The sequence below is a fragment of the Roseivivax sp. CAU 1753 genome (assembly GCF_054482575.1).
This window is the reverse complement of sequence record NZ_JBTLRF010000008.1, coordinates 55,913-110,255: the sequence shown is the minus strand read 5'-3', so window position 1 is coordinate 110,255 and position 54,343 is coordinate 55,913. Positions and strand designations below refer to the sequence as shown.

59 protein-coding genes and 1 pseudogene (2 of these 60 cut by a window edge) are annotated in these 54,343 nt (G+C 58.7%); 29 read left to right on the top strand and 31 right to left on the bottom strand.

Annotation, left to right across the window (positions count from 1 at the left end; translation table 11 throughout):
- The 6 genes and pseudogenes from ACXYMN_RS16000 to ACXYMN_RS15975 all read right to left on the bottom strand — a co-directional run.
- A pseudogene (locus ACXYMN_RS16000) lies at positions 1–227 on the bottom strand (hypothetical protein) (it extends 249 nt beyond the left edge of the window).
- A 331-nt stretch (positions 228–558) separates the two neighbouring features.
- Complete coding sequence (locus tag ACXYMN_RS15995; protein WP_025042397.1) at positions 559–1,653, bottom strand: Fic family protein; 1,095 nt, start codon at positions 1,651–1,653, stop codon at positions 559–561.
- 145 nt (positions 1,654–1,798) lie between these two features.
- Positions 1,799–3,094 carry a plasmid replication protein RepC gene (gene repC, locus ACXYMN_RS15990; protein WP_058314163.1) on the bottom strand — a complete coding sequence of 432 codons (1,296 nt, stop codon included), beginning with the start codon at positions 3,092–3,094 and terminating at the stop codon, positions 1,799–1,801.
- A 273-nt stretch (positions 3,095–3,367) separates the two neighbouring features.
- Positions 3,368–4,339 carry a plasmid partitioning protein RepB gene (gene repB / locus ACXYMN_RS15985; protein ID WP_058314142.1) on the bottom strand — a complete coding sequence of 324 codons (972 nt, stop codon included), beginning with the start codon at positions 4,337–4,339 and terminating at the stop codon, positions 3,368–3,370.
- Positions 4,340–4,341: 2 nt separating this feature from the next.
- Positions 4,342–5,523, bottom strand: coding sequence for a plasmid partitioning protein RepA (gene repA, locus ACXYMN_RS15980; RefSeq protein ID WP_459014679.1), 1,182 nt, complete (start codon positions 5,521–5,523; stop codon positions 4,342–4,344).
- 1,224 nt (positions 5,524–6,747) lie between these two features.
- Positions 6,748–7,641, bottom strand: coding sequence for a recombinase family protein (locus ACXYMN_RS15975; RefSeq protein WP_459014678.1), 894 nt, complete (start codon positions 7,639–7,641; stop codon positions 6,748–6,750).
- A gap of 226 nt (positions 7,642–7,867) precedes the next feature.
- Here ACXYMN_RS15975 and ACXYMN_RS15970 point away from each other — a divergent pair, with 226 nt between their 5' ends.
- Positions 7,868–8,935, top strand: a complete 1,068-nt coding sequence (locus tag ACXYMN_RS15970; RefSeq protein ID WP_459014677.1) for a helix-turn-helix domain-containing protein — start codon at positions 7,868–7,870, stop codon at positions 8,933–8,935.
- A 69-nt stretch (positions 8,936–9,004) separates the two neighbouring features.
- Here the strand turns inward: ACXYMN_RS15970 and petA are convergent, their stop codons facing one another.
- On the bottom strand, positions 9,005–9,565 hold the full coding sequence (gene petA, locus ACXYMN_RS15965) for a ubiquinol-cytochrome c reductase iron-sulfur subunit (RefSeq protein WP_088652793.1): 561 nt from the start codon (positions 9,563–9,565) through the stop codon (positions 9,005–9,007).
- A gap of 103 nt (positions 9,566–9,668) precedes the next feature.
- Positions 9,669–10,193 carry a hypothetical protein gene (locus ACXYMN_RS15960; RefSeq protein ID WP_017468346.1) on the bottom strand — a complete coding sequence of 175 codons (525 nt, stop codon included), beginning with the start codon at positions 10,191–10,193 and terminating at the stop codon, positions 9,669–9,671.
- Between the two features lie 75 nt (positions 10,194–10,268).
- Here ACXYMN_RS15960 and ACXYMN_RS15955 point away from each other — a divergent pair, with 75 nt between their 5' ends.
- The gene (locus ACXYMN_RS15955) at positions 10,269–10,835 is read left to right on the top strand and encodes a Crp/Fnr family transcriptional regulator (protein ID WP_012187046.1); all 567 of its coding nucleotides are present in this window, start codon (positions 10,269–10,271) and stop codon (positions 10,833–10,835) included.
- Positions 10,836–10,840: 5 nt separating this feature from the next.
- Here ACXYMN_RS15955 and ACXYMN_RS15950 read toward each other — a convergent pair whose 3' ends face one another.
- From ACXYMN_RS15950 to ACXYMN_RS15920, 7 genes are all read right to left on the bottom strand, one after another.
- A complete protein-coding gene (locus tag ACXYMN_RS15950; RefSeq protein ID WP_012187045.1) occupies positions 10,841–11,293 on the bottom strand; it encodes a DUF411 domain-containing protein in 453 nt (150 codons plus the stop codon).
- Positions 11,290–12,201 carry a sterol desaturase family protein gene (locus tag ACXYMN_RS15945; RefSeq protein ID WP_152455316.1) on the bottom strand — a complete coding sequence of 304 codons (912 nt, stop codon included), beginning with the start codon at positions 12,199–12,201 and terminating at the stop codon, positions 11,290–11,292. The genes ACXYMN_RS15950 and ACXYMN_RS15945 overlap by 4 nt, the downstream gene beginning before the upstream one ends.
- Positions 12,202–12,207: 6 nt before the next feature.
- Positions 12,208–13,194 (bottom strand): cation diffusion facilitator family transporter, encoded by a 987-nt coding sequence (locus ACXYMN_RS15940; RefSeq protein WP_459014676.1) that lies wholly within the window; start codon positions 13,192–13,194, stop codon positions 12,208–12,210.
- Position 13,195: 1 nt separating this feature from the next.
- Entirely contained in the window at positions 13,196–13,858 is a 663-nt protein-coding gene (locus tag ACXYMN_RS15935; RefSeq protein ID WP_007803355.1) for a TVP38/TMEM64 family protein, read from the bottom strand.
- A gap of 3 nt (positions 13,859–13,861) precedes the next feature.
- On the bottom strand, positions 13,862–14,311 hold the full coding sequence (locus tag ACXYMN_RS15930) for a DUF6010 family protein (RefSeq protein WP_012187041.1): 450 nt from the start codon (positions 14,309–14,311) through the stop codon (positions 13,862–13,864).
- 161 nt (positions 14,312–14,472) lie between these two features.
- On the bottom strand, positions 14,473–14,910 hold the full coding sequence (locus ACXYMN_RS15925) for an ion channel (protein WP_012187040.1): 438 nt from the start codon (positions 14,908–14,910) through the stop codon (positions 14,473–14,475).
- Between the two features lie 88 nt (positions 14,911–14,998).
- A complete protein-coding gene (locus tag ACXYMN_RS15920; RefSeq protein WP_008327269.1) occupies positions 14,999–15,472 on the bottom strand; it encodes a rhodanese-like domain-containing protein in 474 nt (157 codons plus the stop codon).
- A gap of 188 nt (positions 15,473–15,660) precedes the next feature.
- On the opposite strand from ACXYMN_RS15920, the gene ACXYMN_RS15915 reads away from it, so the two are divergent.
- The 7 genes from ACXYMN_RS15915 (at position 15,661) to ccmI (ending at position 22,349) form a co-directional block, all read left to right on the top strand.
- Positions 15,661–16,383, top strand: coding sequence for a response regulator (locus tag ACXYMN_RS15915; protein ID WP_007803380.1), 723 nt, complete (start codon positions 15,661–15,663; stop codon positions 16,381–16,383).
- The gene (locus tag ACXYMN_RS15910) at positions 16,383–17,849 is read left to right on the top strand and encodes an ATP-binding protein (protein ID WP_017468462.1); all 1,467 of its coding nucleotides are present in this window, start codon (positions 16,383–16,385) and stop codon (positions 17,847–17,849) included. The genes ACXYMN_RS15915 and ACXYMN_RS15910 overlap by 1 nt, the downstream gene beginning before the upstream one ends.
- Positions 17,785–18,090: an SHOCT domain-containing protein gene (locus ACXYMN_RS15905; RefSeq protein ID WP_239367986.1), complete on the top strand. Its 306-nt coding sequence runs from the start codon at positions 17,785–17,787 to the stop codon at positions 18,088–18,090. The genes ACXYMN_RS15910 and ACXYMN_RS15905 overlap by 65 nt, the downstream gene beginning before the upstream one ends.
- Before the next feature lie 65 nt (positions 18,091–18,155).
- Positions 18,156–20,156 (top strand): heme lyase CcmF/NrfE family subunit, encoded by a 2,001-nt coding sequence (locus tag ACXYMN_RS15900; protein WP_459014675.1) that lies wholly within the window; start codon positions 18,156–18,158, stop codon positions 20,154–20,156.
- Positions 20,157–20,164: 8 nt separating this feature from the next.
- A complete protein-coding gene (locus ACXYMN_RS15895) occupies positions 20,165–20,731 on the top strand; it encodes a DsbE family thiol:disulfide interchange protein (RefSeq protein WP_038008380.1) in 567 nt (188 codons plus the stop codon).
- A complete protein-coding gene (locus ACXYMN_RS15890; RefSeq protein WP_009807484.1) occupies positions 20,728–21,201 on the top strand; it encodes a cytochrome c-type biogenesis protein in 474 nt (157 codons plus the stop codon). The genes ACXYMN_RS15895 and ACXYMN_RS15890 overlap by 4 nt, the downstream gene beginning before the upstream one ends.
- Positions 21,198–22,349 carry a c-type cytochrome biogenesis protein CcmI gene (gene ccmI, locus ACXYMN_RS15885; RefSeq protein WP_043754564.1) on the top strand — a complete coding sequence of 384 codons (1,152 nt, stop codon included), beginning with the start codon at positions 21,198–21,200 and terminating at the stop codon, positions 22,347–22,349. The genes ACXYMN_RS15890 and ccmI overlap by 4 nt, the downstream gene beginning before the upstream one ends.
- Positions 22,350–22,377: 28 nt before the next feature.
- Here the strand turns inward: ccmI and ACXYMN_RS15880 are convergent, their stop codons facing one another.
- Together ACXYMN_RS15880 and ACXYMN_RS15875 are read right to left on the bottom strand one after the other, a co-directional pair.
- The gene (locus ACXYMN_RS15880; protein WP_459014674.1) at positions 22,378–24,612 is read right to left on the bottom strand and encodes a protein-disulfide reductase DsbD family protein; all 2,235 of its coding nucleotides are present in this window, start codon (positions 24,610–24,612) and stop codon (positions 22,378–22,380) included.
- A 179-nt stretch (positions 24,613–24,791) separates the two neighbouring features.
- Positions 24,792–25,094 carry a DUF2933 domain-containing protein gene (locus ACXYMN_RS15875; protein ID WP_459014673.1) on the bottom strand — a complete coding sequence of 101 codons (303 nt, stop codon included), beginning with the start codon at positions 25,092–25,094 and terminating at the stop codon, positions 24,792–24,794.
- A gap of 156 nt (positions 25,095–25,250) precedes the next feature.
- Here ACXYMN_RS15875 and ACXYMN_RS15870 point away from each other — a divergent pair, with 156 nt between their 5' ends.
- The 7 genes from ACXYMN_RS15870 to ACXYMN_RS15840 all read left to right on the top strand — a co-directional run bounded on the left by ACXYMN_RS15870 (position 25,251) and on the right by ACXYMN_RS15840 (position 30,834).
- Positions 25,251–25,811, top strand: a complete 561-nt coding sequence (locus ACXYMN_RS15870; RefSeq protein ID WP_347510542.1) for a L,D-transpeptidase — start codon at positions 25,251–25,253, stop codon at positions 25,809–25,811.
- A gap of 28 nt (positions 25,812–25,839) precedes the next feature.
- Entirely contained in the window at positions 25,840–26,298 is a 459-nt protein-coding gene (locus tag ACXYMN_RS15865; RefSeq protein WP_096708184.1) for a c-type cytochrome, read from the top strand.
- A gap of 372 nt (positions 26,299–26,670) precedes the next feature.
- Complete coding sequence (locus ACXYMN_RS15860) at positions 26,671–27,264, top strand: c-type cytochrome (protein WP_040182553.1); 594 nt, start codon at positions 26,671–26,673, stop codon at positions 27,262–27,264.
- Between the two features lie 2 nt (positions 27,265–27,266).
- Positions 27,267–28,184: a c-type cytochrome gene (locus ACXYMN_RS15855; protein ID WP_040182554.1), complete on the top strand. Its 918-nt coding sequence runs from the start codon at positions 27,267–27,269 to the stop codon at positions 28,182–28,184.
- Between the two features lie 43 nt (positions 28,185–28,227).
- Entirely contained in the window at positions 28,228–29,622 is a 1,395-nt protein-coding gene (locus ACXYMN_RS15850; protein WP_058239069.1) for a multicopper oxidase family protein, read from the top strand.
- Positions 29,619–30,101 carry a c-type cytochrome gene (locus ACXYMN_RS15845; protein WP_058239068.1) on the top strand — a complete coding sequence of 161 codons (483 nt, stop codon included), beginning with the start codon at positions 29,619–29,621 and terminating at the stop codon, positions 30,099–30,101. The genes ACXYMN_RS15850 and ACXYMN_RS15845 overlap by 4 nt, the downstream gene beginning before the upstream one ends.
- Position 30,102: 1 nt before the next feature.
- Complete coding sequence (locus ACXYMN_RS15840) at positions 30,103–30,834, top strand: DsbA family protein (protein ID WP_040182558.1); 732 nt, start codon at positions 30,103–30,105, stop codon at positions 30,832–30,834.
- Between the two features lie 42 nt (positions 30,835–30,876).
- Here the strand turns inward: ACXYMN_RS15840 and ACXYMN_RS15835 are convergent, their stop codons facing one another.
- Positions 30,877–31,077: a heavy-metal-associated domain-containing protein gene (locus ACXYMN_RS15835; RefSeq protein WP_058239067.1), complete on the bottom strand. Its 201-nt coding sequence runs from the start codon at positions 31,075–31,077 to the stop codon at positions 30,877–30,879.
- A gap of 152 nt (positions 31,078–31,229) precedes the next feature.
- On the opposite strand from ACXYMN_RS15835, the gene ACXYMN_RS15830 reads away from it, so the two are divergent.
- On the top strand, positions 31,230–33,740 hold the full coding sequence (locus ACXYMN_RS15830; protein WP_459014672.1) for a heavy metal translocating P-type ATPase: 2,511 nt from the start codon (positions 31,230–31,232) through the stop codon (positions 33,738–33,740).
- Between the two features lie 12 nt (positions 33,741–33,752).
- On the top strand, positions 33,753–34,157 hold the full coding sequence (gene cueR, locus ACXYMN_RS15825; protein ID WP_459014671.1) for a Cu(I)-responsive transcriptional regulator: 405 nt from the start codon (positions 33,753–33,755) through the stop codon (positions 34,155–34,157).
- Between the two features lie 57 nt (positions 34,158–34,214).
- Here the strand turns inward: cueR and ACXYMN_RS15820 are convergent, their stop codons facing one another.
- The 8 genes from ACXYMN_RS15820 to ACXYMN_RS15785 form a co-directional block, all read right to left on the bottom strand.
- A complete protein-coding gene (locus ACXYMN_RS15820; RefSeq protein WP_459014670.1) occupies positions 34,215–34,502 on the bottom strand; it encodes a copper-binding protein in 288 nt (95 codons plus the stop codon).
- A gap of 36 nt (positions 34,503–34,538) precedes the next feature.
- Positions 34,539–35,027 carry a cupredoxin domain-containing protein gene (locus ACXYMN_RS15815; RefSeq protein WP_459014669.1) on the bottom strand — a complete coding sequence of 163 codons (489 nt, stop codon included), beginning with the start codon at positions 35,025–35,027 and terminating at the stop codon, positions 34,539–34,541.
- Between the two features lie 27 nt (positions 35,028–35,054).
- Positions 35,055–36,422 carry a multicopper oxidase family protein gene (locus ACXYMN_RS15810; protein ID WP_459014668.1) on the bottom strand — a complete coding sequence of 456 codons (1,368 nt, stop codon included), beginning with the start codon at positions 36,420–36,422 and terminating at the stop codon, positions 35,055–35,057.
- Positions 36,419–37,831 carry a TolC family protein gene (locus ACXYMN_RS15805; RefSeq protein WP_459014667.1) on the bottom strand — a complete coding sequence of 471 codons (1,413 nt, stop codon included), beginning with the start codon at positions 37,829–37,831 and terminating at the stop codon, positions 36,419–36,421. The genes ACXYMN_RS15810 and ACXYMN_RS15805 overlap by 4 nt, the downstream gene beginning before the upstream one ends.
- Positions 37,828–38,043: a hypothetical protein gene (locus tag ACXYMN_RS15800; RefSeq protein ID WP_203276049.1), complete on the bottom strand. Its 216-nt coding sequence runs from the start codon at positions 38,041–38,043 to the stop codon at positions 37,828–37,830. Before ACXYMN_RS15800 ends, ACXYMN_RS15805 begins: the two co-directional genes overlap by 4 nt.
- 62 nt (positions 38,044–38,105) lie before the next feature.
- Entirely contained in the window at positions 38,106–38,462 is a 357-nt protein-coding gene (locus tag ACXYMN_RS15795; protein WP_459014666.1) for a hypothetical protein, read from the bottom strand.
- Between the two features lie 131 nt (positions 38,463–38,593).
- Positions 38,594–39,358 carry a MauE/DoxX family redox-associated membrane protein gene (locus tag ACXYMN_RS15790; RefSeq protein WP_459014665.1) on the bottom strand — a complete coding sequence of 255 codons (765 nt, stop codon included), beginning with the start codon at positions 39,356–39,358 and terminating at the stop codon, positions 38,594–38,596.
- Positions 39,359–39,370: 12 nt separating this feature from the next.
- Complete coding sequence (locus tag ACXYMN_RS15785; protein WP_459014664.1) at positions 39,371–40,186, bottom strand: DUF305 domain-containing protein; 816 nt, start codon at positions 40,184–40,186, stop codon at positions 39,371–39,373.
- A 198-nt stretch (positions 40,187–40,384) separates the two neighbouring features.
- Here ACXYMN_RS15785 and ACXYMN_RS15780 point away from each other — a divergent pair, with 198 nt between their 5' ends.
- The 4 genes from ACXYMN_RS15780 to ACXYMN_RS15765 all read left to right on the top strand — a co-directional run bounded on the left by ACXYMN_RS15780 (position 40,385) and on the right by ACXYMN_RS15765 (position 43,688).
- A complete protein-coding gene (locus ACXYMN_RS15780) occupies positions 40,385–40,966 on the top strand; it encodes a L,D-transpeptidase (RefSeq protein ID WP_459014663.1) in 582 nt (193 codons plus the stop codon).
- A gap of 125 nt (positions 40,967–41,091) precedes the next feature.
- Entirely contained in the window at positions 41,092–42,354 is a 1,263-nt protein-coding gene (locus ACXYMN_RS15775; protein ID WP_459014662.1) for a multicopper oxidase family protein, read from the top strand.
- 140 nt (positions 42,355–42,494) lie between these two features.
- Positions 42,495–42,980 (top strand): disulfide bond formation protein B, encoded by a 486-nt coding sequence (locus tag ACXYMN_RS15770; protein ID WP_088652805.1) that lies wholly within the window; start codon positions 42,495–42,497, stop codon positions 42,978–42,980.
- Positions 42,981–43,022: 42 nt separating this feature from the next.
- Positions 43,023–43,688 carry a L,D-transpeptidase gene (locus ACXYMN_RS15765; protein ID WP_088652806.1) on the top strand — a complete coding sequence of 222 codons (666 nt, stop codon included), beginning with the start codon at positions 43,023–43,025 and terminating at the stop codon, positions 43,686–43,688.
- 87 nt (positions 43,689–43,775) lie between these two features.
- Here the strand turns inward: ACXYMN_RS15765 and ACXYMN_RS15760 are convergent, their stop codons facing one another.
- The gene (locus tag ACXYMN_RS15760) at positions 43,776–44,333 is read right to left on the bottom strand and encodes a hypothetical protein (RefSeq protein WP_233152328.1); all 558 of its coding nucleotides are present in this window, start codon (positions 44,331–44,333) and stop codon (positions 43,776–43,778) included.
- Positions 44,334–44,730: 397 nt separating this feature from the next.
- Between ACXYMN_RS15760 and ACXYMN_RS15755 the strand changes: the two genes are divergently transcribed.
- The 5 genes from ACXYMN_RS15755 to ACXYMN_RS15735 all read left to right on the top strand — a co-directional run bounded on the left by ACXYMN_RS15755 (position 44,731) and on the right by ACXYMN_RS15735 (position 50,687).
- Positions 44,731–45,324, top strand: a complete 594-nt coding sequence (locus ACXYMN_RS15755; RefSeq protein ID WP_223229252.1) for an EF-hand domain-containing protein — start codon at positions 44,731–44,733, stop codon at positions 45,322–45,324.
- A 139-nt stretch (positions 45,325–45,463) separates the two neighbouring features.
- Positions 45,464–45,850, top strand: a complete 387-nt coding sequence (locus ACXYMN_RS15750; protein WP_050686143.1) for a DUF302 domain-containing protein — start codon at positions 45,464–45,466, stop codon at positions 45,848–45,850.
- Positions 45,851–45,955: 105 nt separating this feature from the next.
- Positions 45,956–46,876: a prolipoprotein diacylglyceryl transferase gene (lgt, locus tag ACXYMN_RS15745; protein WP_050686145.1), complete on the top strand. Its 921-nt coding sequence runs from the start codon at positions 45,956–45,958 to the stop codon at positions 46,874–46,876.
- A gap of 78 nt (positions 46,877–46,954) precedes the next feature.
- Entirely contained in the window at positions 46,955–49,300 is a 2,346-nt protein-coding gene (locus ACXYMN_RS15740; RefSeq protein ID WP_173014454.1) for a copper-transporting P-type ATPase, read from the top strand.
- Between the two features lie 49 nt (positions 49,301–49,349).
- Entirely contained in the window at positions 49,350–50,687 is a 1,338-nt protein-coding gene (locus tag ACXYMN_RS15735; RefSeq protein ID WP_088652808.1) for an APC family permease, read from the top strand.
- Positions 50,688–50,694: 7 nt separating this feature from the next.
- Here ACXYMN_RS15735 and ACXYMN_RS15730 read toward each other — a convergent pair whose 3' ends face one another.
- The 4 genes from ACXYMN_RS15730 to ACXYMN_RS15715 all read right to left on the bottom strand — a co-directional run bounded on the left by ACXYMN_RS15730 (position 50,695) and on the right by ACXYMN_RS15715 (position 53,415).
- Positions 50,695–51,339, bottom strand: coding sequence for a hypothetical protein (locus tag ACXYMN_RS15730; protein ID WP_111772749.1), 645 nt, complete (start codon positions 51,337–51,339; stop codon positions 50,695–50,697).
- Positions 51,340–51,443: 104 nt separating this feature from the next.
- Positions 51,444–51,713, bottom strand: coding sequence for a hypothetical protein (locus ACXYMN_RS15725; protein WP_088652810.1), 270 nt, complete (start codon positions 51,711–51,713; stop codon positions 51,444–51,446).
- Between the two features lie 113 nt (positions 51,714–51,826).
- Positions 51,827–53,146: an MFS transporter gene (locus ACXYMN_RS15720; protein WP_111772748.1), complete on the bottom strand. Its 1,320-nt coding sequence runs from the start codon at positions 53,144–53,146 to the stop codon at positions 51,827–51,829.
- Between the two features lie 8 nt (positions 53,147–53,154).
- Positions 53,155–53,415 (bottom strand): metal-sensing transcriptional repressor, encoded by a 261-nt coding sequence (locus tag ACXYMN_RS15715; protein WP_088652757.1) that lies wholly within the window; start codon positions 53,413–53,415, stop codon positions 53,155–53,157.
- On the opposite strand from ACXYMN_RS15715, the gene ACXYMN_RS15710 reads away from it, so the two are divergent.
- A complete protein-coding gene (locus ACXYMN_RS15710; RefSeq protein ID WP_369002461.1) occupies positions 53,395–53,856 on the top strand; it encodes a hypothetical protein in 462 nt (153 codons plus the stop codon). The genes ACXYMN_RS15715 and ACXYMN_RS15710 overlap by 21 nt on opposite strands.
- 61 nt (positions 53,857–53,917) lie before the next feature.
- Positions 53,918–54,343 carry the 5' portion of a HupE/UreJ family protein gene (locus ACXYMN_RS15705; RefSeq protein WP_088652759.1) on the top strand. The gene runs 303 nt beyond the window's last position, so 426 of the gene's 729 nt are visible here — the first part of the coding sequence; the start codon lies at positions 53,918–53,920; its stop codon lies off the right edge, out of view.

The following is a 54,343-nucleotide window of genomic DNA, read 5'->3' as shown; positions in this document are numbered from 1 at the left end:
GTCCAACCCAAATGGATGAATGTCCCGCCATCGCCGCAGATCACATGGGCGTTCGGAAATGTCGCCGCCCGCCTGAGATGGACGAGAACGCGCAACACGGTCTCGCGTTCGAGCCGCCGTGCCAGTTTCAGCTGGCCAGTTCGGCGCAGTTCCTTGTGCCGCCACCAGGAGGCGGCGGTCGCGCGCAGCACGCGCAAGACACCTGTTTGCATGGGAATGCCCTTCATCAGGAAAGACAGACCGGAACCCGGCCCGGACCCGTCTGAGGGACCCCAAAGGCCCTCATCCGTCAGTCGCAAAACCCGAAGGGTACTTTCACTTTTCCAGGCCCCACCAGCCCGGGAAAAGAACTTCAGGGGTCGGCACAGCCCCAGTTTTCTTCATTGCACGCAGAAATTCCGGATCGGCAACGAATATCGGTAAGACCACACCTAAAAGTTCTATTTTTACAATTCATATCAATGAATTATAGCAAGCCTCAGATCGGCAATCTTCTCTGGTGACTGTCTGACATATCCTAGCGGTGCTTGTCCTGAGCACCGGATGCGACAAGCCTCGTCACTTCGCTGACAGCGAATAGCTGGTACTACGTCCACCAGCGTCATCTTTCTCAAGTGCTCCCAAGTCGATCAGGTCGAGGACGTCGCGATATGCGGTGTCCTGCGAACACTTCTCTATCTTCGCATATTTCGACGTCGTGAGTTTTCCTTCGAACCCATCGAGGAGGCGGTTAAGCATGTCCCGCTGGCGGTCGTTGATGTTGGCCGTTGCGTATTTCTCCCAGAACCGCGCCTTTTGAAACACAGCCTCCAAAATGATCTCTGCGCCATCAAATGCGCGGTCGAGGCAATTCAGGAACCAAATGAGCCAAGTCGTGACATCAAGCCCGCCCTTCTGCGTCGTCTCGAGCATATCATAATAGGCGCTCCGCTCCTGCCGGATTTGGGTCGACATGCTGTAAAACCGCTGTGAACTGCGTTCGGATCGAGCCAACGCCATATCCGCGATCGCACGCGCAATGCGCCCGTTGCCATCGTCGAAGGGGTGGATCGTGACGAACCACAGATGTGCAATTGCGGCATGAACAACTGGATCCGTGTCAGGGACCTGATTGAACCAGGTCAGAAACCGCCCCATCTCTGTATCAAGCCGTGCTGCTCCCGGCGCCTCAAAATGCACGCGTTCACGACCCATAGGTCCTGAAACAACCTCCATAGGGCCGATCCGCCACTGCCCCACGGTGATCCGGGTCATTCCGCTTCGCCCGGTTGGGAAAAGGGCGGCATGCCAGCCGAACAATCGCTCTGCGTCCAGGGGTTGGTCATACGCTTGCGTCGCGTCCAGCATCATCTCGACGACCCCATCGACATGGCGATCAGACGGGATCAGCCCGCCGATTTCGAGCCCCAGCCGTTTTGCGATAGACGACCGAACCTGATCTTTGTCGAGCGTCTCGCCTTCGATCTCGCTGCTCTTGACGACATCACTGGTGAGAGTTCGCAACATCGCCTCATTGCGAAGATCAAAGCCAAGGCCTTCCATGCGTCCCAAGAGCTTGCCTTGTCGGTGGCGGACAGCGGCAAGTTGTGAAGACAGCTTGGCCTTGTCCCAAGAAAACTGCGGCCAGTCAGTGATTTCGTGAATGTAGGTCATATTTTGCGCATTCCTTGCGGAGATTATACCACATAATCTCGTCAAGACAACAATAACTGCCGCAAAATCTGCGGAGAATACAGGCGGCAATCTCCGCATGCCCCACCTGGAACTCTCAACGTGCAAAAACTGCGTCCCCATCCCATTATGCAGCCTGCCCGCTCAATCGACCATAGAAGCTGCGCTCGAGATGCAGCTCCCCTGCCCCGGCTTTCTCGACCATCCCACGCAGATATCCGCCCGGTGACGCCACTTCGCCGGCGCAATGCTTGTCGAACGTGAGAACCAGCGCCGCAGTCGCGATTTGTGGCCCAAGTCGGTCCTGCGCGAGGTTCCAGGCGTGTTCAGAAACGCCGATCATCGGCCTCAACTGCCCCACAACACGGTGCAGATCGCCCCAATCCTTCAGATATCCGCCCATATTGCGCGCCCACGACGCAAATTCAGGACAGGCTTGCATGACTGTCGGCAGATCAAGAGCTGCCCCGCGCTTCTTGCGCGTTTCGGCCACCCAATCTTCCAACTCCCTATCAACTCGCTCTTCCGGTGGCGCATTTGGCACCACGCTCGCCGCTTCCTCTTTTTCTGAGGAATTACAGGTTACAGGATTAAGTTGATTTGTAATTAGTATATGAGGATCAGAAATGACCTCCCTGGGGTCCATTTCTTGAGTCTTTTGAAGCCCTTGTTCAGTGGTTGCCGGCGTGTTTTCCACAACTTCATCCGCTCGAGCTGCCTTGAGATAGGTCGCATCGACACGCTCCTGGAGCTCCCTGAACCATTCCAGAAGCCGCGCAAGCGTCTCAGAGGCCGTGTTCCGGCGTGGGAGGCGGTCCAAAAGATCCTCAAAGAGGCTTGAGAGCTGTGTCCAGGGGCCTCTCAGAGCGCCGCTGAGGGCCGCTTCGATCCTGGCGCGGATCATTCGGCGCGCAACCGTGATCTGGCGCTTCAGGCGCTGGCAGAGTTCGCGCTCGGCCTGCAGTTCTGCGTGTAGCTGCTCAAACTCTTCGGCTCGAGCCGAGAGCGGCGACAAGTCGAAGCCATAGGCCTCGATGATACGGCCTTCTGCGTCCCTGTTGCCCCAACGCTTGCCATTGGGGCTGTCCTTGAAGGCTATCACGCCGATCTCAGCCAGGCGCCGTGCATGGCGCTTGAGCGCCGAGAGCGAGAAGCCTGTTTGCTCCATCAGGTAAGAGTTGGACGCCCAGACGATCGGACGCTGCCCCTCTTCCCAGTCCTGGGCCCGAGTGAAGGCCCCAAGCGTGTCGAGAAGCAGTACGTCGCCAGCCTTGAGGCCAATATGCGCACCAACGCGTTTCACGGCAACAAAGGCCCGTGTCTTGGGCACGGCTGCTCTTTCACCAGCTTGTGCGTGCTGTTCAGCGACCGCGAGTCCGGCCGTCGCTTTGCGCCACCCCGAGGGTTGGTTGATATTGGACATACCTCCACCGTTCTGAGGCATGACTGTCCCAGTCGCTCCATGCGGAGCATCATTGAATTTTTTCATTTTTTAGCTAGGCACAGAAAACCTGTTCGCCCGAAGACGTTTTTCGTTGTTTAGCGATTCGCGGGCTGCTAGGATTGTGGTGTGAAAACAAATCGCGCCTTGTGCGCAGCAGCCCTCGGGACTTCGGTTTCGAGGGTTTTCTTTTTGGTGCCGTTCTCCTTTTTGCTCGTTGCCTCTGTTTTGGCGGTTAACAGCTGTTAACCGCCGCTATCCTTCGTGGCTCTCTGATTGGAACCGATCGAAGGAATCCTGAATGAGCTGGTCCAGATTCTGATCCAGCCAATTCGCGAATCTCGTGTTTTCCCCTGCCCGCTTGACGGTGACTGAGAGCCCCGATTTACCACTTTTGATCTGCACACCGGGAACGGGCGAGCGCTCCTCGACAGATCGTTCTTGCTTACCTCGCTTGCCAATTTCCTTGAGAACGAGGTCCAGCCGTCCGTCGGAATCGAGATCACCAGATTGACCAAGAACACCCAGAACACCCTCCTCCGAGAGTTGTACTTTCTCAAACGCCGTTGCGAGTGTGGTCCATTTCGGGCGCCCTGCCCCTGGAGCTGCGCCGATGGCTTCACCGACAGCCAAGGGCACTAGCCGATTGATACGCTCAAGCTGCGAAAGAGTGTTCTTGCTGATAGCCAAAGCCTGACACGCCTCCGCACGCGAGTAGCCCTGCTCCAGGATCGCGTGCGCGAACCGGACACGTTCATAGTAGCTCAGCTCCGCGCGGCCGGCATTTTCGAGGCCTTTCGCCATCAATGCATCGGTATCATCGAGCGTCCGTATCAGAGCCCGCACTGGTATCCCCAGATAGCGGCACGCAAGTATTCGTCTCTGGCCGTAGATGATCTCAAAATGCCCGTCACGATCCTTCGAAGGACGTAGAAGCACCGGGACTTGCTGCCCGGCATCAGCGATGCTGGTTGCGAGATCCTTGATCGATTCATTCGGTGCGGCGCTGTTAACAGCTGTTAACTCAATATCCAGTCGGTCTTTCGGACCCCAAGCAAGGATCAAGTTGGCGTCGATTTCCTGAATGCCGCCGAGACCCGCACGAACAGAGCCGATAGTTCCTTTCGGCAATGTTCGATGAGCTCTATCAGAAGCCCCGTCTTTCGACCCCTCAGTCGCCGCAGTTATCGCAGCCATGATGCCGGTTTTGTTTTTACCCATTGCCATGATTACCGCCCCCAAGCCTTTTGAAGCATTCCCGCAATCTCCGAACCAACCGCATCCATGCTGTTCTTTGCGCGATCATAGGTCGACCTTGTCATCTCGGAGCGCGCAACCTCGTAGATCGACATCTTGAGCATCGATGCGTCGCCGATAGCCGTACTACGTAGTCCGGTCGCCCCAACGACACGATCCTGGAACAGAGCGCGCATTAGGCTCACGATCTGCTGACTTGGGATATCGCTCGGATCGTCCCGCGTGATGAGGAAGGAGAAAAAATCATGATCGAGTTTGACGCCCGTGTCCTCGATCACACCAAGATAAGCAGAAGTCATTTCGACAAACTGCTGGGTGGAAGCAAGGTCGAGCATGCTCGGCGTCATCGGCACGATGACCGAGGTCGCAGCGTAGAGGCCGGTCAAAGTCAAGAATCCGAGAGCTGGCGGGCTGTCGATCACCACTACATCGTAGTCGCTCTCAACGGACTGGATCGCCAGACTGAGCTTCTCAAAGAACGCAACACCGCGCCCTGCATTGACCGCTGTTTCAGTCTCAAATTCGCTCAGCACAAGGCGGGCAGGTGCCAAGTGCAATCCAGGGAAATAGGTTTCCACAACAGCTTCCGACATCGGTACTGGATCGTCATAACGAAGTGCGTCGTAAATCGAAGCGCCTTCAAACTCCAGTTCAGTTTGAATCCCGCAAAAGCCAGTGAGGCTCCCTTGTGGGTCCAAGTCAATCGCCAGCACCCGGTAACCACTCAAAGCAAGGTAGTGACACAGATGGATCGCAGAGGTGGACTTTGCAGATCCACCTTTGAAGTTCATCAGCTGAATAACCTGAAGCTTGTCACCCTCGCGACGCCCAGGAAGATACTTACCCGGCTTTCGAGAGCTTGCCTCCAGGAAATGGCGCGCTTGCAGGATCTCTTCCCCGGAATAAAAGCGCCGTCCGTTCTTGATGACTTTCGGCTCAGGCAACGACCCATCGCTATGGCACTTGCGCAAGAATTGACCGGTCACGCCGAGTAGGTCAGAAGTCTCTGTTGCGCTGAATAGTCTCAGATTTTTACGCTGATCGGGCGCATAGGCCTGTTGAAGATGCGTCGTGAGCGCGGTGTGTAGACGCGCGGCCATCTGGCTTGTAAGCTCGGATTGGGACGCCGCTTCGATGGGTGCCGTCTGAAACATAGTTGCAATTTCTCTGCTCGAACGCGCTTATTTGCGCAACTTGACTCTAATGGCCGTGATTCACCCTGTTAAGTCAAGGATTTTATCCACAAATTGTGCTGTTGAACCAAAGCGCTACTAGGGAAGCCACGCACCTTCCCGAGTTAACAGCTGTTAACAGCACTCACAAAATTGTGGTTCACGAGTGCATCTGGCGCAGACTGGGTGTCGCTAGCGCACGGTTTCTCAATGGTGTCTTGACCGAAAATCCGATTAGCGAGAGATACAGCGAACTCAGGCCGGATCGGACAACGCACCGACAGACTTACGGCAAACCCAAGGCCCAATTGGATCGACATTCAAAGCTACATTGATACTTGGGTGCCGGGCCCAAACGATCAGATCAAACGCACTTCATGCGCATGGATGCACAAGGCCCTGTTGTCTGAGGCGTCAATGATCCCCAGCAGGGTAGGGGGCATCGCGGCTTCTCGCGTCGCGGGAACAGTATCCGGCACAAAGCACAGCGTAGACAGGACCAATTCAACCACGCCTCACCTAACCGCGAGACCTATACGATGAGACCAAATCATAGAAGGAGGAGGTGCGATCCGTGACATTCTGGGTTCAAGAGATTGTTCAGGGATCATAAGTTCAGCACTCAAAGAAGCCGATGCGCTCACTCGACGGCTTCGAAGACCACTGGAAAGCAACCGCGGACCACGTTTTTGCTTCAGCACAACCTATGGCTCCCGTCACCGATTCTCTGAGGGCAGATTGCGCCCAGTTTTGTTGTTCAGATGATCCGCGTAGAATGATCGATGGCTGATACTTTCCGAAGATCCAGGTTCAGGAACCGTCGTCGAGAAATACTAGGGCAGGGACCTCGATCATTGTCCCGGTCTTGGCTAAATCGATTGTCAGCTACTGGAGACAAGTCGAAACCGTTGGGAGCGCACCGTACCTTTACTCGACGCCACCACAGGTTCGTGCCCGGTCGAGGGTTTGCAGGTCAAAACGCATTAGGTAGGTTGCGCCCCGGCAGAGACATATCATCTATCTGTCTATAGTACGGCGTTTGTGTCTGGCCCACTGATCGCCGGGTGCCAGCATTTTGGAGCGGGGAAATGCACGACGGATTGCGCGTGGAACATCTGTTGCGCTTCGTGAACCCATTCACCTGCCCGCAAAGTGCGCTGCAACAATGCAATCGTTCCATGGCGTGGAAGATTTACAAGGTTGCGATTAGTGCGCGGACCTCAGCAACCCCAGCTTTTCAGCACGCTCCAGCAGCATCTTCACAGAGGAAGGCTGCCAGCTGGTGCGGCCTCGAGGGGTGCGCTCACGCATCGACTCAAGCCGGTCGCAGATTGCCTGAAGAGTGATGTCGGGGTCCGCGCCCTTAATGCCGGCCACGATGGCAGGCAGGCGATCGTCGGTATCGCGGCGTCCGGCGCGGGCTAGGACCTCAGCAGGCAGAAAACCGTCGCGGACATAGGCTTTCACAGCACGGAGTAGGCGGCTTTGGGTCCAGTGCCGGTCGTGGGGCAGGGGGGCATTGATAATCCGCAGCACGTCTTCCCAGGCCATATCCGGCCGCAAGCGGCGCACGTGGGGCACCCAATCCTGCGCGGTCTCGTTCAAGCGCTCCATGTAGCCGTCCTGTCGCGCCAGCCGCACCTTGCGCAGCGCGGCGGAGTCCTTGGCGCGAAGCCCAGGGTTGCCGCCTACGCGCCCTTTGGCGCGTGCCGAGGCCAGCCCGGCCTTGGTGCGTTCGCGGATCAGCGCACGTTCGAATTCGGCCGCGGCACCCAGAACCTGCAACGTGAACTTGCCTTGCGGCGATGCAGTGTCGATCGGGTCCTGTAGGGACCGGAAGAAGGCACCTTTGGCCTCCAGCCGCTCGATCACCTCCAGCAAGTGCGACAGAGACCGCGCAAGCCGGTCGATCCGCACGACAACCAGTGTGTCGCCGCTCTGGACACGTTCGAGTACGCGCGCAAGCACAGGACGCGCGCGATTGCCGCCTGAGGCGTGCTCTTCGAATATCTCGACGCATCCCGCAGTTTGCAGGGCCTCAGACTGGGGCAGGGGGGTCTGATCCTCAGTGGAAACGCGGGCGTAGCCGATCAGGGACATGAAAACGGACCGTTTGCAATTTTAGGTGTCACTACTAAACGACCGTTTACAAACGAATGCAAGCAAGTGTTTTCTCATTGTGCCGATGCACAATCCCCTGGTTTCCTTGCATTGATCGCGATCTGAAAGGTTCCGTCGGCAGTCGCGCGCACGTAATGTGTAAAGAGCATTGTCGACGGTCACAAAACAGCTTGGGTAATGTGCAAATAATCTGTATTTTGCACATATGATGCCACAATCGACTATTATTCCTGAAGATTTCGACGAACCCCTCGACATCGGAGAGGGGAATGAGGATGCTTCGGAAGAAGTTCTCTGGTACCTGCCGGGCCCGATCGAAGAGGAACCGGATTACCGGCCTCCCGGACCTCGGGCGGGACAGCCGGAAAAGGGCCTCATTGATGACTGGGCAAGGGCCGAAGCGGATCAGGCTGCGCTTCTGGCAAGGGTGGCCGGGCGCTTGGGTGCGCTCGATGACCGATTGGCTCGCGCGCCCAAAGGCTGGCTGCATAGGTTGGCACTGATCGAGGCGGCAGACCTGAGCTGGTTTGCAGGAGATCGCGTAGGCCCGGATCGTCTGGCGCTATGGATTTCTATGCGCCTGTCAGGCGCACAAGATGACCCAAATGCCTTGGCGCGAATTGGATGGGCCGTTCGGCGACTGACAGGCGGTCCTGACCCGATAGTCGATATCGCAGCCTTCCTCGACCGCCGCGATCCTGAAAACATCGATGAAAATGCCGAGCGCTTCGACGATCGCGCGAGCGGTTGGCTGGATTTGATGAAACAGGCCGCCGATCTTCATCCGATCACCCGCGCCTGCATGGGGTTTCATCTCTGGAGTCTTGCGGGCCTTGGGCAGCAGGGCGATCGGGTGGAAGCAGCGGTCACGGCCGCGCGCATCGCGGCTAGCGAGGGAAACGGGGCAATTTTCGCACCGTTGGCAATGGGCGGGGCAGGGGGCCTGCGCGCGAGTGGGCCATCGGCAGAGCGCCTTAAACAATGGCTCGAGGGGATGCAGACAGCTATCCTCATGGCGATGCGGCGCCTCGACGATATCCAATCATGGTCAGCGAAGGCCAAAGCAGAGATGTCAACGCTCTCAGGCAAGACACCGCCGGTCCTGAGCGCCCTGCTGACCGAATGGCCCCTCGTTTCCGCCCCGATGGCCGAAATGTGGATCGGTGCTAGCCGCGCCACCGCTCAACGCAATCTCGCCTGGATGGAAGCGAAGGGTCTAATCCGTGAAGTGACGGGGCAGGGACGGTTTCGGATGTGGAGTATTGCGATTTAGGCCGACCAGCGGCCAGTCGAAATCTGTTCCAGTTTCGAGCGCTCTGATTACAGATTATCCTTTATTGCATCACCCCAAAGTCAGCACCATCTCCTCCGAGAGCGACAAGTCCGGAATATGCAGGTTCTCAGGTGCCGGGCCTTTGCGAATGCGCCCAGCCGCGTCATAATGGGAACCGTGACAGGGGCAGAACCAACCCCCGAAATCCCCCGCCCCATCCCCCAGAGGGACACAGCCCAGATGGGTACAGACACCGATCATGACCAGATATGCCTCGTGACCCGCAATGGCCCGGTTCTCATCGCTTGCCAGCGCATCGTCGGGCAGATTTGGGTTGCGCGCCGAGCTGTCAGGCAGGTCAGAGACCGCCTGTGCCCGAGCCTGAGCCATTTCTGCCTCCGTTCGATGACGGATAAAGACAGGTTTTCCGCGCCAGTTGACGGTCAATTGCGTTCCGGGCGCGAGATCGGAAATATCAACAGTGATCTGTGCCAAGGCGCGGACATCGGCGGAGGGGTTCATCTGGTTCACCAGTGGCCAGAGCGCAGCCCCTGTTGCCACGACCCCTGCCCCGGCCGTTGCGTAATACAGGAAATCCCTGCGGGCGGTATTCTCTGACGCTTCCATCATCGGGCATGTGTCCGTGCCTCCCGCGCTGGAAGGTCAACACGCGAGATGTAACGTTTTGTCAGCGCACCTCTCTACGGATCATCAAACAGGCCTTGTCGGCGCATTAATGGTGCGGGCCCGCGCCTTTTGCCATCATGAGGTGGTGCTCCTGGTGATGCGCCCCGATGGTCATCAGACCAAAGAAACCAAGTCCCTGAATCTGCGCGGCATCGCCATCGACACTGAGCGCCACGCCATCTTCTAAGTCCTCTGTCACAACGTCCCAGCCGGTCTCGGCCGCGAGAAAGGGCGCATGGGCGGGCACCATGGCGCGGATGGCCTCGAGAACACGGGGGGTGCCCCGAATCTCGAACCGGGCCCCTTCCGGCCGCAGGGTGCGGGCGACCACGGCCTCTTGGGTCAGAAGGTCCATATCGACCAGATGGCGGCGCAATCCGTCAATATCGACCCGCTCCCAATCCGTCTCGGGATCGGCCTGCAGGATCGTTACGATTTCCGCCAAGGCGGCAAAGGCCGATTGCCCGGTTTCCTGCGGTCCGCCCATGTCGTGACCAGCCGCGGAATTGGCGTGCTGCGCGGCCACGGGTGCGGCCATCACTATGGCAAGGACGAAGGGAATGAGACGCATGGACAGGTCCTTCAATGGGGTGGTGTCATGTTTACGCTAGCAGGGGCGGATGCATCGTAATATGATTTCAATCATATGTTGCCAAACCCCTATGATCATATCCCGAGCTCAGCCCTGCGCCCAATCTCCGGCGCGGTTGGAGATACCGTATTTCACCAAGGCGACCCCACCCACGGTCTCTATGTCGTGCAAACCGGGCGCGTGCATCTCGAGCGGGTCGGTCCAGATGGCGAGCGGTTCATCATCCACCGTGCCCAAGCCGGAACAAGCTTTGCCGAAGCTTCGGTGTTTTCGGAGGTCTATCATTGCGACGCAGTCATTGTTGAGGCCGGGGCGCTGATCCGGATCGACAAGGCTTCCGTATTGGCCGCTTTTGCCGACCCGGCATTTGCCCGCGCCTATGGCCGTCAGGCGGCTCAACAGATACAGGCGCAGCGACAGATGCTGGAGATCGTCGGCATTCGGCGCGCAGAGGACCGGGTGATGGCAGGGTTGATCGCAGGCTTGCTCGAAGGCTCCATCGTCGAGTTTGCCGCTCGGTTACAATTGAGCCATGAGGCGACCTACAGGGCGCTGCGAAAGCTTGTGCAAGACGGACGGGTCATGAACCCGTCCCGCGGGATCTATCACCTGCACCCATGACCTGATCAGCTGTGGCTCGCGAAGACCGAGGTCGCGCCGTCGGAGCCAACAAGCAAGGTGTCAAAAGCGTCACCGGCCCCGGGACCGCCCATGCCGGGCGAACTCATCGGCATGCGGGGGACAGTCAAACCGCGCGCCATCGGTTGCTCTGCTAGCAGCCGCGTGATGTCCGCGGCAGGCACGTGGCCCTCGATAAAATAGTCGCCCACGACCGCCGTGTGACATCCAGCAAGTTCCGGTGCAATTTGCAGCCGATCTTTGAACGCATAAAGCGCATCCTGATCGACGTCCTGCGCCTCGACCGCGAAGCCCGCTTGCCGGACATGATCGACCCAAGCGGTGCAGCATCCGCAGGTGGGGGTTTTCAGGACTTTAATGACCGGTTCCGTGTTGGCCAGTGCTCGCAGGGGGAGTGTGGCAGCCGCTCCGGCCAGCAAGAACGTACGTCGTTTCATCATGTGTTCCTTTTTGAGTTACCCGAGACCCTAGAACTGTGTTTTCGAGAGTCCAGAGGCTGTTCCTGCTCTGTCGGCGTGAGGGTGGATGTATCCAGGGCGTGTCCGCTTGCTGGCCCGCGAAGGGGCTGGATCAACATCCTGTCGACCCAGAGGTCGCGCGTCGTGCGAAACTGCTCGATACTGATCGTCATTCCCTCGTGGCCCTTCGCGGGCTGGGCTACGTAAGTACCCATGAGGCGGTCCCACCACGGCAGGTTGAAGCCGTAGTTTGAGTTGGTTTCGCGCGGATCGACAGAATGATGCACGCGGTGCATGTCGGGTGTGACGACGATCCATCTGAGCCACCGGTCGACCGGTCTCGGCAGGTTGATGTTGGCATGGTTGAAGAGGGCAGTGGCGTTGAGGATGATCTCGAACAACAAAACCGCGACGGCGGGCGGACCAAGCGCTGCCACCAGGGCGAGCTTGATCGCCATCGAGATGAGGATCTCAATCGGATGGAAGCGTAATCCAGTGGTTGCGTCGAAGTCGAGATCCGCATGGTGCATCCGGTGCAGGCGCCACAGGGCCGGGACGGCGTGGAACATGACATGTTGCAGATAGATCGCCAGATCGAGCAGCAGCATGGACAGGATCACAGCCAACCCGAAAGGAGCCTCGATAATGTTGAACAGGCCCCAGCCCCGCTCCTCGGCCAGGACCGCCAGACCGACGGCCAGGATTGGGAAAGACAACCGGAGGATCGCCGTATCGATCACGACAAGTGCCAGGTTGTTCGACCAACGGATGACACGCGGAATGTCACGCCGCCGACGCGGGGCGGCGAGTTCCCAAAGCGCCATGGCGGCCAGCACACTCAAAAACGCCGTCAGACGAATCTCCGGCTCTGCGGCTAGTATTATGTCCATCACAGTCTACGGCCCTTCTGTGTTAGGGCTTGGGTGCGGATGCGCATCTCGCACATCAGTCTTTTCTTGCGCAGCCTTTGCAGCCGCTATCTGGACTATATCAAGATCCCGCGCGTGGCGCTCGTCGAGACACTCTGTTTCGAGCTGCAGCGTGACCATGTGAAACCCATGCTGTTCCGTCAGCCGCCGATAGGCCCTGTTCAGCAAATCCGCGGCCTCGGCGGGTGACTGATGGCGGATATGGGCGGAAAACGCGTGTTTGCCGCTGGTCAGCGTCCAGGCATGCACATGGTGAACATCCAGAACCCCGTCCTGCCCGTTCAGGTCCGCTGTTACAGCGTCGAGATCCGTTCCCTCGGGCGTGCCTTCCATGAGAATGTGGACCGCTTCCTTGATTACGCCCACAGAGGCCCAGAGGAGAACCACCCCGAACGCCATGCCGAGAATCGGGTCAATCGCCAGAAAGCCGGTGAACTCGATCACAAGGGCGGTGACGATGATCAGGAGGCTGCCGACAAAGGTCTGGATGATGTGCCAGAGCGCGCCACGGGCATTCAGATCGTCCTTGCTCGATTGCCACATCAGCGCCAGAGAGACCACTTCCGTGACCAGGCCCCCGAAGGCGACCCAAAGCATGGGGCCTTTGGCCAGGTGGATCGGGTCTCCGAGCCGCATCGCGCCCATCCAGATCACCAGAAGCGCCATGCCGAGAAGAAAGCCGCCATTCACCAGCGCCCCGATGATTTCGGCGCGGTACCATCCGAAACTGCGCGTCGAATCCGCTGGACGGCGCGCAATCCGCTGCGCGGTGATGGCCACGAGAACGCCGCCAACCGCCGACAGGGTGTGAAACGCATCCGACAGGACGGCAATCGAGCCAGTCCAGAGCCCGACGGCCAGTTCAATCACGAAGTAGACGCCGGTGAGCCAGGCCGAAATCACAAGGGCCTTGCCGGAACTCGGCATGTGCCCGGCGTGAGAATGACTGGCCATATCAGCTCTCCTCCCGTTGTGTACCGGTCTTTCGCGTCGCGGCGAAGAGAACCGACAGGCCGGTAAAGCCACCGAGCGCAAGCGCGGTCCATGTGGCAGTGCGGGCATCTCCGTTCATCGCCTGGCTGCCCATGTGAGCGAGCAAAAAACTCGCTGGAATAATCCCGGCCATCGTGGCCAGCGCGAACCTCCAAAGATGCAGCTTGCTCAGACCTGCGGCGTAACTGATCATATCGAAGGACAGAAACGGCAGCAGGCGACTGCCGAAGACCAAGAAGGTCAGAGTGTTCTGCGATCCGAACAGGCCTGTGTTAATCTTCTGACCGAGATGACGCTCAACGAAGGGACGACCGAGACCGCGGGCCAGACCAAAAGCGGCAAGCGCACCGAGTTCCGCGCCAAGAACGACAAAGAGTGTCCCGAACGTGTGCCCATAAGCCGCTCCGGCGGCGAGTGCGATCGGCGCCGAGGGCAGGGGGCTTGCGACGATAGCGATTGTCATAAGCGCCACGATAACAATTGGTCCGGCAAGACCTGCCGCCTCGATCCAGCGGTCAATTTCCGCGCGATCAGGCAGGCGAATGTCAACGCCAAGGACGTCCGGGAAGGCCAATGCGACGACTCCCATCAGGAACACCGCAATAAGAAGGATGCGCATCATCATGGATCAAAACACGGCATAGAGCAGAACGAAGAACGTCGCTGCCAAAAGGTCAAAGGCCACGCAGAATGGAATATACCAGTTCGGAATCCGGGCGAGACGATAAGAATTGTGGTGTGACATGTCCCAAAGGGCGTGCAGGGCCAAGCCCAAGGGAAGGAAAGCCCAATGCCATATCAGCCCCAAAAAGGCTGCCGAGCCGAACAAAAGGGCGACGGCGAGCTCTGCCCAGAACACGCGCGCTCTGCCGTCCGCGGCGCCAAAGCCGATATAGGCACCGCCAATCAAAGCAAGCGTGATCGAAGCAAGAGCTATCGAGCTCTTTTCATCCAAAAACAGGTGAGCCGGCATTGTGAGCAAGACAAACAACACACCAACCCATACGGGAGATTTCAAGATATCCCCGTGTCGATGGTGCGATACGTGATCGCCTGTCTTTTCGAAAATCTGTGCCATGGCTTTGTACCTAGGGATTCCAGCAACTGGAAGGTCAAGGGCTATTCATCCACGCGCGCAACGCAGCGCTCACTCAACCGTTCCACGGTGAGGTCAAAGGACCGATATCAGGACGTATTTGACGCTGACGCCAAGCTCATGTCCGACGCGCGTGGCGATTTTCAGTCATCTTTCGCCTTCTGCCAGACTTGCTGGCAGGCTGAGTAAAGAAACGTCGCTGACCAGGTCAGCAACATGAAGCCCAAAAGCGATTGCAGCATCAGCAACAGTCGAAAGGGCCCGACCACCTCTATGGACGAATAGCCAAGGGTCGAGAACGAGATGCCCGTAACATAGAGAACATCCTGAAACATCGGCGGGCTGTTGCTGAACGATTGCGGCAGAACGCTTGCCACCACCATCGTGTTGAACACGGCGAGCGTCACAAGTTCCAATACGTGCAGCAACAGCAACGCGGAAAACGTCAGGATGATCCGAAAGCCGGAGCCATCCGACCGCTGCGGGGAAAACTTCAGAATGCCCGACAACGCATAATGATGGACAATTCCCATCACGATCGCCGCGCATATTCCGACAAACATAGCCATCAACTCGGTCATACACCCAAACCCGTCTTCCTGTTCAAACAGGTCAATTTGACCATACATCAGGCTTTTAGCACAACGGGACCAATTGATTCTTCACTGGTCAGGCCAACGCGGGGGGCAACCCGTTCAGGGCGACATCCACCGGAACGGTCGGCAAGTTCGATGCGATCCAGCCAGGCCCTTCGCCTGATCCCAACATCCCTTCCGAGATATCGGCGTAGCCCGAATAACCAGCTTGTCTCAACGCTCGAAGCAGCGATGCGGAGCGTCCGCCAGTGGCGCAGATCAGTCCAACAGTGCGATCACCGCTCAGTTCCTTGGCCCTGAACAATCGGTCCGGAAAACCGGACGCGTGCATGCTTATCGGCCATACACCAGCACCTACGCCGGTTTCTTGCCACTCTTTGTGCGTTCTGACATCGATGATCCGCGCCGTATCCGATAGAAGCGCGTCAAAGGCATTCTCTGCCGACCAGACAGATCGGCTCTGCGCCAACAGCGGTGACGCCGCGACGGTCAGCACCGTCATATGAGCACCCAGAACGAAACGGCGCCGGTTCAAATCAAGAGCCATATTCGAAAACCTCATCCTTTGATCGGTTGCGATCCCAAAGGTCACATAACATACGCGCGACGCTACCCGGGAGCACGACACGGTGCAGGCACAGATTTGTATCCATCTGTAGCAAGGGACTGACCTGATACAAACGGCTACAATTCTGCCCATGAAACAGAATGCAACGATGATCTAGGAAGGACGCCATGGGACCGCCACCTCATATCCTTATCGTGGACGACCACGCTCAGATACGCGAAAGCGTCGCGCGCTTCCTGGAGAAGAACGGAATGCGCACGACCGTCGCCAGGGATGCCGTGGAGATGGATGCCAAGCTGGCCACCGGTCACTTCGACCTCCTCGTGCTCGATGTCATGATGCCGGGCGAGGACGGTTTGTCGGTTTGCCGCAGACTTGCGCCAGAGGGTGATCTTCCGATCATCATGCTGACGGCGCTTGGTGAGGAAACGGATCGGATCGTGGGTCTGGAAATCGGTGCGGACGATTATCTCGCCAAGCCGTTCAATCCACGAGAACTGCTCGCCCGCATCAAGTCGGTTCTTCGGAGAAGCAACCGCGACGAACCTGTGGCCGGAAGCCTCGCTGGGAGGAAAGTCTCTTTTGCGCACTGGATACTGGATACCGACCGGCAGGTGCTGATTGACGAGTCCACCACCGAGACCCCATTGACGACCTCCGAGTTCAAATTGCTGGCGGTCCTGCTGGAACGCGCGAGGATGGTGCTCAGCCGTGACCAGTTGCTTGACCTGACCGCTGGGCGGACGGCAGGCCCGATGGATCGAACCATCGACAATCAGATCAGCCGTCTCCGCCGCAAAATCGAGCCGGATGTACTTAGGCCCAGTGTCATCAAAACGGTGCGGAACGGCGGATACTGTCTGGCTGCCGATGTCGAGGATGCGCCGTGATGCGCCGTGCGATGAGGTCTCTGAGCGGCCAGTTGATCCTGCTTGTGGTCGCGGCACTTGTCGTGGCCCAGGCGATCAGCCTGTTCCTGTTCGCTGACGAGCGCACCCTTGCGATTCGTGCCGCATTGGGGTTCGAGGCCGCCGGTCGCGCAGCAAATGTCGCGCGGTTGATCGAGGAGGCCCCGCCGGAGTTGCAGGACTCGATCCTCCGCGCGGCGAATTCGCCATTGATCCGGTTTGATCTGTCGGACGTTCCGAGCGTGGAACACACCGGTCATTCGGATGGCGGCATCGTGGAAGGACGCATACGCGCGCTTCTGGGCGATAGCTACAGCCGGGATATTCGCGTTGAACTGCACGAGGTCGAGGGCGCGTTGCGGCCCCTTCCCAATCTCTCGGACGAGATGACGGAAATGCATCTCGCGATGATGCGCGGAGAGTTGACGGCGGTTGAGATGAACCTGTCGATCGCCATCAAGGGAGCGCGTTGGCTGAATGTCGGAACGCGGTTCGAGCGTCCGCCAATCCAATGGCCTTTCTATTCGATGCTGACCTTTGGAATTTCCGCCGGACTGCTTCTGGTGGCGATCTTCTGGTTTGTCATGACGCGCCTGACGCGTCCTTTGCGGCACCTCTCCAAGGCCGCGGACCATCTTGGCCGGGGCGAGGATGTGGGTGAATTGACCGTCGCGGGGCCGACCGAGGTCAAGGATCTGACCGTCGCCTTCAACCGCATGCAACGACGGCTGACCCGGTTTGTCAGCGATCGGACACGGATGCTCGCAGCGCTTGGTCACGATTTGCGCTCGCCGTTGACTGCTATGCGTGTCCGCGCGGAGCTGGTTGACGAAGAAGAGACGCGGGACAGCCTCATCGCATCGGTCGAAGAGATGCAGAGCATGGTCGAAGCGACGCTCACCTTTGCACGGGGCCTTACCGGATCCGAAGGTGCCGAAGTGGTCGATCTGCGCAATTTTCTGGACAGCTTGTGCAGCGATATGGCGGCACACTGCACCTTTGCCCCGAGTGATGATGTTGCCGTGCGGCTTCGACCCAACGCGTTCCGAAGGGCGCTGAGGAACCTGCTTGAGAACGCCGTTCGCTACGGTGGTGCCGCAAAAGTCAGCTGGGCGACCCACGGTTCGAACCTCGTACTCAACATCGATGACAATGGGCCCGGCATTCCCGTCGACCAGTTGGAAAAGGTCTTCGATCCCTTCTATCGCCTCGAGCAATCGAGGTCTCTGGAAACGGGCGGTTATGGGCTTGGGCTCTCGATCGCGAGGACAATCGTCCAATCCCATGGCGGCGATATCCAGCTGGTCAACCATAACAGCGCGGGTTTGCGCGCTGTTGTCACCATCCCACTGGATGAAAGCGAACTAATCGAAGGAGAAACAGATGAAACTGAAAACGCTCATTCCAACGTTGCTGGCCAGCTTGCCCGCCAGCATGGCGCGAGCTGATGGTCCAGGCTCCTGGACAGGTCACATGTGGGGCGGAGGCTATGGCTTTATGGGCGGCTTCATGATGCTCGCCTTCTGGGGCGCCGTGATCGCATTGATCGTGTTTCTGGTGCTCAGGCTGCGGGACAATGGCACCCGTCCCCCGGACTCGGACGCGCAGGAAGCGCTCCGGCGCCGCTTTGCGAATGGGGAAATCGACGAAGAAGAGTTCCGTCGCCGCAAAGCAACGCTCGACGAATAGACCCCGCCGCGGACGCCAAAGCCGTCCGACGCGACGCCCACCGACACTGGATAGGAAAGAACGCCATGGTCCCGGAAATTGGTCACTTCGCACTGGCCCTCGCGCTTGCGCTTGCGCTTGTTCAAAGCGTTCTGCCGATTGCAGGTGCGTCGCGTGGAAACGCCGTCTGGATGAAATCCGCCCAGGCGACGGCAATAGGACAAGTGCTGTTTGTGGCCATAGCCTTCGCAGCGCTGATGCAGGCCTTCATCGTCAGCGACTTCACCGTCAGGAACGTCGTCGAGAATTCCCATTCGCTCAAGCCGATGCTCTACAAGGTGGCCGGGACCTGGGGCAGCCATGAGGGTTCGCTGCTGCTCTGGATTCTGATCCTCGCGGTGTTCGGCGCGGGCGTCGCCTGGTTCGGATCGAACATCCCCGCCGAGACCAAGGCGCGCACCTTGTCGGTGCAGGCGTGGATCAGTGTCGGCTTCCTGTCCTTCCTGCTGCTGACGTCGAACCCCTTCGAGCGGGTGTTTCCGCCGCCGCTCGACGGCAATGACCTGAACCCGTTGCTTCAGGACATGGGTCTCGCCATGCACCCGCCGCTCTTGTATTTCGGGTATGTCGGCTTCTCCATCGTGTTTTCCTTCGCCGTTGCGGCTCTTATAGAGGGTCGCGTCGATCCGGCCTGGGCCAGATGGGTCCGGCCATGGACATTGGCCGCCTGGATCAGCCTGACGGCGGGTATCGCCCTCGGGTCTTGGTGGGCCTATTATGAACTGGGCTGGGGCGGCTGGTGGTTCTGGGATCCGGTCGAGAATGTAAGCTTCATGCCTTGGCTTCTGGGCACAGCGCTGTTGCATTCGGCCATCGTCACGGAAAAGCGCGATGCGTTCAAAAGCTGGACCATCCTGCTTGCCATCCTGACTTTCTCGCTTTCACTTCTCGGGACGTTCATCGTCCGGTCAGGCCTGCTTACATCCGTACACGCGTTCGCCGTCGATCCAGAGCGCGGAGTTTACATTCTGGGTTTACTCGCGGTGTCCATCGGTGGGTCGCTGGCGCTCTACGCCTGGCGGGCGCCCGAAATGGAGCCGGGTGGTTTGTTTCGCCCGATCAGCCGCGAAGCCGGGCTGCTCGTGAACAACCTCATTCTGGCCGCCGCTACGGGAACCGTTCTGTTCGGGACGCTTTATCCACTGATCCTGGAGGCTGTCACCGGGGACAAGATCTCGGTCGGTCCACCTTTCTTCAACGCGGCCTTCATTCCGATGATGCTGGCACTGGTCGTGTTCATGGGTCTTGGTCCATTCCTGTCGTGGAAGCGGGCTGATATCGCCGGTTTGCTCGATCGCATCCAATTCGTGGCCGTGCTGGCGGTCATTGCAGCCTTGGCCGCATGGTATCTTCTGAACGATGGGCCGATCATGGCCTATCTTGCCATCCTCGGCGCAGCGTGGCTGCTTTTTGCGACCCTGCGGGAATGGGCGCTACGCATCCGTCTGTTCGAGGTTTCCCTTGCAGAGAGCGCGAGACGCGTGCGCAACCTGCCACGCGCCTCTCACGGTATGACGCTTGCCCATGCCGGCGTCGCTGTGTTGATGATGGGGATGATCGGCTCGACCGGATGGAAGAGTGAGGAGATCGTCTTTGCCGCCCCCGGGACCGAAGTCACGATCGCCGGGTTCGACATCACCTTCGAAGGGGCCGCAAAGGTTCAAGGGCCGAACTACATCGCGGATCGCGGCACCCTTGTGGTGCGTCGGGATGGCGAGCTGGTCACGACACTTTTCCCGGAACGGCGGTATTACCCGGTCGCGGAAAGCCAGACGACGGAGTCGGCCATCCGCTCCACATTGGCGGGTGATCTCTATACGTCGATTGCAACGCCAGCCTCCGATCAAGTGAACAACGCCGGAGCATGGACCCTTCGGATCCTCTATGAACCGCTCGTCAACCTGATCTGGATCGGCTCGATCCTGCTGGTGATCGGTGGCTGTTTGTCCTTGTCGGATCGCCGTTTGAGGGTCGGGGCGCCGCGCCGTGCCAAACAGCCAGCCACCGATGCCGTTCCTGCCGAGTAGGAGAGAAGATGAAACGTCTCATTGCCGGGCTGCCGTTTATTGCGGCGGTCATATTCGGTGGGTTTTTTCTCTGGGGACTCAATCCCGACCGGGATCCCAACGAGATCCCTTCCGTCCTGATCTCGCAACCGGCCCCGGCGTTCGACCTCGATCCCGTGCCGGGGTTGGAGACACCCGGCCTGGCCCGAAGCGATCTTGTCGGCAACGAACGACCGGTCGTGGTCAATGTCTTTGCGTCCTGGTGCGTGCCCTGCCGCGCGGAACATGCCGTGTTGACAAGATTTGTCGAACGAGAAGGCATGCGGTTGTTCGGAATAAACTACAAAGACAAACCTGAGGATGCCGTGAAGTGGCTCAATGACCTCGGCAATCCCTACGAGCGGATCGGGTCCGACCTGTCGGGCCGGACCGGGATCGAATGGGGCCTGTCGGGCGTGCCGGAAACCTTCATCGTCGATAGCGATGGCACCGTTTTGTTTCGCTATGTCGGGCCGGTCGTGGGTCCGGACGCCGTCGAACGGTTCACGCAAGCCCTGAAGCAGGCAGGCGCACTGCCAAATGGAGCAGGTTCATGAGACAGTTGATTTTCGCGTTTTGCATCGGGCTCCTTCCCTTTGCCGCCAATGCGGTGGAACCGGACGAAATGCTGACCGACCCGGTATTGGAACAGCGTGCGCGGGAGATTTCCAAGGATCTACGATGCGTCGTCTGTCAGAACCAGGACATCGACAGTTCGAACGCGGGTGTGGCGCGGGACTTGCGTCTGCTCGTACGCGAGCGCCTGGTCGTTGGAGACAGCGACGCGGAGGTGATCGAATACATACGGGCGCGGTACGGGGATTACGTGCTGCTGAAACCGCCTCTGGAGCCTGCGACCTACGCGCTTTGGTTCGCTCCGATCGCTTTCGTTCTGATCGGGGTTTTCGTTGGTGGCGGGCTACTGATGAGTCGGCGAAAGCAAGAGGCATTTGAAGACTTGGGCTCGGAGGATGAGAACACCGTGTCCGAAATTCTCAGGCAAAACGAAGCGGGGGATGCGTCATGATCTGGGGTATTTTCGTTCTTTTGACGCTGGTCGCAATCGGAATTGTCCTCTACCCGCTGCTGCTGTCCAAATCGAACACTCTCACCAGAGGGGATGCGGTACCGGCGATCCTCGCCGATCAGATGCGGGAAATCCAACGAGACATGGACCGCGGTTTGATTTCTGAACAGGAAGCTCAAGCAGCCAGACTCGAGATCAAGAAACGGATCCTCGCGACGACCCGCAATTCGGAAGAAAAAGCCGGATCATCCCGTAATGGTGGCAGAGTCACTCTCGTTGTCGCGGCGGTCCTCGCGCCGGTTATTGCCGCGGGCTACTATCTGACGATGGGATCGCCGGAGGTTCCTTCAATGGCCTTCGCTGCCCGTGCAGAGGAGCGGGCACAGACTGATGAAGTGACGGCGCTGGCAATACAACTTCGCGAAAGGCTTGTATCCGATCCGACCGGCGGCCCTAGCGAAGGGTGGATGCTGTTGGGCCAGACCTATCAGCGCATGGGCAGAGCAGCCGATGCCGTCGAAGCCTTCGAAGTCGTTGCCGAACGGGAGGATGCCACCTCCGCGACATTCTCCATGCTGGCAGAGGCTGTCGCGGTTGCCAATGACGGCGTTGTTATTCCACGGGCGAAATTGGCCATTGATCGCGCTTTGGACCTTGACCCATCCAATCCTGCGGCAACCTACTTCGAGTCTCTGTATTACCTTCAGCAAGAAGAGACGCGTAAGGCCTACGATCTGCTTGTTTCACGGCTGAATCAGGAAGAGGCTTACGTTCCCTGGATGGAGACCTATGCAGCGCAGATCAACCGGATTGCAGCGGCAGCTGACCTTCCGGTCGTCAATCTACCCAGCGGGCCGACGTCGCAACCAGGCCCGAGTGCCGCAGATGTCGCGGCGGCGTCGGAGATGAATGACGCGGATCGCGCGGAGTTCATCCGATCGATGGTCTCGCGGCTGGCCGAGCGTCTTGAGGATGAACCGGACGATCTGGATGGTTGGATGCGGCTGGCAAATGCCTATACCGTCCTTCAGGAGCCCGATCGCGCCGTTGAGGCCTACCGCAAGGCTGAAGCGCTGTTGGAGCAGCAGCCCGCCAGTGATCCTCGGCGTGCGGCGGTCCGTGCCGCGCTTGAGCGGCTCGGCGGCTGACTACTGCTCGGTGTCCCGGTCGAGCAGGTCACTCCTGTCCGGCAACCTTTGCGGAAACATCCCGACCACTGGCTTGCGCCAAGGCGTTCATCACGTCCTCGGTTTTTAGCAATTCGGACAGCACAATGCCGTTCGGTGCCGATGGTCCGTAGACGGCATTGAAGGGGATGCCGTATCTGCCGAAACTCTCAAGGTAGCGGGAAATGCGCGTGTCCGGGCGTGTCCAATCTGCCTGCATCGCCGTGACTCCAGGCGCTTCAAGCGCGCTCCGGACTGGCTCCCGATCGATGATAAGTGTCTTGTTCGCTTTGCAAGTCAGACACCAGTCAGCGGTCACATCGACAAAAACGACCTCTCCTGCGGACACGCGTTTCGCTATTTCCGAACGATCAAATGCGATCCAAGCCATTGCCAACTGCGGCGTCGAACGCGCAGGTGCTGATTGCTGCAAGAGAGGACCTGCGGCAATGGCCAGGACAAGGCTGGCTATGGCAATAGACCACCTGAATTGGGACTGCACATTCGGGAGAGATAGTATCAGAACGGCGAGACCGGACAACGCCGCGACCGCGATGACAGACGCAAGCCCGGCGACACCGTCGAGCACCCAGAACAGCCACACGGCGGTTGCAAGCAACAAAACCCCCATGACGCTTTTGATGATCAGCATCCATCGACCAGGCTTGGGCATGAATGCGACCAGACGCGGGAACGCGGCGATGACGAGATAGGGCAGGGCGAGGCCGAGCCCGAGGCTCGTAAAGACGATGAGGATGTCCACGCCACGCCCGGCCAAAGCAAAGGCCACCGCGGTGCCGAGGAACGGTGCCGAACAAGGCGTCGCCATGACGGCACCGAACATGCCAGTGAAAAAGTCGGCGGAATACCCGTTGCGTCCTCCGGCCCCTGCAAGCCGCGTCTGCATGCCGTGTGGAAGGGCGAACTCGAACGCTCCGAACAGATTTGCCGAAAAGACGAGCAGGACAGCGATCATCGCCGCAAGAAACAGCGGGCTTTGAAACTGCAAACCCCACCCGACGCTGAGGCCTGCCGTCTGGAGCGCCCAGAGGACGAGCGCCAGACCCCACATGAACGTCATGATGCCGGCGCTGGCAGCGACGAAACCGAACCGGACACGGGTTGTGTCGTGATCGGTGTGTTTGAGCACAGACGACACCTTGATGGACAGCACCGGCAGCACGCAGGGCATCACATTCAGGATCAATCCGCCCAGCAGCGCGATCGCGGCAATCCAGATCAGTTCCATCATGTCCGGTGTCGTGGCGGCCAGTTCAAAGGGTGGTGCTATTCCTTGCGCCACGCGATCCGCGATGATCGTGAAGGCCCGGTTCTCGCCGTCGGTGACGGTAATCGACGGAGCCACTGTCACATCCGTATTCGACGAGAGGATCGGCAAGCGCGCCCAAAGCAAACGATCCTCTTCTCCCAAACGGATATCGGGTTTGCCAAGCGCAACACCCATACCCAGTTCGGGAAACACATCCGGCGACTGGAGTGGTTCATCGACGCGAAGGCTGACGATCAACTCCGTGAGGTCTTCGTCGATGAAGGCATTTGCCTCGCTGACGCCGCTCGTCTCGGCCCCTTCGGGGACGCGCTCGGAAAACGTACCGATCAGCCCAGCCGAAGTGCTGTCGATGACGTTGCCCCGTCCGAGGCGAAGTGACAGGTCAAACTCTTCCGGGACACAGACATTGGAGCACACCAGCAGTTTGACCTGCGCGGAAAGAGTCACAGGTGCGCCGGGATCTTTGAGCGTTATGCGCAGCGGAAAGACGACTTCACCCGCATAACCAAAATTTTCGATGCCGAAGGCGGTGAAGCGCGTCGGGGCGGGCCACATGAATTCGACATCTGCGACGTTTTCGGAACCGCTCCATTCGACGGAAGGCGGTATTCCCACCTCTCCCGGCGACCGCCAATAGGTCTTCCAGTTTTCGTTCAGTTGAAGATGAAGCCCGGCTGACAGGGTCAGTGTGTTCTCGGGAACCCCGTCCTGTGCGCTAATGAGATGCGCCTTCAGCGGAGAGCTTTGATACGCGGCTGATGTCTCAGCCGAGCCACTGCCAGAGGAAAGCGCCAGGATCAGTGCGGGCAAAATCAGAAACCGGCGCAGTGTCGACAGGGTTTTCGCCAAGGATCCGCTTCCTTCCCTTAAAGCCGGCTCGGGTTGAATCTGCACCCGGAACTTTGTCTCAAAGACCGCCGACGGCAAAGCCTTGTCGACCATCAGAACAAACAACACGCGCTACGTCGGCAGAGGACGAGGGTATCAACCGACACCCGTCGGGGAGGATGATCAATGCCTGCTTGGTGGAAACGATGACCTCCCGCTCGGGACAGTCTTCAAGACTTGCGGCGCATCCGCCAAGCGTTGTAATCGTCAGCAACCATGCGCTTGCTCGCATTTTCCCGCGCAAATTATTGCCTGTTGCGTGCAACCGCGGGAATCGTAGAAGGCACGGACACGGGTGTTTCTTCGATACTGCCTTTCTCTTCGTTCGAATGGCACGACTTTCCCATAAATTTGTGCATCACGAGATGCGCACCGACGCAAAGCAGCAGTGGCGCAAAAGCGGCTGCATTGCTCCACATACCCGCGAGTGTGCCGCCAGCAAGAAAAAAACCGGCGACAGGTAAGAGCATCACAATGCAACACGCCATCATTCCGTAATGCATGAGCCTGTCTGCGGTTGGCTTGTTCTTATGGTTCTGGTGGTCCATGTCGCCCTCTTGGCTACTTATCTGCCGCCATTTGCGACCCTCCAGGGGGGCAAGGTCAAGGATACAAATGGATACACTTCTCGCGGCCTTGTCAGGTTGCCAGATGCCGGGTCTCGCGTAAAAGACGTGTGACAAAACCGAGGCTAGGAGTGTGTCATGACGTCTTTGCGGAATAACAAGATTAACCGACGACACCTATTGGGTTTGGCAGCGGTTGCTTTGGCTGCCCCAAGCGTGGTTCGGGCCGAAGTCATTCGCCGCAATATCTCTTCTTTCCGAGTTCACGAGTGGCAAGACCATTTCGATACGCTTGGAAAAGGTATCATTATCTCGGATACGGAAACACGGGCTCTGCAGCATTGGACAGCAGATGGTTCAATGCGGATCTATCCGACATCCGTTCCTCTGACCGATGAACTCACAAAACGGGGTTATACCGAAGTCGTGGAAAAGCGCAAAAACCCCAGCTGGGCGCCGACGCCCTCCATGCGGGAACGCAATCCAGAATGGCCGGCACGTGTCGAGGGAGGCGATCCTGCCAACCCTCTGGGTACCCGCGCATTGTATCTGTCCTGGCAATACTACCGTATTCACGGAACACAGGACACGCGAAAGATCGGCCGTCGGTCGTCAAATGGCTGCATCGGTTTGTTCAACGAACAGGTTGAAGAGCTTTACGAGCGGGTGCCCGTCGGCACTCAAGTCAAACTCATCTGACCCAAGAGACAAGGCGGAAGATACAGGCATGGACAAACTGACTGCGCTGATCGGTGCCGTTTTTGTTATCGGCGGGGGCGTTGCCGCTTGGCAGTTCATTGGTACGCAGGACACAGCAGTAGGCCACTCGATGACCCCACCTGACACGAGTGAGATCGCGCAAGGCGACCCCATCGTCCAGGTCAAGCTGCCTTCCGAGCTCTCACCGCAAGCAGCGATCGGCAAAAACATATTCGAGACCAAGTGTTCTGAGTGTCACGGCGAAAACGCTGCTGGACGCAACGATATTGCGCCGCCTTTGGTGCACAAGATTTACGAACCCGGCCACCATTCCGATATGGCCTTTGTTCTGGCCGCTCAGAACGGCGTGCGTGCGCATCACTGGAAATTCGGTAATATGCCCAAGATCGAGGGGCTGACCCAAGGAGACGTCAAGATGGTGGCTGCCTATGTCCGAGAACTACAGCGGGCCAACGGGATCAACTGATGCGTTGGTCGAAGACGAACAGATGGATCCTGTCGATCGTTTTTGGCCTGTTCCTTGTGGTTCTCGGTGTCCCTGAGGCACCAGCGTTCCATGATAGAGCGTCTTTGGCGCAAGAATCACACAGTCATGAAAATGTGGGGCCATCTACGAGCGAGACCTCTGGTCACTGTCATCCGGGACTCGACTGTTCTGTTCCGGCAGCGTTGTTGTTCCCAGCAACGGTGGTTTACGAGCCTCATTTTATGAACGCCGTCATGCAAGACGGCGCGACCCAACGAACCGAATTGCGCCCCGACAGCGATCCTCCACCCCCACGGAAGTGGGTCTGATTTCACACCCCTCTTAGAGCAGACCCATTAAAGGATCGAAGACATGAAAAAGACGACTATCGCAGCGGCAGTGTTGATTGCAGGAACCGCGGTCGCGGCATTTGCGCATAGCGGTGCCACGGGCATCGTAAAGGAACGCATGGATGCCATGGCCGCCATGGGAAAGGCAGTCAAAACCGTAGCCCCGATGATGCGGGGCGAAACGGCCTATGACGCAGAAATAGTGGGCGATGCAGCGCGCCTGTTCCAGCAGCACGCCGGTGAGAGCATGACAAAGCTGTTCCCAGAGGGCACAGGTGGCATGCCCTCGGAAGCCAAAGACGAAGTGTGGACCGATTGGGACCGCTTCGCAGCACTGGCAAATCAGCTGGAAGAATACTCTGAAGGCCTGAAACGCGCAGCCGACAATGGGCTAGGCGGCATGGGCGGCAATACCTCCACGGATGGCGCCTCGATGATGGGCGGCGGATCCATGATGGGAAGCGATACAACCATGATGGGCGGGAGCACGATGATGGGCAGCGGCGGCATGATGGATGCTGCCGCCATTGCCGAAATGCCCGCCGACGCGGCATTCGCGATGACGACACAGGTCTGTTCCGCATGCCATGAACGCTTCCGGGCGGAAGAAGACTAACCATGCGCCGGTTTTTGAAACTCGTCACCGGGGTCGCCGTGCTGGGCGCGGCCGGCCTCGGCGTGGTGATTGCATGGCCTGTCGGCAGTGCAGTGACTCCGATTGCAACAGAGGGCAATGTCGACCGGGGCGCATATTTGGCGCGCGCCAGTGGGTGCATTGCCTGTCATACCAATTTTGAAGCGGGCGGCGCACCACTTGCCGGAGGGGCGCCGCTCGAAACCCCGTTCGGAACGTTCTATCCGCCCAACCTGACGACCGACCCCGAACATGGCATGGGCGAATGGACGGCAGAACAGTTCGCAAAAGCCGTGCGGCAGGGGATCGGCCCCGATGGAACGCCCTACTATCCATCTTTCCCATATACGTTCTATGCGGATTTTTCTGACCAGGATATCGCTGACCTCTGGGCGGCGTTTCAAACCGTGCCGCCCGTGGACGAACCTGCACCAGAAAACGATGTCAGCTTCCCATTCGATCAACGATGGGGGCTGAAGCTCTGGCGAGCGGCGTTCTTCTACGATCCGGATACCGAACCGGTTGAAGGGCGAAGCGGCGCATGGAATCGCGGACGGGAATTGGTGCGCGGTGCGGCACATTGCGGAGCCTGCCATACGCCGCGCAATCTTGCAGGAGGTCGCGATATCGGTGCTTCCTTTGCAGGCAACGCCCAGCTTCCCGGTGGCAGCAAGGCACCCGCGATACGGCCAAAAGACCTGGCCAAAAATGACTGGACGGTTTCAAACCTCGCTTATGCGCTCCAGACCGGCATCATCCCTTCGGGCGATGCTTTCGGCGGCAGCATGGCGGAAGTGGTTCGCGAGGGAACTCGGTTTCTGACACCTGCCGATCGCGAAGCGATGGCGCTTTTCCTGCTGAACAAGGACACGGTCGAGGCGGAGAACCCCGCGTCGAACTAACACCACGCGGGGGCAACAAGCCCCCGCTTTCTCGAGGATCGAAATGAGACAAACACGTCGGGATTTCTTGCGCCATGCAACACTGGCGGCCTGCGCGGCGGCCATCCCGCGGTCGGCTTTTGCCGCAACCCCGTTCGAGGACGTGGTTGCCAAGGTTGCACGTCAACAGCTTCTTCCGGACACCTACCCGGAAACAGAGATCTGGGGCTATGACGGCCTTGTTCCGGCCCCGGAAATCCGGGTCGCTCAAGGCGATCGGGTGCGCCGCAGGTTCCGCAACGAGGTACCCGATCCCAGTTCGGTTCACTGGCACGGAATCCGGATCGATAACGCGATGGATGGCGTTTCAGGGCTGACCCAAGAGCCCGTGGCACCTGGTGAAACCTTTGACTACGACTTCGTCGTACCGGACGCCGGGACCTATTGGTACCACGCGCATAATCGCTCATACGAGCAGGTCGCGCGTGGTTTGCGCGGTGCTTTGATCGTCGAAGAGGCCAATGGACCGGACATCGACCGCGAGGAAGTCATCGTTCTGGAGGACTGGTTGCTCGATCCCGAAAGCGGGCAGCTTTTCGACAATTTCGAGCAGCCTATGATGATGAGCCACGGTGGACGCATCGGCAACTTTATCACGACCAATGGGCGCTATGACCTGACCTTGTCCGCGAAGCGCAACGAACGCATTCGCTTGCGGATCATCAACGCAGCAAGCGCGCGGATTTTCCCGCTGACGCTCTCGGGGTTGAGTGGCTGGAGGGTGGCCGTCGATGGAATGCCAATCGGCCAACCCCAGCAGATTGACGGCGAGTTGATCCTCGGCCCGGCACAGCGCGTCGACTTAATTGTCGATGTGACCGAAGACGAAGGCGGCGTGGCCCATTTGCTGCGCATCGGCGATGACGATCAACCGACCCCGCTCGTGAGTTTTCCGATCGACGGCACAGCCAGTTCAGTACCAAGAGGCAAGCCACTGCCGTTGCCGCCGAACCCCGCAGCAAACGCCCCGGACCTTGCCGATGCGCGAGATTTGCGACTGGTCATGTCCGGCGGTGCAATGGGGCGGATGCAGTCCGCGTTGCTCGGTGGGGAACGTCTTGGATTCCGTCAGCTTGCCCAAGCGGGCAAATTCTGGGCCCTGAATGATGTCGCCGATATGACCGACACGCCACTGGCCGATCTATCCCTGAACGAGCCGGTGCGCTTGAAGATCGAGAACCAGACCGTGTTCCCACATGCGATGCACCTGCACGGGATGCATTTCCGTGAGCTGCGCCCCGACGGCGCGTTCGGGCCGATGCGGGACACGATCCTGTTGGCCGGCAACGAGTCCCGGGAGATCGCCTTTACGGCAGACAATCCCGGCAAGTGGCTGTTCCATTGCCACATGCTCAGCCACGCCGCGTCCGGCATGACAACCTGGATACGGGTCACATGAGGTATCTCGTTTGGTCCGTTCCGATCACTGTCGCAGCAGCCGCCTTCACGTATTGGCTCTCGACCAGTGCATCCTCGGATGTCGGCAGCGCGTCCAAGGCGGAGAGCTACGACATCGAAGAAGGCGCGTTGCTCTACGCAGAAAACTGCGCGTCTTGTCATGGCGCGGATCTGGAAGGCCAGCCGGAATGGCGAACGCCGGGCGCGGATGGGCGCCTGCCAGCACCACCGCATGATGAGACGGGTCACACCTGGCATCATCCTGACAGCCTGCTCTTCGATTACACAAAACTGGGGGGTGCAACGCTTCTGGCGCGTCAGGGCGTCGAATTCGACAGTGGCATGCCCGGTTTCGCAGACGTGCTGACCGACCAGCGAATTCACAACATCCTGGCCTTCATCCGGTCCACCTGGCCAGATCGCATCCGCGAAGTCCAGGCCGCGCGGACAGAAGCCGACGAACAACGGGGAGAGAACTAAAATGCGTTTCAGACAAGCCTTCACGACGGTCGCGATAGCTGCCTTGCTTCCGCTACCGGCACTCGCCGACGAACTGTCAGAGTCCCGGGTCAAGGAACTTGTGCTGGAAGCAATCCGCGAGAACCCGGAGATTGTCATGGAGGCCGTCGCCATCCTTGAACAAAGGCAGGCGCAAGCGCAGGAGCTCAGTCAGGCCCAAGTTCTGAATGACCAGCGCGATCTGATCGAGAACGATCCGAATGCGCCGGTTCTCGGCAACGCGGAAGGGGACGTCACCGTTGTGGAATTTTTCGACTACAACTGTCCTTATTGTCGGCGGGTCAAACCCGAGGTGCGGGCTTTGATCGAAGACGATCCAAACATTCGCCTCGTCTATCGTGAATGGCCCATTCTCGGAGACGGATCGGTGTTCGCCGCGAAAGCGGCCTTGGCAGCGCGCAAGCAGGACAAATACGAAGAGTTTCACTGGGCGATGATGGGGCTGGAAGGCCGCGCGGAAGAGGCCTCCGTGCTGCGCGTTGCCGAGGAGATCGGCCTGGATATCGCACAGTTGCGCAAGGACATGGAGGCCCCCGAGGTCGAAGAGCACATTGCGACATCCATGCAACTGACCCAAGCTCTGGGCTTTAACGGCACGCCGTCTTTCGTGATCGGTGACGCGCTGGTCCCGGGCTTCGTCGAAAAGGCGCAGCTTGTCGACTTGGTCGAGGAAGCCCGCAAAGTCGAAGACTGAAATTCTGTGCCCGGACCGCCCTTGGGTGGTCCAGGCACTGCATCAAGCGGCCGCAGGTTCCACGTTGTAGCCCGCATCCCGAATGATCGCTAGGACTTGATCGGCTGGTAACACGCTGGCGACACGCACATGTCGGGCAGAAAGGTCACATTCTACGCCTGCATTCGGATCTGCGCTCTTCACCGCGCTTTCGATTGCTGCGGTGCAATGTCCACAGCTCATGTCCGGAACGCTGAACTTCATCGGAACCACTCCTTGATCTGATTTCTGTCGGTGACATGGGGCTTCCCCCCGCTGGAAGGTCAAGTGAAGAAATTTATTTGGCGCCCTCCCATTGACCCTCCAGTAACTGGAAGCCTCATATTCCACTTCGAATGGAAAAACAGGTGACACATATGCCCGAACCCAAACAGATCAGCCTGCCGATCGAAGGCATGTCATGTGCGTCCTGCGTTGGCAGGGTCGACCGCGCATTGAATGCAATCGACGGCGTAGAGGATGTGTCGGTGAATCTTGCATCCGAAACCGCGCGTATGAGCGTGGACGCGCTCAAGCGCGTTCCGGAAATCATCGAAACCCTTCGCGAGCTGGGCTACCCCGCGCGGACGGCCAAGGCCGAACTCACGATTGCAGCCATGTCCTGTGCCTCTTGCGTCGGGCGGGTCGACAAGGCGCTTTCCGCGGTGCCTGGAGTGGTCGAGGTGAACGTCAACCTCGCCTCCGAGACGGCGACGGTGGTTTACGTCGAAGGTCTTGTCACGACATCCGATCTGGTAAATGCAAGCGGCGCGGCAGGGTATCCAGCAACCGTGGCAACGGCCCAAGCCGGTGACGACAGGGTTGCGCGCAAGGAGGAAGAGGCTCAGGCGCTTGCCAAACGGGTCACCTTTGCAGCCATCCTCGCCTTGCCGGTCTTTTTGATCGAGATGGGTGGCCACGTCATTCCGGCCGTTCATATGCTTATCGAGACCACGATTGGTCAGCAGACGAGTTGGCTTCTTCAATTCGTTCTCACGACAATCGTTCTCTTCGGCCCGGGCCGGACGTTTTACACCAAGGGTTTCCCGGCCCTATTCCGGGGCGCGCCCGACATGAACAGCCTCGTCGCGGTCGGCACCGGGGCGGCTTACTTCTATTCCGTAGTTGCGACATTCATACCATCGGCCTTGCCTGACACGCTGCGCTCTGTCTACTTCGAGGCGGCAGCGGTCATCGTCGTCCTCATCTTGCTGGGGCGTTTTCTTGAAGCGCGCGCTAAGGGGAGAACGGGCGCGGCCATCCAGAAGCTGCTGGGGCTTCAGGCGCGGACCGCGCGTGTGGTGCGGGACGGTGAAAACGTCGAGATCGAGATCGATGCGCTGGTTCAGGGTGACATCGTCATCGTGCGTCCCGGCGAACGCATCGCGGTCGATGGTGAGGTCATCGAGGGGACCAGCCGCGTCGACGAAAGCATGCTGACAGGCGAGCCGATCCCCGCTGAAAAGAGTGCCGGAGATCCGGTGACCGGCGGGACGGTCAACGGCGCTGGAAGTCTGCAATTCCGCGCCACAAGGGTCGGCGCCGACACAACCCTGGCGCAGATCATTCGCATGGTCGAAGAGGCCCAGGGCGCCAAGCTGCCGATCCAGGGATTGGTCGACCGGATCACCTTGTGGTTCGTACCTGCCGTCATGGCGATCGCGGCGGCGACCGTGCTGGTCTGGCTGGTTTTCGGGCCTGATCCGGCCCTGACAATGGCGCTGATCGCCGGTGTGTCGGTGCTGATCATCGCGTGCCCCTGCGCGATGGGGCTTGCGACGCCGACCTCGATCATGGTCGGGACGGGACGTGCTGCGGAAATGGGTGTCCTGTTCCGCAAGGGCGACGCCTTGCAGCTACTTGATTCCGTTGATGTGGTCGCCCTCGACAAGACAGGCACGGTGACCGAGGGGCGACCCGCACTGACTGACCTTGTGCTGGCGGAAGGGTTCGATCGTTCAACAACGCTCTCGAAGATCGCCGCCGTGGAGTCGCTCTCCGAGCATCCTGTCGCGGACGCCATCGTCCGCGCCGCCCGGGCCGACGGCGCCCCGCTTGTGGGGGCCGAAGGTTTCCAGTCGGTCACCGGTTACGGCGTGCGCGCCTTGGTCGAAGGCGCGGAGGTGTTGGTTGGGGCCGACCGCTACATGACGCGGGAAGGCATTGACATCTCGGCATTGGCACCAGAGGAAACGAAGATCGCGAGCAAGGGTCGGACGGCGCTTTACGCTGCCATAGATGGACGTATCGCCGCCGTGATCGGCGTCGCCGATCCGGTCAAACCGGCAAGCCGCGCAGCCATCGCAGCGCTGCACGAAAAGGGTCTTGCGGTTGCGATGATCACCGGGGACAAACGCGAAACCGCCGAAGCCATCGCCCGCGAAACCGGCATCGACCATGTCGTCGCCGGCGTTCTGCCAGACGGCAAGGTCGCGGCGCTCAACAGTTTGCGCGAGGGCGGCAAGCGCATCGCCTTTGTCGGCGACGGGATCAATGACGCCCCGGCACTGGCGCATGCGGATGTGGGCATCGCCATTGGAACGGGCACCGATGTAGCCATCGAATCCGCGGATGTCGTCCTGATGTCAGGTGATCTGCGGGGCGTTGTAAATGCTTTCGAGGTGTCCCGCCGGACCATGCGAAACATCAGGCAGAACTTGTTTTGGGCCTTCGCATACAACGTGGCACTTATTCCCGTCGCCGCCGGGGTGCTTTACCCCGCCTTTGGGTTGCTCCTGTCACCAATCCTTGCGGCGGGTGCGATGGCTTTGTCCTCGGTGTTTGTCCTGACCAATGCCTTGCGGCTGCGGCGCATCGTGCCCGCGATGGACGAGCAACGCGCCATCCCGGCAGAGCTGGCAGCCGCCACGGCTGCTCCAGCCGAATAACGGAGGTTACAAATGAATATCGGAAAAGTTTCCCGACAATCGGGTGTGCCCCCAAAGACGATACGCTACTACGAGGAAATCGGGCTGATCCGTCCGAACCGTAGCGAGAACGGCTATCGCGCATTTACCGAAAACCATGTGCACAAACTGGCGTTTCTCGGCCGCGCACGGGCCTTGGGGTTCACTATTGAAGATTGCAGAACGCTTCTCTCGCTATATGAGGACGAAAACCGCGAAAGCATGCAAGTGAAGTCGGTCGCGGAAGAACACCTTCGCCAGATTGAGGAAAAGATCGAAAAACTGCAGTCGATGAGGGCAACGCTCTCGGAATTGATCGACAGATGCGCCGGAGATCATCGGCCCGATTGTCCGATCCTCGCGGACTTATCACCTTACAGTCAGCCTTCAACGGAGTAGCGAAAGAGGACCAGCCAAGAAGCCGCGCACCGGGAAAGTCGGGTGCGCGGCTCTTTTTTACTTCTGCAGCTCGGTGACGGTCAACTTTCCGTTCACCCGCTCTGCAAGAAAGCTAATCTGGATTCCTTCCGAAAGCCCCTCGAGCATTCCCGCATCGGCGAGTTCAAAGACCATTTTCATGGCCGGCATGTCGAGGTTTTCGAGCGGGCCGTGGTCGATCGTGATCTTGTTCCATTTGGTGTCGATCTTGGTTACCGTGCCGTTCGACATCAGGTGGTCGCCCTCGGCGATGGCTGCCCCTGTCACAAGCATAAGGGCGGCAGTCAGAGAGAAAATTTTGTTCATTATAGGTGTCCAGTCTTTATTTCGAGGGTTAAAAGGTCAGTCAACGATCAGGCTGCCGTACATCCCGCCTTCGTAGTGGCCGGGCAGAAGGCAAGCGAACTCGAACGTTCCAGATTTGTTGAATGTCCAGACAATTTCAGCCTTCTCGCCCGGATCAAGGCGCACGGCGTTTGGATCGTCGTGTTCCATCTCGGGAAACTTGGCCATGAGCTCGCGATGTTCGACATTATCGTCGATGGTATCCATGACGAACTCGTGGGTTTCATCCCCTTCGTTCGAGATGAGCAGGCGAACGGTTTCATCTTTGGAGAATGTCAGGTCCGAGGGTTCAAATACGAAAGGCCTGTCGCTATCGTAATCCTCTCGGAGAATTACGTTGATGGTCCGGGTCGGTTTTTGACCGTGCATGGCGGGCATGCCAACAGCCATTTGGCCGTTCTCGTGCCCAGGGCTGGCCGACAATAACACCGGGGCAATAGACGTCGCCAAGGTCAATCCCATGGCCAGAAGTGCAGTTTTCTTCATGAGCGCGTTTCTCCTGTGCTCGTTGCATCAGCCCCACCGCACGCCGCCGCGCGGCGTGATTACGGTCTGTGGACTGGTGTTGCTTGCGTGTTCGGGCAGCTCGCCCGTCCACTCATAGGCTTGCGTTCCCGGCGGGTTCTGATACCAGCCGGGATCGTTGTAATCGTCGGGCGCAATACCCTCGCGGACCTTTACGACGCTGAACATGCCACCCATTTCCAGCGGACCGAAGGGTCCCCAGCCGGTCATCATGGGGACAGTGTTGTCTGGGATCTCCATGGACATCTCGCCCATATCAGCCATGCCGGCCGTTCCCATGGGCATGTACCCGGGTTGGTGGCGCCCGATCATCTGCGAAAGTCGCCTTTTGTCCGCTCCGATAAAGGTCGGGATCTCGTGACCCATCGCGTTCATGGTGTGATGCGACTTGTGGCAGTGAATGGCCCAATCGCCTTCATGTACGGCGTCGAATTCGTAGGCCCGCATCGCGCCGACAGGGATGTCGATACTGACCTCGGGCCAGCGCGCTTCCGGTCTGACCCAGCCGCCGTCCGTACAGGTCACCTCGAAATCATACCCATGCATGTGGATCGGGTGGTTGGTCATAGTCAGGTTGCCGCAGCGCACGCGCACGCGATCTCCCTTGTTTGCGACGAGAGGATCAATGTCCGGAAAGATCCGGCTGTTCCACGTCCACATGTTGAAGTTGGTCATTTCGGCAACGCGCGGAATGTAACTGCCCGGATCGATGTCGTAGGCCGCGAGCAGAAAGGCAAAGTCTCGATCGACGGGCATGAAAGCCGGGTCGCGGGGATGGACGATGAATAGACCCATCATCCCCATGGCCATCTGCACCATCTCATCGGCATGGGGATGGTACATGAAAGTGCCGGATTTCACCAGATTGAACTCGTAAACGAAGGTCTTTCCTGAAGGAATGGCAGGGTGAGACAGGCCGCCGACTCCGTCCATACCGGACGGCAGGATCAATCCGTGCCAATGAACGGACGTATGTTCTGGCAGGCGGTTGGTGACGTAGATGCGCACGCGCTCGCCTTCGACCGCCTCGATCGTGGGGCCCGTCGACTGGCCGTTGTAGCCCCAAAGCCGAGCGATCATACCATCCGCCATGATCCGTTCGACAGGTTCTGCGACTAGGTGAAATTCCTTGACGTCTCCATTCATCCGGTAGGGCAGGGACCAGCCATTTAGAGTCACCACCGGGTTATAGTCGAAACGGTCGGTCGGCCTTGGAGGGACCTGTGTCCGCGGATCTTCGTTAAAGGCCGCCTCGGGCAGATCGCGAAACCTGGTCTGTGCCGCTCCCGCAGTTGCGAGCACTGCGCCGGCTCCTGCAGTCAAACCCGCTCCGAGAACTTGTCTACGATTGATCATTCCTTGTCCTCCTCATTGCCACTGGCACCTGCTCCGCCAGCGCCGCCCCAGATCGCAGCGGTCACCTCTGTTTCAGCCAGCCAGTAGTCACGTTTGGCCTCTGCCGCTCCAATCTGCGCCTCGAGACCGTCACGTGCGTCCTCGAGTAATTCGAAGGTCGAGGTGATCATCCCACTGTAAGATTTGAGCGATTCTTCATCGATGGTTCTCCGAAGCGGCAGAACCACATCGCGCCAGTGCCGCGCCACGGCATGTCGCCCGGTTACGGATTTGTAAGCCATCCGCGCCTCGGCGCGCGCGTTGATTGCCCGCTGTGCCACGCTATTCGCAGCTCGCAGATAATTCATCTGGCCGCGTTTTGATGACAGTCGCCCGGTGTCATAGAGTGGAATTTCAAAATCTACCTCCAACGCCGGATTTACCTCTGTACTCCCGTCGCTGCCTTCCGCTTCGAGGCCGGCTGCCAAAGAGATATCCGAAATCATGCGTGTCTTGCCCGTCAGTCGATACTCGCGCGCCACGGCTTCGAGCTCCAGCTTTCCGACAGCAAGATCAACACGGTTCGCCAAAGCCAAGCGTTCGATATCAGCGGAAGCGCGCGGTCGACTTGGCAAGCTCGGGAGGGCGTCAGGGACAAAAACCTCGGTCGGACTCCCAAAAAGTCCCATGAGCCTGATCAAACGCTCTTTTGCAAGTTGCGCTTCCAGACGCGCTTCCGAACGTTCCGCGGCTAAGACTGCAGTGAGCGCGTGTTCGCGTGCCTGGTCGGCTTTACTCATGAATCCAGTACGACCAAGCTGTGAGGCAAGTTCGGACGCAGAGTCGGCAGTGTTCTGCGCTTCTGCAATCAAGGCAGCCTTCTCGAATGCGCCAACTGCCTCAATCCATGCACGGCGGGTTTCGATAGCAAGTGCAATCGTTTCGGATAGAGCCTCTAGTTGCGCCTGTTGGAAGCGGATTTGCGCTATTTCCGTCCGCGGCCTTTGGTTTGCCGCATCCAGAACGGATTTCATGACCAGCGCTTCAAGTGCCCTTGTTACGTCACCAGCAAGTCCGGAAACAGATACACTGACTGAGGGTATCGGTCCCATGGCCACTTCCCAAAGGTCCGTCGAAGACAAGCCCAAGTCGGCGAAACTCGCCTGCAATCCGCGATTGTTCATTATCGCGACCTGTACCGCAGTATCGGCATTGATCGTTTTTTTGTGAACCAAGCCATGAACCCGTCTGTCGAGCGCCTCAATCTCACCAGCGGAGAGGGCCCATTCCGGCGACGCGCCGACAGCGCGGCTTGCCCCGGCCTGAACCGTATCGAACCCCGCCCGTTCCTTGCTCGCCATCTGAACGACTGAGGTTTGCGCGCAGGCCGACAGCAGAAGCGCTGTGCCGATAATTACAACCGCTTTCATCGGTTGCCTCCGCTTTGAGCGTCATTGAGACCGCGCCAATCAGCAGGATCCTCAATCCGGTATTGCGTGTACTCGATGCCGGTAGCTGGGCGCGCTTCTGCCACAACAGCCGGGTTTGCGGCCACGGTGAACGCGGGCGCATCGTTTAGCTCGGCCACGGATGCACATCCGGAAGCGAGCAGCGGCAGCATTGCCGCAGTCAGTTTTTTCACTAGTTGTCCTCGTCGAATGAAATGCTAACGATCAGCCGCAAAAGCGCTGACAAACGTTCGCATTACGCACGTGGTGGTCGACGAAGCCCGTCAGGAGCGGATATGCTCACAAGCGATGTTGCGTCCCACGAACCGACAACACGCTCTACACAGCAAGCGGAAGCCTCTTGCATCACGAGATTGAACAAGCCGGTCGTACAAACATGGCTTTGACAATGCAAATTTTCGTGGTCGTTCTTTTCCATCGAAGGAGCGTGAACATGATCGTGATCGACCGCCCCGATGTAAACAGTAACTCCCTGCTCTTTGCTCAGATCTAAACAGTCGATCATCGCAGCAGCATTCGAGGGCGCCAAAAGCATAGCGAACAGCGCCGACAGCGCGATCATTTGAAGGAAAAAGGTGCGAATCACACTCATGATGGGAAAGCAATACTTTCGGTCGCGATTTCCCGCAACACACAAAAATGTGGTGGCTCATCGTGATGCGTAACACTGTTTAACTGCCTGGAGAGGGGGCAGAAACCCACCATTGAGCCTCAAGCCTTGTGTTAAAGCCAGATCGCCCGGATCGGCATCCACAAACCCATGAAGATCATCATTAGGTTCTCTGTGAGGGAGATGAAACCCAGCGGAACCGAGCTATCCCCGCCGACGCAGGCGCATTTCAACTCTCTTTTGTCGACATACACCGCCTTGAACACGCTGATCGCGCCGACCGTTCCGATGAACAGGGCGACGGGTGCGGAAATCCACAACAGCGCGCCAGCGGTCATGAGCACGCCAGCCACGGCTTCGCCGAACGGATAGATCTTGCCATACCGCACCCATCTGCGCGCCAGCAGGTCATAATTCAGGAACATTGTCGAAAACCCTTCGACATCCTGCAACTTCTGGATCGCGAGAATGGCCATCGACAGCGAGATGAACCATTCAAATGCGCGAAGGGTAAGAAGAGACCCATACTGGTGCCAGGAAAGGCCCAGAGCCAATAGCGCCGCAACGGAAAAGATCGCGATGACAGGTTGGTAGGTTGTGTCGCTTTGTTCGTCCTTGGGCGGATCGAGTTCGAAAAACACCCTGAGTTCTTCATACCCGCCGATCCGTTCGCCGCCGATAAACGTTTGCGGTGTTGTTTCGACACCGTGCTTTTTCATGAAAGCATCGGTTTCTTCGCGGGATTCAAGCGGATGATCTTCCACCTGAAAGCCCTGCCGCTCCAGCAGGTCCTTCGATTTCAAACCAAACGGGCAAAGATGGTCGGGCATGACCATCCGGTATAGCTCTGCCGTCTTGCTGTCAGTGTCACGGGGCATGAGTGTTCTCCTTTATCCGGCGCAAGTGTAGCTGCCACGGAATCCGGCCTCGTAACTGGGTCCGGCGCTGACGATGAGGTCGGTGAGGTCTTCGTCGGTTCGTGCGATTTCTGCGGATAGCGGACCTTGAGCGAAGGCGTTTTCGCCCTGCGCTGTGAGGCGCACCAAGTCACCGCTTATCTTCATAGCGGCCACAGCCCCTTCATCGGTTTCACCGGTTACAAAGACGGCCGGGCCGTCCGAAGTATACGCAAAGCGACAATCTCCTCCATTTGGAAAAACCGCTGCAATCTTGTCTTCCGTCAAGAACTCTGGATCGACCTTCGACACTACCTCGGTTTCGAGCGCCTGTTGTGCGTCCACAATCTGGGCTTGCGTCTCACTTGGCGCGCGTGTCGCTTCGCCGTTCGCGCTGATGTCGGCGATAAGGTACCGCATTTCAGCGATTTCCTTGTCCTGCGCGTAAATGATGTCATCTGCCAAGCCGCGCACGCGCGGATCGGTGATTTCGGCGCGGGTCGACGTCATGATGGCGATCGAATGGTGCGGGATCATGGCGCGCATATACGACCGGTCCTGAACGGTGAACTGGCCGCGCACCAACCAGAGGCTTGCTGCGAAAACCAGAATTGAGCCAACGAAGATGGCGATATTGGCCTTGGTGTTCTGATACATGGACAACATGTACGCCAACATGATCACGGCCATGGTCGCCCCCATCAGGATGGCCATGTAAAGACGGGTCTCCGAAAAGAAGAGATGCCCCCAAAGATAGGTGTTCAGGTACATCAGACCGAACATGACCACGGTCGACGTTCCGATCATCATGAAAAATCTTGAGTAGTGCATTGTTCATTCCTCTAGCTACCAATTTGAAAATTAACGAGAGTCCAGCGCTGGAGGGTTCCATCGACTGTGTTTTTCGTAGCGGTAAAGCAACAATTCAGCTTAATTGCCGCTCCTCACGACTTCTTTTCTTTGCCCTCCGGACGGGCTGATTTCCCATGGGAGCGAGGAGACCGAGCAATGCAAAATCTCACAAGACGAGAGCTGATTTTCGCAACGACCATGGGGGTGTTGCTGCCAACGGCAACATCAGCTCACCAAAGGAAATTGCCGGACCGGTTTGAACCACAACTGGTCAACACCCGTCGCAAACACTGGATGAGCGGAGACATCCATGTCGTTCCCGACAGTTTCTTCCTTTATTTCATGCTCGAGAAAGGCATGGCGATCCGCTACGGGGTCGGGGTAGGGCGCAAAGGCTTGTACGAACCCGGCGAGTTCACGGTGGCCCGCAAGGCCGAATGGCCATGGTGGCGACCAACAAACGCCATGATCCGGCGCGAGCCCGAAAAATACGCGAAGTACAAGGACGGGATGAAAGGCGGCCCAACTAACCCACTCGGTGCCCGGGCGCTGTATCTCTATGATGATGAGGGACGCGATACCTATCTTCGTATTCATGGAACCAACGCTCCGGAAACCATTGGATCGGCCGTGTCGAATGGATGCGCGCGATTGACGAATGAGCATGTGAAGGATCTGTACGATCGCGTTGAAATCGGCGCTCGCGTCTTTCTGTATCCCAAAGTGACAACGGCGTGAGGGGTGCTCTGTCGCCTTGAAGTTCCTCCACCGGAAATGGCACAAGCACAGCAGTTGGCGGAAGCCAGTCCATCATTCATGAGGTGACGGAATTGTCTTTGAGCCGGAGGTCTTTCCTTGGCGGTATGACCGTTGCGCTGGCTGGTACCCGCTTGCCGGCGGCGACATCCGAGTTGATCCTCGCACCCCAATCGATCAAGACGCACCTTGCTGGATACAACGTGTCGATGTTGGGCTTCAACGGTGGTCTGCCGGGCCCTGAAATCAGAATGCGACAAGGACAAACCGCTCGCATTACCCTCGACAACCGATTGGAGGAGGGCGCTCTTGTTCACTGGCATGGGTTGCGGGTTCCAAATCGGATGGATGGTGTCAACGTTCTCACTCAGGATGTGGTCATTCCGGGCGACTCATATCGTTATCAATTTGGCGTCCCGGATGCCGGCACGTTTTGGTATCACTCGCATTACCTGTCTTACGATCAGGTCAGCCGCGGCCTTTTCGGCGCCTTCATCGTCGAAGAGCAAAATGCGCCGGCTGTCGACCATGACATTGTTGTTCAGTTCTTCGATGTCTTGCTGGATCAGTCCGGACAGTACGACGAAGCGTTCAACCCGGCTCAATTCGCGACCGAGGGCCGTATCGGCAATACGGTCACGGCGCTTGTTTCCAATGGAACCGGCAGGAATGTGAAACGAGGCGACCGTCTGCGACTGCGTCTCATAAATCCCTCTATCGACAGGGTGTACCGTGTCGGCCTGGATGGTTTGACAGGCAAGATCGTTGCACTGGATGGCATGCCTCTGGCGCATCCACGGACGCTCGAACCGATCCTCCTCGCTCCGGGCCAAAGATGCGATGTGATCGGTGATGCAAACGGGCCGATCCGGTTCGACGAGAGCTTTGGAGAGCGGACGTTGAGCCTTGGCGAAATCGCTGTTTCCGGTTCCCGTGAGCCCGCGAAAGCGCCCATCACAGCGTTACCCGCCAACCGAATGCCCGCCCCGCAAAACCCCGGCCAAACCGCGGAGCTGGTGCTCCAGGGAGGTGCGGGAAGCGCGTCCCACAGCGGCACAGGGACATGGGCGCTCAATGACGTATCCGGCCTGCCTCGAACCCCTTTCCTATCTGTCGCGCAGGGGACGACCGCGCGCATTTCGATCCGCAACGAAACCGGATTTCCACACGTCATGCATCTGCATGGCCACCATTTCTGGGAACTCGATGCGGCGGGTGAAGCCGGTCCATACCGGGACTCGACCTATCTGGATACCGGCGAGACGCGGGATATTCTCGTCGTCCTGGACAATCCGGGATCGTGGATGCTGCATTGCCACATGTTGAGCCACCAGGCCGACGGTATGGCAACGTGGATCAGAGTCGGCTGAGGGTCGCGACGGATACATACCGTTACAAATCTCTGAATGATAACAGCCCTTCTGCCGTTTACGTAACCTGACAAGCGAGAAACAGGTCCATCGATTGCCAACGGGAGCGTTCATTGACCCTGACACCAAAATCTCTCGGCATGACTGCGGCGGCAGGATCAGCCGCCTTGCTGTTAGGGGCCTTCGTTTTCCAGGCTCTTGGCTACGCGCCTTGCGCAATGTGCATCTGGCAACGCTACCCACACGCAATCGCCATTGGAATGGGCGCTATGTTGCTCTTTGCTCTGCCGATCCTCCCAATCCTGATAATCGGTGCCCTGTCGGCACTCAGCACATCCGCGTTGGGAGTGTTTCATACCGGGGTCGAGCGCGGCTGGTGGGAGGGACCGACTTCTTGCACAGGATCCGGCCTCGATGTCTCTCAAATGTCGGTATCGGAATTGCTGCCCTCTGCCAGTTCAAGTGCTTCGACTCTTGTTCTGTGCGATGAGGTTGTCTGGGAATTACTGACGTTGTCCATGGCCAGTTGGAACGCGATCCTGAGCGGTGTCCTTACTTGCCTCTGGTTAGTCGCGATCGCAAAGAGCCTTAAGGTTCGGTGGCGTGGGGCAGCGGACGTTTCTTGAATCGTCCCGCATTCATCGAAAACAAACAAAGGGCTTCGTTTCATGGTTACAAGACGACACTTTCTTGCACTCTCCGGCTCGCTGTTTTCAGCGTCTCTGAGTTCACCAGCATTCGCTAAGACCTGGCCGACAACAGCCGAAAAAGCAGCTTGGGATGCGCAGGTCACGCCCGCCAACTATGACGCGGCAACAACCAACCCATGGGGGCTGCATCCCAGGCTGCTGCCGCAACGCGTGTTGGCAAATGACGGTTTGCGCCCGGGTGACATTCACGTCGATGCGATCGCGCGCTATCTGTACCATATCGAGGAAGGTGGCACCGCGATGCGCTACGGGGTCGCGATTGCCAAGGGCAATCTCTACGAGCCCGGCACCTACACGATTCGTCGCAAGGTCGAATGGCCACACTGGACGCCGACGCAGTCGATGATTGAGCGAGACCCAGATGCATTCGCTCAGTTTGCCGATGGAATGGAGCCCGGCCCGGAAAATGCCTTGGGGAGCAGGGCTTTGTATCTATTCGTCGGAGATCGGGATACGTACCTTCGTATCCATGGGACACCCAGCCCACGCAGCATTGGCGGCCGGGCCAGTTCGGGATGCGTGCGCATGGTGATGGCCCACATCAATGATCTCTATCCGAATGTCGCTGTCGGATCGACGGCGTTCCTTTACTCGGCCGAGGACAGCGTTACCGCTCGAAGCTGATCAATTCGTCGGACAGCGCATCTTGGGCTCACGCGCTGAGGACAGCGTCATGCAGGAAAATCTTGCAACGAATTGTTGGACGAACACTCACGGCTGTGTCGCAAGTGAATTTTCGAACTGTGCGATCGCTACGGATTTATCGTCCTCATCGTTCTCGAACAGCTTTCTGGTTCGCACACCCGGCAACTTGCCAAAATCCGCCATCAGGCGCTTTGGAAAAAATGTGCGTCCAATGGATTCAAATCCTGGTAATTGTCTGAGTACCGCGGAGGTACTGGCACTACAAAAACCGGAAGCGGCTGGGCCGCTGGCAATTGCAAGCTGTAAGGCCTGCTCCGCGACTTCGGGAGACACATCGATCTCTTGTATGACGACATGGTAGGTCTCCCGAGCATGAGCCCGCGCATAAAAATCGGCCACTTGTGGAGTAATGCCATAAAGCACATCTCCCCGTTCCGGTACCGCGCTCAGCCGGACCGTTCCTGCCGGATCGAAGATAACACGCTGCGACCCATTAATCATGACGCTGGTATGCGCACCCGCCCCGGACCTGTTATTGATCATGGTGTACAGCGTCAGCGCGGCCGGTCCGTCGTGACGGTAGGATGCACTACTGATGACTTCGGCTGAAGCATCAGGGCGCATGTCGTTTCCTGCACCGCACCCCGCCAAAATTACCAAGGTTAGAACTGAGAAAATGCGGTTCAAAAAGAGCACCCTGCAGCCTCCTGCCATGGGTTGAATAATTGAATTTTCGGGATATTCAGGTCCTCTACCACTCTCGACACCAACTCTTCCGGATTTCACGTCCACCGAAACACGGGTTCGGTGTCGGTTGGTACGCGACTCCTCGACAGGTTTTTCTCTGGATATCGCAAGTCTCAGATTAAGAGGAGCGTTCGCCCCGAATTGATTTGTCGCAATTTGTAACAGACCCCGCCTTTGTGACCTCGCGATACAAAACACCGGCTCGCGTGGCATTCCGCATCTGCAGGTGCATCCCATATGGTGGCTATCGTAACACTGACACGAGGTGATCGACATGAAACGCAATACTCTACTCGCTGCAATGACTCTGGCTGCAACCGCCTTTGGTGGCGTCGCCTTGGCGGATGCCAACCATGGGCACAGTGGTCAACCTGGTGCCCAAAGTGGGGCAGGCATGATGCAGAACGGTGGTCCGGGCATGATGGGGAACATGGGCGGAATGATGGACATGATGCAGCGCATGCACGGAAACATGATGGGCGCAGGCATGGGCAGTGGTATGATGGGCGCAGGCATGGCTGGCGGCATGATGCAAATGTTCGACACCGATGGAGACGGCACAACGACGCCGGAAGAAATGCGCACGCAGCTGCAGGCCAAGCTTTCCGAGTTTGACAGCGACGGGGATGGAAACCTCTCGATTACCGAGTTTGAAGCTCTCCACAGCGCGATGATCCGCGAAATGATGGTGGATCGTTTTCAACACCTCGATGCCGATGGCGACGGCGCGGTGACGCCGGAAGAGATGGCCGCTCCGGCCGATAGGATGGAGCGGATGCAGATGATGCGGTCGAACATGGCAGATGCGCCTGCGCGGCCGGGCAACGGTCAGGGCATGGGCAACGGCTCCATGATGCAGGACAACTGAGCCAACGGGTGCCGGTTTTTTCCGGCACCCGTCCTCAAAACGCCAAAACCGTTCTCGGCCGGGACATTGAACCGAACCGCGACCTGAACCGTTTAGCCTCGTTATGCCAAAAAATAGAGACACGGAAAGGAAAATTCCCATGGCCTATACCTATGATCGCGTCCTGAAAGACACCAATATCGATGACGCAGAGATGCGTGTTCGGGATGCTTTGGCAGACAAGGGCTTCGGCGTTCTGACTGAGATTGACGTCAAAGCGACGATGAAAAAGAAACTTGATGCGGACATGCCGCCTTACCGCATTCTCGGGGCCTGTAATCCGGGCATGGCGCACAAAGCCATCGAGATCGAGCCTCGCATCGGTGCGATGCTTCCCTGCAATGTCATCCTGCGGCAAGTGGACGGCGACACCGAGGTCAGCGCGGTCGATCCTGTCGCTTCGATGCAGGCGGTGCAGAACCAAGACCTGGACGCGGTCGCCGGCGAAGTCCGCGATCTACTCCGGGACGCCCTCGACGCCGCGTGATGGCGGGATGGGCGTTGGATGCCCTGTCGCAGATCGAGCGCCTTTAGCGGTGCTCGATCAATGCCATCTAATCCCCACGTAAATTCCTGATGAGGAACTCACCCAGTGCTGCCAGCGGGATTGCCATTTCCGGATATTGGAACCGACCTCATCTCCTTCGACATCGGGGGGGTCACATTCGCACTCCGCTGGTACGCGCTAGCCTATATCTTCGGTATCCTGATTGGCTGGCGCATTTGTTTGAGTGCGATAAGCCGTCCCGCGCTCTGGACATCAGTTGGACCGCCGCTTGACCGGACGCAGATCGAAGATCTTCTGACGTGGATCATCATCGGCGTGATTGCTGGTGGTCGCCTAGGCTTTGTACTGTTCTACCAGCCTGCATATTATCTCGCAAATCCCTTGGAAATTCTGATGGTCTGGCAAGGCGGCATGTCCTTCCACGGGGGGTTCGCGGGCGTTGTCATCGCTGCCTTGCTGTTCTGCCTTCGACAGAACGCGTCTTTGCTCAGCACTGGCGACTTGCTGGCTTTGGCGGCACCGCCAGGCTTGTTTCTTGGGAGGCTGGCGAACTTCACCAACAATGAGTTGTGGGGGCGGCCGACGGACGTTCCCTGGGCGGTGATCTTTCCCGGCGAAGTCGCGCAGGCCTGCCCAGGGATTAGTGGCCTCTGCGCCCGACACCCGTCCCAGCTGTACGAGGCGCTATTGGAGGGGCTCATTCTTGGAATGCTGCTCATTTATCTCGCTTGGGGCCGGGGCTGGCTGAAAATGCCCGGTGCCTTGGCTGGCGTGTTTCTGACCGGCTATGGTCTTGCCCGAAGTTTCGTCGAGATGTTCCGGCAACCGGACCAACAATTTGTGACGGCGGACAACCCGATCGGCCATGCGCTTCATTTTGGTGAGTGGGGTTTGACCATGGGCCAGTTGCTCTCCATGCCAATGGCGCTGGTCGGGCTGGCGTTGATCGTGTTCGCCCGGCGGGAACGGGGCCGGACAGCGCCACCCCGCAGAGCCGCAATGTAATCGCCGTACTGATCTCTCTTGACCCTCCCGCGGATGGAAGCCCTAGGCAAGAGAAGCATTCTCGGAAAGGACCGCAAAATGAGCACTCCCGACAGTTCTGAAACCACAGCAGCTTCTTCGGTATTCGTTTGCCCCATGCACCCTGAGGTGCGGCAGGACGAGCCCGGCAATTGTCCGAAATGCGGGATGCATCTCGGGCCGGAATCGGAGCTGGAGGTCCATTCAGCACATGATCATCACGACCACCACGCGGGTGCCGCGCCGGCGGATGGCCGATATGATCTGGTTCCTAGAGGGCATGATGGTCCCATTTACACCTGCCCGATGCACCCTCAGGTGCGGCAGCCTGATCCGGGCGCGTGTCCGATCTGTGGTATGGGATTGGAACTGGAATCCGGTGTGCCGGGCGATGAAGGTCCAAATCCCGAACTGGTGGATTTCACACGGCGGTTCTGGGTCGGCACAGTCCTGACGATCCCGCTCCTTGTCCTCACGATGGGGCCTTTCGTCGGTTTCCCCGCAGTCCGGACGTTTTTTGGCGAAAGCACTACACAATGGATCGAATTGATCCTGGCAACGCCAGTGGTCTTGTGGTGCGGCTGGCCGTTTCTGGAACGCGGATGGATTTCCTTCCGCACATTGAACCTCAACATGTTTTCCCTGATCGGCATGGGCGTTCTAGCCGCCTGGCTCTTCAGCGTCGTTGCCGTTCTCGCACCGGACATATTCCCTGATGGGTTCCGAGACTCCGAAGGCCATGTCGGCGTCTACTTCGAGGCGGCGGCTGTGATCGTGACGCTCGTGTTGCTCGGTCAGGTGATGGAATTGCGCGCACGTGAAGGAACCGGCAAGGCGATCCGCGCGCTTCTCGACATGGCGGCCAAGACCGCGCGGGTCATGCGGGACGATGGCTCCGAGGAGGAGATCCCGCTGGAGGACGTACAGGTCGGCGACCGGCTGCGCGTACGGCCCGGTGACAAGGTGCCTGTCGATGGCGTGGTTCTGGACGGCCGGTCCTCGATCGACGAAAGCATGATCTCCGGTGAACCTGTGCCCGTCGAGAAGACCGAAGGCGACCCGGTAACTGGAGCGACGATCAACGGCACTGGCAGCCTGGTGATGGAGGCGACGCGTGTCGGGTCCGACACGATGCTTGCGCAGATCGTCGAGATGGTGTCGAACGCGCAGCGATCGCGCGCGCCGATCCAGAAATACGCCGACAAGGTGGCGGGATACTTCGTTCCGGCCGTCATCGGTATCGCGGTCCTGTCCTTCATCGCCTGGGCGATCTGGGGGCCCGCGCCTGCGCTTTCCTACGCATTGATTTCGGCGGTGGCGGTTCTGATCATCGCCTGTCCCTGTGCGCTTGGCCTGGCGACACCGATGTCGATCATGACGGCAACGGGGCGGGGCGCTCAGGCCGGCGTGTTGATAAAGAACGCCGAGGCACTGGAGCGGTTCGAGAAAGTCGATACCCTGATCGTCGACAAGACCGGCACGTTGACGATGGGCAAGCCGCGGCTTGTCGACGTACTCCCGCAACCCGGCCACGACGAAGCCGAGGTTTTGCGTCTCGCCGCATCGCTTGAGCGCGGATCGGAGCACCCCTTGGCCGAAGCGATCGTCAGGGGTGCGGAGGAGCGAGATGTCAAAATGGACGAGGCACGGGACTTCGAGGCGGTCACTGGCAAGGGCGTCAAGGGTGTTGTGGACGGCAAAGCGGTGGCGCTCGGCAATCTGGCGATGATCCGTGAATTGGGGCTCGAGGCGGGCGACCTGACCGCCAAGGCCAATGCCCGCCGCGACGAGGGTGAGACAGTGATGTTCGTGGTGCTGGACGGCGACATTGCCGGTCTTGTCGCTGTCGCCGACCCGGTGAAGGAGACCACGCCCGCCGCGATCAAGGACCTGCATGAACTGGGGTTCCGCGTCATCATGGCGACCGGCGACAACGAGCGCACAGCCAAGGCGATCGGCGCGCGGCTCGGCATCGACGAGATCCGGGCCGACGTGCTGCCCGAGGACAAGGCGCGGATCATCAAGGAATTGCAAGCCGAAGGTCGCAAGGTCGCCATGGCCGGGGACGGCGTCAACGACGCCCCAGCGCTCGCGCAGGCCGATGTCGGCATCGCCATGGGCACTGGCGCCGATGTGGCCATCGAAAGTGCGGGCATCACCCTCGTCAAGGGCAACCTCGATGGAATCGTGCGCGCGCGGCGGTTGGCTCGGGCCACCATGCGCAACATCCGTCAAAACCTGTTCTTCGCGCTGATCTACAATGCCTCCGGCGTGCCGGTCGCGGCAGGAGTTCTGTTTCCCTTCTTTGGCATCCTCATCAGTCCGATGTTTGCTGCCTTCGCCATGAGCGCGTCGTCAATCTCGGTGGTGCTCAATTCGCTGCGTCTTCGCGGCGTTCGCATCTAGAAGCGCGCAACATCGTTCGGACGAACCGAAAGCAAAAGAGAGACCATTTATGCAGAGCAAACAAGACACGTACCGCGAAGGCTCTATCAGTCTGGGCGGCGCCATCGCGATGGGAACAGGCGTGATGATCGGCGCCGGAATCTTTGCGTTAACGGGGCAAGTCGCACAGCTCGCCGGCCCTCTGTTCCCTCTTGCATTCATCGCCGGCGCGGTCGTCACAAGCTTCAGCGCCTACAGCTACATCAGGATGTCGAACAAATGGCCGTCCTCGGGTGGCATCGCCATGATCCTGCAGAAGTGCTATGGTCCCGGAGCCATCGCAGGCGGGGCCGCGTTGCTGATGGCGCTCAGCATGGTGATCGCGGAAAGCCTCGTCGCGCGAACCTTCGCCACCTATGTCCTGCGCCCTTTCGATATCGAAGGTGGCCCATTGGTCCCCGCTCTGGCTGTGGCCGTGATCGTTTTCGCCTTTTTGGTGAACATCGCCGGAAACCGCTCGGTCGGGCTGTTCTCGTTGATCATGGCCGCGATCAAGATCGGAGGCATAGCTCTGTTTGGCATCGCGGCCCTGTGGTCCAGTGGTTTTGCGTTCGCCGCGGCGTCCGAGACCTCACAATCCTACGGGCTCACGGGGTTCATCGCCTCTACGGCGCTGGCCATCCTTGCGTTCAAGGGATTCACCACGATCACCAACAGCGGAGCCGAGATCACTGAACCAAATCGCAATGTTGGCCGAGCGATCATGTTCTCTATCGGAATCTGCGTCGTCGTCTACCTGTTGGTCGCCTACGGGGTCGGTTCGAGTCTCACGATCGAGGAGATCATCTCAGCGCGTGACTATTCGCTGGCACAAGCGGCGCAGCCCGCCCTTGGACAAACCGGCTTCATACTCACGGTGATCCTGGCCGCTGTCGCAACGGCGTCCGGCGTTCTGGCCAGCGTCTTCGCGGTGTCGCGTATGCTGGCGATGCTGACCGACATGGAAATGATCCCGCACAGCCACTTCGGTATGCCAGGTCCCATCCAACGCCACACCCTGGTCTATACTGTCGTCATCGCCGCGACGTTGGCCGTGCTCTTTGATTTAGGCCGGATCGCATCCCTCGGTGCTTTCTTTTACCTCGTCATGGACATGATCATACATTGGGGCGTGTTCCGCTATCGTCGAGCAGACGTCGGCGCCTTCGGTATCGTGCTTTTGACTGCCCTGGCGCTCGATGCGATAGTACTGGCAGCTTTCACCGTGATGAAGCTTCAAAGCGACCCGATGATCGTTCTCTACGCCGCTGTCGGGATGATCGCTGTGTTCGCCTTCGAGCGCGTTTACTTGTCGCAATGGGTGGCACCGCAAGTCGCCCCCGCCCACGCCCACGCCCACGGTGATTAGCCTGCCATCACCTGGCCTGAAGAGATGCGATGCCTTGTGCGCCGATCGTGATCAGCCCGACCGACAAGGCAAACGCAGCCAGGGCAAGCAGCATCACGCCCGTGTTCATGGGCAAGCGACGTACAACCGGTCCAAGAAATTCCGACCGCCCGAAAGCCGAGACGTAGAGCGGCAACGCGCTTATCATAGTCGCATAGAGGTAAACGCCGGAGATGTTCTCGAAAAACGCCGAACGCGCAAGAGTCGGGGATACAACCGCCAAAGCGGTTGAACGATTGCCGCCGAATGACCCGAACCAGTCGGCAGATAGAACGTATATAAGCACGTGGAGACCTGGAAAGAGAAGGGCTCTGAGCAAGACATCGACCAGCACGAAAAACACCGTGTCTCTTGAGCCCGCCTTTGGTTGCTTTGTCATGGCGAAAAGGAAAAAACTGACGTAGTTGACGGCAAAAACCACGGGCAAACCGTTGGTCGCAACCTGCCTTAGAAAGCGCATGAGTGCCGGTCCGCCGGCAGCAAGAGCCGGAGCAAAGCCCGGAGCCAGTAAGACATAGAACAACAGGACCGGCAGTAATGCAGCGAAGCTGAACAGCAGGACATTTCTAACAAACTGAGCCGCGGGCATACTGATAGAGAAAAATCTATCCATTGAAATAGCCTGCCATGTGGGCACCACTAGGTCGATGATACGTTATCGATCCCTACCAAGTGGACGGAAGCGACAAGCCGGTTGCGGGCATTCCCAGAGATCGCCTACTCGGCCCGTTTGACGCAAATTGGGTTTCCCTCGATCGTCCTGAGCGGCAATCGCGTTGTTTCAACCGGACTCGCGTGCATGTACCAGTAGCAGTTGTCCTCGGGCCGCAGATAGGCGGTCGCGAGGTCTTGGTTCGGTGCGGCCAGTTCCAGGATATTTTCCGGTAATGGCGGGCGTGACGACGCGTTTTCTGAATTCGAGAAAGACTCCGAGCAAGCCCCCAAGGCCAAGACGGTTGTGAGAAGAAGTGCGCTTCGTATGTACATCAATTGATGATCCTTCTGGTTGGTTTGTTTTGGCCGCTCTGGTATCGGCTTCCCTCTTTCACAGGTTTGCGAACCATCTTGATTAGGCAGTCCCTCCGTCAAATCGCCAACGCTCAGAAATGTGTGGCCCAGCGAGGGTGGCTTTCGTCGATCACCAGAGCATGGCTGTGCCTGCGATGCCCCTTCAAGTGGGGATGATCAAGTGGCAGGTTGTCGTGCGTGTGTTCAAGCTCCACGGGATCGCTCGCTGGCCAGAGTTTCAGAGCAGCGAGCATGCCAGTGGCCGCGAGAAGCGCCAGACCGATCAGCGCAGGAACGACACCGTAGACCGTCAGCAGCCAGCCCGACAGCGGATAGGTCACCAGCCAGCAAGCGTGCGACAGCGCGAATTGCGCCGCGAACAGAGCGGGGCGATCCCCGGCATGGGCGGACCGGCGTAGTAACCGGCCAGACGGGGTGAGAACGGCGGAATATCCCAGACCTACCAGCAGCCAGGCCCCCAAAAGGATGAACCAACCAAGGCCGGCGGTCAGCACTGTTACCCCCAGTCCCAGCAATGTCGCCACCATCAGGGCAGCACCGCCGAACATTACGGGCCGGTCTGGCAGCGCATCCACTACGCGCGGAAGGAGCAGTGCGGCCGTCATGGAGCCAGCGCCGAAGGCGAACATCGTCCAGGCCAGCGCGCTTTCCGACAGGCCGAGCGATCCGCGCACCAAAATGACGGTATTGACCAGCACCATTGCCCCGGCCGCCGCTGCCGCAAGGTTCAGCGCCAGCAACCCGCGCAGGCGGGGCGTGGCCAGATAGATGCGGATGCCGCGTGTGGTCCGGTCATAGATGCCGCGTGGTTTGGAGGGCTTAGGATTGGGCAGTAGCACCGAAACGACCAGAAGGGCCGAGGCGGTAAACCCTACTACTGTGCCGAGGAAAAGCGAATTGTAGGACATCATCGCAACCAAAAGTGCCGCCAGCGTTGGACTGACGATGTTTTCCAGATCGTAGGCCAGCCGCGACAAAGACAACGCGCGGGTATAGCGTTCCTCTTCGGGCAGAACGTCCGGGATCGTCGCCTGAAAGGTCGGCGTGAAGGCAGCGGAGGCCGATTGCAACAGGAAGATCAGTACGTAGACCTGCCAGACCTCAGTCACAAAAGGCAGGGCCAGCGCCACGCCCGCGCGCACAAGATCAAGCGTCACAAGAAACGCGCGACGCGGCACCCGGTCGGCGAACGCCCCTGCAATCGGCGCAATGCCCACGTAGGCTACCATCTTGATGGTAAAAACTGTGCCGAGCACAATCGCCGCCCCGTCGCCCGCGAGGTCGAATGCCAAAAGCCCAAGCGCGACCGTTGCGAGTCCAGTTCCCAAAAGCGCCACGACCTGCGCCAGAAACAGATGGCGGTAGGTGCGGTCAGAGAGGATATCGAGCATGGCGGGCCTCAGAGATATCGGGTGATCGCCCGCAATTCGGCACGATCGGCTTCGGAGCTTTCAGCGTCTAGGCAATGGTCCATATGGTCGTGGATCAACGCCCGCTTGGCATTGGTGATCGCTTTCTCAACCGCCTGCATCTGTTGGGCGATCTCAAGGCATGGCTTGCCCGCCTCGATCATCTCGATCACAGCACACAGGTGACCGTCAGCGCGTTTCAGCCGTGCGATGAGGGCGGGATGACTTGCATGGACAGGGGGATTTGTCATATCAACGACTTATCCTCCCTGGGGGGATTGAACAAGATGGTGCCACGACGCATCACGCCAAAGACGAGCGGGCAGGCAAAGCTGATGACAACTTTACAGACAATCGGAAAGACCGCGTTCGCGACACTTCTATGCGCGGCCGTGCTCGTCTGGTCGGTCATGCCCACAACCTCACATGCGCCCGCAATCATTGATGTGCTTCAGGAGCACGCTGAGATGATTGCCGAGCACGGGCATTCGCACGGTCTGGAAGAAGACCTGGCTTGGGCCATGCACGGACACAGCCACGACAGTGTTGATCACGATCACAGTCAGGCGGTTGTGCCTGGCCCCGATCTGTCGCCGCTGCCCATGGAAATTTACAAGACCGCATGGCGGCTGAATGCAGCCGCCGCCAACCCCCGACGCTTATTCCTGATCGAACGACCTCCGCGCGTCTGATTGGTCGCGCGCCACTCGCGCGTTTCAACCAACCATCAGACAAGAATACGGAGTTCAATCCATGACTATAGTCCATCGGGGCTGGACCGATCCCGGCATGGGCCGGATCGTAATCCTGTCCTTAATCACGCTGTCGTCACTCATTCTGAGTGCGGGCAATGCGCTTGCTCACAATGTCACCGAAGGCGACGCGGGTTACATCCAGGAAATCTGGGGGGTGAACATCATCCCCTTCATGTATCTCGGTGCCAAACACATGGTGACGGGCTACGATCACATCCTGTTCCTGCTCGGCGTCGTCTTCTTTCTCTACAAGATGAAGGACGTCGGCATCTATGTCAGCCTCTTCGCCATCGGGCACTCGACCACGATGCTGGCAGGAGTCTGGTTCGGCTGGGGCATCAACGCCTATATCATCGACGCGATCATCGGCCTCTCGGTCGTTTACAAGGCGCTCGACAATCTGGGTGCCTACCAGCGCTGGTTC

Excerpts from the sequence above, each read along its gene's own strand:
- ACXYMN_RS15995 (WP_025042397.1), bottom strand. The coding sequence starts at position 1,653 with ATGACCTACATTCACGAAATCACTGACTGGCCGCAGTTTTCTTGGGAC.
- repC (WP_058314163.1), bottom strand. The coding sequence starts at position 3,094 with ATGTCCAATATCAACCAACCCTCGGGGTGGCGCAAAGCGACGGCCGGA.
- repB (WP_058314142.1), bottom strand. The coding sequence starts at position 4,339 with ATGGCAATGGGTAAAAACAAAACCGGCATCATGGCTGCGATAACTGCG.
- repA (WP_459014679.1), bottom strand. The coding sequence starts at position 5,523 with ATGTTTCAGACGGCACCCATCGAAGCGGCGTCCCAATCCGAGCTTACA.
- ACXYMN_RS15975 (WP_459014678.1), bottom strand. The coding sequence starts at position 7,641 with ATGTCCCTGATCGGCTACGCCCGCGTTTCCACTGAGGATCAGACCCCC.
- ACXYMN_RS15970 (WP_459014677.1), top strand. The coding sequence starts at position 7,868 with ATGATGCCACAATCGACTATTATTCCTGAAGATTTCGACGAACCCCTC.
- petA (WP_088652793.1), bottom strand. The coding sequence starts at position 9,565 with ATGATGGAAGCGTCAGAGAATACCGCCCGCAGGGATTTCCTGTATTAC.
- ACXYMN_RS15960 (WP_017468346.1), bottom strand. The coding sequence starts at position 10,193 with ATGCGTCTCATTCCCTTCGTCCTTGCCATAGTGATGGCCGCACCCGTG.
- ACXYMN_RS15955 (WP_012187046.1), top strand. The coding sequence starts at position 10,269 with ATGTTGCCAAACCCCTATGATCATATCCCGAGCTCAGCCCTGCGCCCA.
- ACXYMN_RS15950 (WP_012187045.1), bottom strand. The coding sequence starts at position 11,293 with ATGATGAAACGACGTACGTTCTTGCTGGCCGGAGCGGCTGCCACACTC.
- ACXYMN_RS15945 (WP_152455316.1), bottom strand. The coding sequence starts at position 12,201 with ATGGACATAATACTAGCCGCAGAGCCGGAGATTCGTCTGACGGCGTTT.
- ACXYMN_RS15940 (WP_459014676.1), bottom strand. The coding sequence starts at position 13,194 with ATGGCCAGTCATTCTCACGCCGGGCACATGCCGAGTTCCGGCAAGGCC.
- ACXYMN_RS15935 (WP_007803355.1), bottom strand. The coding sequence starts at position 13,858 with ATGATGATGCGCATCCTTCTTATTGCGGTGTTCCTGATGGGAGTCGTC.
- ACXYMN_RS15930 (WP_012187041.1), bottom strand. The coding sequence starts at position 14,311 with ATGGCACAGATTTTCGAAAAGACAGGCGATCACGTATCGCACCATCGA.
- ACXYMN_RS15925 (WP_012187040.1), bottom strand. The coding sequence starts at position 14,910 with ATGACCGAGTTGATGGCTATGTTTGTCGGAATATGCGCGGCGATCGTG.
- ACXYMN_RS15920 (WP_008327269.1), bottom strand. The coding sequence starts at position 15,472 with ATGGCTCTTGATTTGAACCGGCGCCGTTTCGTTCTGGGTGCTCATATG.
- ACXYMN_RS15915 (WP_007803380.1), top strand. The coding sequence starts at position 15,661 with ATGGGACCGCCACCTCATATCCTTATCGTGGACGACCACGCTCAGATA.
- ACXYMN_RS15910 (WP_017468462.1), top strand. The coding sequence starts at position 16,383 with ATGCGCCGTGCGATGAGGTCTCTGAGCGGCCAGTTGATCCTGCTTGTG.
- ACXYMN_RS15905 (WP_239367986.1), top strand. The coding sequence starts at position 17,785 with ATGAAACTGAAAACGCTCATTCCAACGTTGCTGGCCAGCTTGCCCGCC.
- ACXYMN_RS15900 (WP_459014675.1), top strand. The coding sequence starts at position 18,156 with ATGGTCCCGGAAATTGGTCACTTCGCACTGGCCCTCGCGCTTGCGCTT.
- ACXYMN_RS15895 (WP_038008380.1), top strand. The coding sequence starts at position 20,165 with ATGAAACGTCTCATTGCCGGGCTGCCGTTTATTGCGGCGGTCATATTC.
- ACXYMN_RS15890 (WP_009807484.1), top strand. The coding sequence starts at position 20,728 with ATGAGACAGTTGATTTTCGCGTTTTGCATCGGGCTCCTTCCCTTTGCC.
- ccmI (WP_043754564.1), top strand. The coding sequence starts at position 21,198 with ATGATCTGGGGTATTTTCGTTCTTTTGACGCTGGTCGCAATCGGAATT.
- ACXYMN_RS15875 (WP_459014673.1), bottom strand. The coding sequence starts at position 25,094 with ATGGACCACCAGAACCATAAGAACAAGCCAACCGCAGACAGGCTCATG.
- ACXYMN_RS15870 (WP_347510542.1), top strand. The coding sequence starts at position 25,251 with ATGACGTCTTTGCGGAATAACAAGATTAACCGACGACACCTATTGGGT.
- ACXYMN_RS15865 (WP_096708184.1), top strand. The coding sequence starts at position 25,840 with ATGGACAAACTGACTGCGCTGATCGGTGCCGTTTTTGTTATCGGCGGG.
- ACXYMN_RS15860 (WP_040182553.1), top strand. The coding sequence starts at position 26,671 with ATGAAAAAGACGACTATCGCAGCGGCAGTGTTGATTGCAGGAACCGCG.
- ACXYMN_RS15855 (WP_040182554.1), top strand. The coding sequence starts at position 27,267 with ATGCGCCGGTTTTTGAAACTCGTCACCGGGGTCGCCGTGCTGGGCGCG.
- ACXYMN_RS15850 (WP_058239069.1), top strand. The coding sequence starts at position 28,228 with ATGAGACAAACACGTCGGGATTTCTTGCGCCATGCAACACTGGCGGCC.
- ACXYMN_RS15845 (WP_058239068.1), top strand. The coding sequence starts at position 29,619 with ATGAGGTATCTCGTTTGGTCCGTTCCGATCACTGTCGCAGCAGCCGCC.
- ACXYMN_RS15840 (WP_040182558.1), top strand. The coding sequence starts at position 30,103 with ATGCGTTTCAGACAAGCCTTCACGACGGTCGCGATAGCTGCCTTGCTT.
- ACXYMN_RS15835 (WP_058239067.1), bottom strand. The coding sequence starts at position 31,077 with ATGAAGTTCAGCGTTCCGGACATGAGCTGTGGACATTGCACCGCAGCA.
- ACXYMN_RS15830 (WP_459014672.1), top strand. The coding sequence starts at position 31,230 with ATGCCCGAACCCAAACAGATCAGCCTGCCGATCGAAGGCATGTCATGT.
- cueR (WP_459014671.1), top strand. The coding sequence starts at position 33,753 with ATGAATATCGGAAAAGTTTCCCGACAATCGGGTGTGCCCCCAAAGACG.
- ACXYMN_RS15820 (WP_459014670.1), bottom strand. The coding sequence starts at position 34,502 with ATGAACAAAATTTTCTCTCTGACTGCCGCCCTTATGCTTGTGACAGGG.
- ACXYMN_RS15815 (WP_459014669.1), bottom strand. The coding sequence starts at position 35,027 with ATGAAGAAAACTGCACTTCTGGCCATGGGATTGACCTTGGCGACGTCT.
- ACXYMN_RS15810 (WP_459014668.1), bottom strand. The coding sequence starts at position 36,422 with ATGATCAATCGTAGACAAGTTCTCGGAGCGGGTTTGACTGCAGGAGCC.
- ACXYMN_RS15805 (WP_459014667.1), bottom strand. The coding sequence starts at position 37,831 with ATGAAAGCGGTTGTAATTATCGGCACAGCGCTTCTGCTGTCGGCCTGC.
- ACXYMN_RS15795 (WP_459014666.1), bottom strand. The coding sequence starts at position 38,462 with ATGAGTGTGATTCGCACCTTTTTCCTTCAAATGATCGCGCTGTCGGCG.
- ACXYMN_RS15790 (WP_459014665.1), bottom strand. The coding sequence starts at position 39,358 with ATGCCCCGTGACACTGACAGCAAGACGGCAGAGCTATACCGGATGGTC.
- ACXYMN_RS15785 (WP_459014664.1), bottom strand. The coding sequence starts at position 40,186 with ATGATGATCGGAACGTCGACCGTGGTCATGTTCGGTCTGATGTACCTG.
- ACXYMN_RS15780 (WP_459014663.1), top strand. The coding sequence starts at position 40,385 with ATGCAAAATCTCACAAGACGAGAGCTGATTTTCGCAACGACCATGGGG.
- ACXYMN_RS15775 (WP_459014662.1), top strand. The coding sequence starts at position 41,092 with ATGACCGTTGCGCTGGCTGGTACCCGCTTGCCGGCGGCGACATCCGAG.
- ACXYMN_RS15770 (WP_088652805.1), top strand. The coding sequence starts at position 42,495 with ATGACTGCGGCGGCAGGATCAGCCGCCTTGCTGTTAGGGGCCTTCGTT.
- ACXYMN_RS15765 (WP_088652806.1), top strand. The coding sequence starts at position 43,023 with ATGGTTACAAGACGACACTTTCTTGCACTCTCCGGCTCGCTGTTTTCA.
- ACXYMN_RS15760 (WP_233152328.1), bottom strand. The coding sequence starts at position 44,333 with ATGCGCCCTGATGCTTCAGCCGAAGTCATCAGTAGTGCATCCTACCGT.
- ACXYMN_RS15755 (WP_223229252.1), top strand. The coding sequence starts at position 44,731 with ATGAAACGCAATACTCTACTCGCTGCAATGACTCTGGCTGCAACCGCC.
- ACXYMN_RS15750 (WP_050686143.1), top strand. The coding sequence starts at position 45,464 with ATGGCCTATACCTATGATCGCGTCCTGAAAGACACCAATATCGATGAC.
- ACXYMN_RS15740 (WP_173014454.1), top strand. The coding sequence starts at position 46,955 with ATGAGCACTCCCGACAGTTCTGAAACCACAGCAGCTTCTTCGGTATTC.
- ACXYMN_RS15735 (WP_088652808.1), top strand. The coding sequence starts at position 49,350 with ATGCAGAGCAAACAAGACACGTACCGCGAAGGCTCTATCAGTCTGGGC.
- ACXYMN_RS15730 (WP_111772749.1), bottom strand. The coding sequence starts at position 51,339 with ATGGATAGATTTTTCTCTATCAGTATGCCCGCGGCTCAGTTTGTTAGA.
- ACXYMN_RS15725 (WP_088652810.1), bottom strand. The coding sequence starts at position 51,713 with ATGTACATACGAAGCGCACTTCTTCTCACAACCGTCTTGGCCTTGGGG.
- ACXYMN_RS15720 (WP_111772748.1), bottom strand. The coding sequence starts at position 53,146 with ATGCTCGATATCCTCTCTGACCGCACCTACCGCCATCTGTTTCTGGCG.
- ACXYMN_RS15710 (WP_369002461.1), top strand. The coding sequence starts at position 53,395 with ATGGACAGGGGGATTTGTCATATCAACGACTTATCCTCCCTGGGGGGA.
- ACXYMN_RS15715 (WP_088652757.1), bottom strand. The coding sequence starts at position 53,415 with ATGACAAATCCCCCTGTCCATGCAAGTCATCCCGCCCTCATCGCACGG.